Origin of the sequence: Asticcacaulis sp. AC402, from assembly GCF_000495835.1 — a bacterium.
Classification (GTDB): domain Bacteria; phylum Pseudomonadota; class Alphaproteobacteria; order Caulobacterales; family Caulobacteraceae; genus Asticcacaulis.
Genome location: NZ_AWGC01000015.1, coordinates 57,672 through 115,150 on the forward strand (window position 1 = coordinate 57,672; position 57,479 = coordinate 115,150).

The window sequence follows — 57,479 nt, forward strand, 5'->3', positions numbered from 1 at the left end:
CGGCCGAGGTCAACCTGGTTTTCGAACCACCCTGGGATTCCTCGCGAATGAGCGATGAAGCCAAGCTTCAACTGAATATGTTCTGATCATGGAAATCCAACCAACCCTTACCCTGCGTCCCCGCCGTCCACGCCCGGCCGTCGTTACCCTGACCGATGCTGCTGCCGACCAGGTCAAGGCGATCATGGCCCGCGCCGACAACACCTATGCCGGCCTGCGCGTCGGCGTAAAGCAAGGCGGCTGTGCCGGCCAGGAGTATGTCCTGTCCTACGCTGACGCGATTAGCCCGCTCGACGAGGTTGTGACCGACAAGGGCGTCACCGTGCTGATCGACCCGAAGGCCGTCCTGTATCTGGTCGGCACGGTCATCGATTATGAGACCACCAAGCTGGCGTCGAAATTCGTGTTCAAGAATCCGAACGAGACCGACGCCTGTGGCTGCGGCGAAAGCGTCACCATCAAGCCGGTCGCTGAGTAACCCGCGGGACACAATCTGTTGGTATAGGCCGATTGACATCGAAGCTTCACATCTCTGCAATCACCCCGTCATGACGGACGCCTAGCGCTGATGGCGATGACGTGCGCGTAAGGCACGTCTTGTCCCATGGGGTTTGATCATGCATGTTTCCGCCTTCCGTCCGTGGCTGATGGCCGCGGCCAGCCTTGTCGCCGTCGCTGCCGCCACCTCCGTCCAGGCTCAGGACGCTTCGCAAGACGCTGCTTTGACCGCGCAAGAGCAGCCGATCGAGGTGATCATCACCACGCAAAAGCGCAGCCAGGCGCAGTTCAAGGTGCCGGTGGCGGTAACGGCGGTGTCGCAAAGCTTCATGGATGAGGTCGGCATCAACGACTTCGCCCAGCTGTCGCGCTTCGTGCCGGGCTTCGAGGTCCAGGACCAATCGCCGAACAATCCCGGCTTCGTGATCCGCGGCATTACGTCGGATTCCGGTGAATCGGTCGGTGAAACGCGCGTATCGGTCTTTCAGGATGGCGTGTCGATCTCGCGGTCGCGCGGTTCCTATGTCGAGCTGTTCGACCTGAACCGCGTCGAAATCGCCAAGGGGCCGCAATCGACCCTGTTTGGCCGTGGCGCCCTGATCGGAGCCGTCAACATCATACAGGCCAAGGCGAACCCGACGGCGTTCGCCGCCAGCGCCGCGCTTAGCCTGGGAAGCCTTGACTACCGCCAGTTCGACGCCATGATCAACCTGCCGCTCGGCGACACCGCGGCCGTGCGTGTCGCCGGCCGCACCAAGAGCCGCGATGGCTATACCGAGAACCTGCTGGGCGGCGAGGCCTTCAACAGCCTGGACACCGATGCCGCGCGTATCTCGTTCAACTGGCAGCCGACCGAGGCGTTCAACCTCGATCTGATCTACAATTTCCAGCAGGACGGCAATAGTGGCACCGGCTTCAAGTCGGGCACCTTTGTGCCGACCGACCCGACGACGGGCCAGGTCCTGGGCGATACCAGTCCCTTCACCGGCGCAGCTTTGGTTGCCACCGACGGCTTCAAGGGCGGCCGCGAACTGGGATTGGACCGCACAGTCGAAGGCACAACCCTGCTGATGACCTATCGCCTGTCGCCAGCCTTTAGCCTGACCTCGACGACGGCGGTGCGCCGCTTCAATTCCAGCGAAGTGTTTGATGCTGATGGCTTCTCCCTCGGTCTTCTGACCGCAGCTGAGGACGCCAAGGCACGTCAGGCGTCGCAGGAAATCCGCCTGAACTATGACGGCGATCGTTTGTCGTGGTTTGCCGGCGCCAGCTATTTCGACGAACATGGCTCGCAGCATGTGCCGTTGCAGATCGACGAACTGGGCTATCTGGCCTTGCTCAACAATCTGCTCAATCCAGCGCAACCGGCGACCAGCGCCCAGATTCGCGCTGGCCTGGGCGCCACCTCCTATGCTCCGTTCGTCAGCTTCCTGAAAGCCAACCATCGCGAAGCCTATACCAATTTTGGCGACACGACCTCGACGGACGTCTTTGGCGACCTGACCTACCGGTTCACGCCGAAGTTCGAGCTCAGCCTCGGCGTCCGCTATACCCAGGACGACAAGACCAGCGGTTACCGCGCTGAAGTTTCAGACAACTCTGGCCTGGCTGCCCTGCAAGTGGCCAATGCAGCGACCACGGCCTGGGCGACGCAGTTCTTTCTGACAAACGGTTTCCCACCTTCAGCTTTGCAGCAACAGGGGTATTTCCAGGCGCAGTTCGGCGGCGCCCTGGCCCTGCCGCTGGGCCTGACGGTCCAGCCGACGAACGGCCGTATCGACAAGCCATTCGAGGATGATGGCGTCACCTGGCGCCTGGCCGGACGTTATGAATTCAGCCCGCAGGTCTCGACCTATCTGTCCTTCGCCACAGGCCGTCAACCAAAGACCTTCTCCGGAAGCGCCCCGTCTCTGCCCGGCGGCGCGCCGAGGTTTACCGAAGCTGCAGCGGAAACGGTTGACAGCGTTGAACTGGGGGTCAAGTCCCGTCTGATGAATGGTCGCCTGATCTGGGACAGCGCCGTCTACAATTACGACTACCAGAACTTCCGCACCACGGTCCAAACCGGTCCAACCACCTTCGAAGAACGCAGCGCCGGTGAAGCCAATGCTTACGGTGTCGAAACCCAGACCCGCTTCCGCGCGCGTCCCGGCTTCGACCTGTTCGCGAGCTATGCCTACAGCCACGCCCGCTTCGGCAACGGCCTCTATGAAGGCAACAGCTTCCGTCTCAATCCGGACCACAAGCTGTCGCTGGGGGCGCATTTCGTCCGCAACAGTGGCGGCGCGGTGTGGACGGTCACCCCGACCTACAGCTGGCAGTCGGAAATCTTTTTTGACGACGACAACGATCTCAACGATGCGAAACAAGACGAGGTCCAGAAGGCTTATGGCCTGCTAAACCTGCGCTTCGGCTACGCGCCGGACAATGCGCGCTGGAAGCTGGAATTGTTCGTCGACAACGCGACCGACAAGAACTACCTGAAGGATGCTGGCAATACCGGCGACGGGGTCGGCATCCCGACCTTCATCGAAGGCGCTCCGCGGACCTACGGTCTGACCTTCCGCATCCGCAACTGACCTCGGCAGGTCCCGGGCGACGTTGCGCGTCGCCCGGGACTATGTCATGTCATGCTGCGGACATGCAAAGGAGGCGGGTATGCGTTTGAGATTGATCACGCTGGCCGCCATGCTCCTGGCGATGCCTGCCTATGCCGAGATTCAGCGCGACTATAGGCACCCCTGGGAAAAGGAAATCGGCTACGCAGCCGCGGTTCGCCATGGCGACACGTTGTATGTTTCCGGGGTTGTGGGGCAGGGCGCCACCATGGCCGAGCAAATGGCCGATTGTTATCGAAAAATCGGCGAGATCCTGACGGCCCATGGCCTGAATAGTAGGGCTGTCGTTAAGGAAACCATATATACGCGCGATATCGAGGCTGTGAAGGCCGCCATTGCGGTGCGCAAACTGTTTTACACCGGTGATGCCTATCCCGCCGCGACCTGGGTACAAGTTGATCGCTTGTTTAATGCAAGTGATGACATAGAGATCGAGGTCCAGGTGGCGTTTTTGAGCGAAATCCAATAATTTGTGCGGCACGATCGGCTAAACTGCACGACCAGACAAAAAGTCAGAGATCAATCCGATAAAGTGGACACCACTTTTCGGAAAAGCTGCGCGAGAAAACGAAAAACTCAGAGCTGCTTTTTCGATGTTATCAAAACACATAGCGGTCCAGTTCCCTCGTCGTAAGGCGTTGTGCTTGCACCTGCGTATCGGCGTATCGACAGATGAACCAGATGCGTCGCGCCGGTATTGTGTTTTAGATTCAGCGCGCTTTACTTTTCTACCAATACGGACGCCTGGAAGGGGGCTCCAGTCGCCTCGGCGATCAGCTGCTGCGATCGCGTTTCGATCTGGTCGCGCAGCAGGTCCAGGAAGGCGTTCTTGTCCATGCCGGGCTCAATTGGATCGAGGAATTCCAGCACCGCGGTACCAGGCGTTTTCTTATAGTGTTCTTCCTGCCAGAACAGACCCAGGTTCGTGGCCACCGGCACGACCGGCATGTTGAAATTGGTCATCATGTGCCAAACGCCCGAACGATACCTGCGGTAGGTACCTGGTGCATTGAGGTGGCCTTCGGGGTAGATCAGGATGCTGCGGCCGTCTTTCGCGGCGTCGGCCGAGCGCGAGGCCAGGTTCTTGCGCGCTTCGTGGCCGCCGCAGTTATTGACGACAATGGCTCCCAGCTTTTGCAGCAAGGTGCCCATCAGCGGAAATTTCTCAAGATGGTCGCCGGTGACGAAGGCCAGGTCGCCGAACTGCGAATAGATGCAGTAGCCGTCACCCCAGCTGTGGTGCTTGCAGGCAAAGATGACTGGCCCGGCGGGCAGGCGCGCCTTGCCGCGGACCTCCAGCTTGATCCCGGCGAAGATATCCATCGCCTGGACCATGCGGCGGGTATAACGCCTGATGACCCAGCCCACCGGCTTACGGCCAGGGAAGACGGTCAGGAACAGCGCAGTCATGCCATAGACTACTGACAGGAACCAATAGGCGATGGAAAAAAGAAAACTGTTCATGAAATGAGGCCTCGAGGCAGAGGTGAGTTTGAACATTGTTCAAACTCTGAGTCAAGACCTGAAATAATGGTGATCAGGCGGCGTTGGAACCGCGCGTCTCGCCCTCGGCGACGGTGACCTTGTTGCGGCCGTTGTTCTTGGACAGGTAGAGGGCCTTGTCCGCACGATCGAGCAGGTCGAATGAGTCTTCGCCGTGGGTGCGCTGGGCAATGCCAGCCGAGATGGTGACGGTACCCAGGTCTTCGTTGGTCGAGCGGCGCTTGAGGACGCGTGATGCGATTTCGGTCCGGGCCTCGTTAAGCAGGCGTTCCACCGTGTTCGCGGTTTCACCCGGGAACAGCAGACCGAATTCCTCGCCGCCATAACGTGCGGCCAAACGCGGCGGACGGCCAATACGCGCCAGGACCGAGGCGACATAGCGCAGGACCTGATCGCCGGTCTGGTGGCCCCAGGTGTCATTGAAGCGCTTGAAATGGTCGATATCGATAACGGCCAGGGTTAGCGGTCTGGTGACGTCGTCGCTGTCGCAGTGGGCGTCGAGCGCTTCGTCAAAGGCCTTGCGGTTAGCCAGGTTGGTCAAGGCATCGGTCATGGCCTCCATTCGCACCTGATCCAGATGTTTGCGCAGGCGGGTGACTTCGCGAGAGGATTCCGACAGGCGGCCTTCCAGCACGCTGTGCTGGGTGAGGACCTGGGTGGTCGCGGTGGTCAGGCTGTCGATCAGACCCTTCAGGGCGGCCGTATCGACGGCGCTCATCGTCTTTTTGGCGCCTTCGAGCGTTTCGCCGTAGTGCTTTTGGGCCTTCTGGGCTTCGACAATGACTTCGGTGATCGAGGCCAATTCGCGCGTCAGCTTTAGGCCGGCGTCGCGAACTTCGTCGTTCAGTTTGAGGCGGGAGATGAACTTGGCCGCCAGGCTTTCTGAGATTTCTTCGGAAATGGTTTCGCCCGCCGCGATCAGACGGTAGATTTCCTGGGCCAGGGCGCCGTCGGGGTCACCGGCAACATGCAGCCAAAGTTCGTAGTTGAGCGGAGTTGGCCACACGCCGTGGTCTTGCATCAGTCGCAGAGCTTCTGCCGCCAAAGCATAGGCGGCGGGGCTTCTGACGCTGATTTCTATATCGTTGCTCATCAATCCCTCTGGCGTCCCTTACAGGGTCACTTATCTCGTGACAGGGAGACTTTAGAGAAATTGTTCTGACAGGCGGTTAACGGCGGGTACTTTTCGTCATGAATCCGCTTTTATGGTAACCGGACGCAGAAGAAAGGCGGGCATGTGATCGCCAAACGGACTATCGACCTTGGCTTTATCATTTGATTTTTCTGACGTTTTTTCGCGACGAGACGGCTTTTCGGGCCTGATTTCAGCCTTCGCCGGAGCGGTAGCGGGCGCTTCTTTTCTGGGCTCTGCGACCGCTTTTTCCACCGGTTCATAGGACGCGACCGTGTCACGCTTGCCCTTGGGTGCGTAATCGCGGTCGCTGCGTGCCCTTGGGCGACTGCTTTCGCGTTTTGCCGGGCGCGGTGATTCGTCCAAGGCACTGTAATCGATGTCAAGTTCCAGGACCGCCGGATCTTTTTTGATCAGCTTGACGACCTTGTCGTAATTCTTTTCGTCGGCCTGAGACAGCAGGAGATAGGCATCGCCCGAGCGGCCCGCCCGGCCGGTGCGGCCAATACGGTGAACATAGTCGTCAGCGTGGTGCGGAACATCGAAGTTGAAGATCTGCCCGACGTCAGGGATATCGAGACCGCGCGCGGCCACATCCGAGGCCACCAACAGGGTCAGGTCGCCCTTGCGGAACGAGTCGAGCGTCTTCATGCGCAGCGCCTGGTCGAGGTCGCCGTGGATCGGGGCGGCATTGAAACCATGGCTGATCAGTGACTTGGCGACGATATCGACATCGGTCTTGCGATTGCAGAACACGATACCGTTCTTGATGGTCAGGGTCTTGAGCAGGGCGCGCAGGGCTATGCGCTTAGCGCGCACGTCCTTATGCGGGATACGCAGGACGTACTGGCTGATGTTCTCGTTGGTTGAGGCCGGGCGCGACACCTCGATGCGGACCGGGTTGCGCAGGAACTGGCTGGTAAGCCGGGTGATTTCCGGTGGCATGGTCGCCGAGAAGAACAGGGTCTGGCGGTTCGGCGGCGTCAACTTGAAAATACGTTCAATGTCGGGGATGAAACCCATATCGAGCATGCGGTCGGCTTCGTCGACCACCATGATCTGGACTCCGGTCAGCAGGACCTTGGAGCGCTCAAACAGGTCAAGCAGACGACCGGGCGTGCAAATCAGCACGTCAACGCCCTTGTCGAGTTTGGCGACCTGGTCGGCCATCGAGACACCGCCGATCAGCAGGGCCCAGTTGAGCTTGTGATACTTTGCATACTTCTCGAACGCCTCGGCGACCTGGTCGGCCAGTTCGCGCGTTGGAGCCAGGACGATTGAGCGCGGCATGCGGGCTTTGGAGCGGCCGGCGGCCAGGCGCTCGATCATTGGCAGGGTGAAGGCGGCGGTTTTACCGGTGCCGGTCTGGGCAATGCCCAGGACGTCGAGGCCGGTGAGGGCGATAGGAATCGCCTGTTCTTGGATGGCCGTGGGGGTATCATACCCCGTCTCGGCAATCGCCTTGAGCACTTCGGCGCCCAGGCCCAGATCTGAAAACTTCGTCATTGGGGTTCATTGCGCTTTTGCGGTGCGGTAGTCAATGGACGTGTAACGGGGTTTGGGGCCTGCGGCCCCATAAAACCTTCCCTTGATCTTCTTCTGACCTCATCTTTAGGGGCGAGGTCAGAAGAAGGAAAATGAAGACTTGGGGGCGAAGCCCTTTGCTCGTCGCGTAGCTCCGAGCGTTCGTCGCGGAAGTCGACACACTGTGTCGACTTCGTACGCTTTGCGTTCAGCGAAACGAAGCGCCTCACCTGATTACACGTCCAGGTCCTCTGTCGCGAATTCCGCGTTGTCCTGAATAAACCGGTACCGCAGTTCCGGTTTGCGACCCATCAGGGTCTCGACCAGATTTTCGATATCCTCTTCGTCATGCGGCAGTGTCACCCGCGCCAGGGTCCGCGTCTTCGGATCCATGGTGGTTTCCTTCAACTGCGCCGGCATCATCTCACCCAGGCCCTTGAAGCGGCCGATTTCCGGCTTCTTGCCCTTGAAATGCTTGGCCAGAATCTCGGCGCGGTGGGCGTCGTCCTTGGCATAATGCACTTCCTTGCCATGGCCGATGCGGTATAGCGGTGGCATGGCCAGGTACAGGTTGCCGTTGCGGACCATCGCCGGCATGGTGCGGTAAAAGAAGGTAATCAAAAGACTGGCAATGTGGGCGCCGTCGACATCGGCGTCGGTCATGATGATGATGCGCTCGTAGCGCAGATCCTCTTCCTTGAACCTGGCGCCAGGCTGAACGCCCAAGGCGAGCCCCAGATCTGACAGCTCAGAGTTCTGCCGCAACTTGTCCACCGTGGCTGAAGCCACGTTCAGGATCTTGCCGCGCAGGGGCAGAATAGCCTGTGTATTGCGGTCGCGGCCTTGCTTGGCGGAACCACCGGCCGAATCGCCTTCGACAATGAACAATTCGGTGCCAATGGCATCCTGGCGCGAACAGTCGGCCAACTTGCCTGGAAGACGCAACTTGCGCGTTGCCGAAGCACGCTGAACTTCCTTGTCCTTGCGCTTTTTTAGCCGTTCTTCGGCCTTCTCAATGATAAATTGCAGCAGCTTCTCGGCCTGCTTCGGCGACCCGGTCAGCCAGTGGTCAAACGGGTCGGCCAGGGCGCGTTCGACCAGGCGAGCGGCATCGCTCGACGACAGCCGGTCCTTGGTTTGCCCCTGGAATTCCGGATTGCGGATGAAGACCGAAATGACGATGCCGGCATAGGCCGCGACGTCTTCCGCCGTGATCAACGCACCGCGCTTGTCGCCGGTCATCTCGGCATAGGTCTTCAGCGAGCGCGTCAGGGCGGCGCGCAGCCCGGACTCGTGGGTGCCGCCGTCAGGAGTCGGGATGGTATTACAATAGGATTGGACGAAGCTGTCGTGGTCGTCGAATCCGGCCGCCGACCAGACGACGGCCCATTCGACCGCGCCCGCATCATCCTTGCGTTCAACACGCCCCGAAAAAATTTCGGTTATCGACTCAGTTCCCTGGATGCGTTCGGCCAGGTAGTCGGCCAGGCCGTTGGGGAAGAAGAACTTGTCTTCCGGCGGCGTCTGGTCGTGGATCTGAGACGGTGCGCATTTCCAGAAGATCTGCACGCCACGGAACAGATAGGCCTTGGCCTTGGCCATCCGATACAGCCGCGCCGGCTTGAAACGAATGCTGGTGCCAAAGATGTCGACATCCGGCAGGAAACGCAGCTTCGAGCCGTGCTTCTTCGACGGCTGGACCTGCTCGATCGGCGCCAGGACGAGGCCGCGCGAGAAGTTTTGCTGCCACTCATGACCGTCGCGCCACACGGTGACCTCCAGCCGTTCCGACAGGGCATTGACCACCGACGCGCCGACCCCGTGGAGACCGCCCGAGGTGGCGTAGGCCTTGCCCGAGAACTTGCCGCCGGAATGCAGCACAGTCATGATAACTTCGAGCGCGGACTTGCCGGGATATTTCGGGTGCGGATCGACCGGGATACCGCGACCATCATCGCGGACGCTGACATAACCGTCGGCATCCATCTCGACCCAGATCGACTTGGCGTGATTCGCTACCGCCTCGTCCATAGCGTTGTCCAGCACTTCGGCGAACAGGTGGTGCAGCGCCTTTTCGTCCGTGCCGCCAATATACATGCCCGGCCGCATCCGCACCGGCTCAAGCCCTTCCAGCACCTCGATGCTGGAGGCGGCGTAGCTCGAATCGGGGATGTGGGGTTGCGAGAGGGGCACGGGATTGGAGGCTACGAGTTTGGCCGCGGGCTGTGGACGCTTGGCGGCAGGGGGCGATTCGGGGGTAGGGGAGCCTTCAGGCTCCTCACCACCGTTGAACAGGTTGGGCTGGGGCGTGGTCGAAGTCATGGGCTTTACGGTGACGTGATTCGTTTCGAATCAAGTAAGCGAAACGCCCGACTTGGCAAGGCATACACAAAGAAAAAGGCCGCAGGTCGATAACGACTTGCGGCCCAATTGTAAGCCTTGCGGCCGGTTAGCCAGGAGATAATCTCTTAGAAGCCGACCTTCAGCGTCGCATAGATGTTGTCCGGCAGGTCCTCGCTGGGGACGTCGATAGGATCGACATCGGGACGGCCAGCGTCTGAGTAGCGAACGTCAAGCGACAGCGCGTCGGTGATGGCGTAGGTCACGCCGACGTTCCAGGTGGAGTAACCGGCAGCTTCATAGTTGCCGATGGCGCCCGAAACGGTCCACTTGTCGCCGATCGGCTGGGAAGCGTTAACTTCGTAATACGGATCTTCCAGGTCTTCGGCTGGCAGATACATGGCGAAGCCGATCGAGCCGGCGCCCATAGGGTGGCTGACGGCGGCCTTCAGTTCACCAAAGTCGAAATCACTGTTGTCGCTTTGATCTGGGTAAAAGTAGTGGATGTAACCGAAGTCAAACGAGAAATCGCCGGCAGACGGCGTGATGCCGGCATACAGGTCAACCTCGGTGCTGGCGGTATCGGCGCCAAAGTCAACGTTCGAACCCCATGCGCCAACGTAGTACATGCCCTTTTTGTAGTCTACGCCGCCCTGCAAAGCCGCGTTATCGTCAGTCTGGGTGACGCCGCGCCAAACATAGTTATTGGTGGCGGCGATGTTGAAGCTCAGCTCACCGGCGTCCTGCGCCGACGCTGCGCCGGCGAACAGGGCGCTGAGAGCTACAGCAGCGACAAGAAGAGTCTTTTTCATAGTTAAAGTTCCCAGTTCCTTGGTTACGGCCGGTGCGACACAGGCACCGGCATTGAGTCGATTAGGTGTGTCGGTAAAACCTATATTAATGTACCAAAAAATGCGAACGGGTATAGCCCCCATGAGCGTTTCGCCACGCTTTGATGCATATTTACCACGATTATTTCAAAGGCTTACAGCATATTTACAGACTTGGGGGCGAGACCTGGATTTCGCCGGCGCTGCCGGGCCGGCACGCATTTGTCATATTTAATTCACTGAAAACACTGCGCTTTCGCCGGGTTGCTTTCTCGCGAGTGCGAAACAAAGCAGGGCCGCGGCGGCGAACCGCAGCGGCCCTTCAGCGTAAACCCAGGTCAGGTTCAGAATACGGCCTTCAGCGTAACAGCCAGGCGCGGCTTGGCCGGTTCCAGCCATTCCGGGATGTTGGTGTCCGAGAATCGGGCGTCAAGCGCCAGGGTCGGGTTGAAGGCGTAAGTGACGCCGATGCTTCCGACCGAATACTTGAGGCCGGAAAGATCCTGTTCCCCGACAGCGCCCGACACGGTGAGCTTGTCGGTCACCGGATAGGCGGCGTTGATTTCATAGTAGGTGGTGTCGTCGAAGTCGATGTTGTGGAAGTAGGCGGCGCCGATAGAACCCTTGGGAAGGGCATAGGTGACGGCAGCCTTAGCTTCAGTAGAATTAAGCGTTTCATCGCCATACTGATAGGTGACGAGGCCGAGGTCAAACGTGGCAGCGCCGACGACCGGCTTGATGCCGGCGTACAAGTCGACTTCGTAGTCGGCGAAGTCGACGTTCGAGGCCCAGCCGCCCGCGTAGAACATGCCGTTGCTGTAGTCGACGCCACCCTGAATGGCCGGGCTGCCATCGGTCTGGGTGAAGCCGCGGAAGACGTAGTCATTGGTCACGGCGATATTGTAGCTGACGGTGCCTTCGGCCGAAGCGGAACCAGCGAAAGCCATGGTAGCGGCAGCGAGAGCGGTCGCGGCCAGGAGAATCTTCTTCATTGTGTTGTTCCTCAGATGCGTTATGTCCAACCCGACCCAAGGCGTTTCCCGTATAGTTTTGACGTTTTTTATTGCAGTGCAATCAAGTTTGCACATTTATGACAGCCATCCAAGACCTGTGTCAATATAACCCGTTGGTGTGACTAAAAATACACAATTGATATAATCAGTCGGCCATTACTGGCTATGTGCCAACAAAAAAGGGCGCTTCCGAAGAAGCGCCCCGTCTCTTTTGTGCAACAGGTTAAATTTGGGTAAGTAGGTTTAGTGATCCATGACTTCGTCGTGTTGCGACGAGTCAAGACCGGCGTCTTCATCAGCTTCAGACACGCGCAAACCTGTCGTGAACTTGCAGATGATGAGGATGATCAGAGTGCCGATTGCTGACCAGGCGACGGTGACGCCCAGGCCATACAACTGCTTCATGACCTGTTCAATGCCCGGGTTGCCCAGAGAATTTACAGCCGGGTTAGCCAGAACGCCCGTCAGCACAGCGCCCAGGAAACCACCGGCACCATGGATGCCGAAAGCGTCGAGCGAGTCGTCGTAGCCGAGCAGCTTCTTGATCCAGGTTGCCGAAATGTAGCAGACCGGACCGGCGAGCGCGCCGCAAATTATAGCACCGACAGGGTCTACGAAACCGCAGGCCGGGGTAATGACGACCAGGCCGGATACCAGACCGGACAGGATGCCGATCAGTGATGGCTTGCCGCGGAAGACCCACTCAACGATCTTCCAGGAAATGCCACCCATACAGGCTGCCAAAATGGTGTTCAGCAGAGCGACAGAGGCGATGCCGTCACCCGCCCACTCCGAACCGGCGTTGAAGCCGATCCAGCCGACGAACAGGAGCGACGCACCGATCATCACGAACACAACGTTGCCCGGAGCCATGTTTTCCGAGCCGTAACCCTTGCGGCGGCCGAGGAACAGGGCTGCGACCAGACCCGCGACACCGGAGTTGCAGTGAACCACGGCGCCACCGGCAAAGTCGAGAACGCCAGCCTGACCCAGTAAACCACCGCCCCAGACCATGTGGCAGATCGGCGCATAAACCAGAAGCGACCACAGAATCATGAAGAGAATCAGACCCGAGAACTTGACACGTTCGGCAAAGGCGCCGGTGATCAGGGCCGGGGTGATGATGGCGAAGGTCAGTTGATAGGCAATCCAAGTATATTCAGGAATGCCCGCAACGAAGCCATTGCTGTAGGCGGTCGTCATGGTTGTCTTGGCAAGCAACAGATTGTCGAAGCCGCCAAAGAACAGGTTCAATGTGTCGGCGGGTATGCCGAACAAGGGTTCGGCGACCTTGCCGAACGCCATAGAGTAACCGACAGCCCACCATGCAACGGAAACGAAGCAGGTGATGGCGACCGATTGGGTAACCGTAGCGACGATGTTTTTCCTGCGCACCATGCCGCCATAAAACAGCGCCAGGCCCGGCAGGGTCATCATCAGCACCATGGCGGTACAGAAGATGAGGAAGGTAGTAGCGGCTGGATCCAGCACCAGTTCGACCTGGGATGGAAGCAGGGTCGCAGCCGCCGGAGCGGCTTCCGCTGCAGGAGCAGCTTCCGCGACCGCAGAGGCGGTTTCAGAAGCCACGGCTTCGGCCGAGGCCACCGCTGTGTCCTGGGCGAGAACGACACTGGCGGCGGGAGCCACCAGAAGGAGGGCGGCGGCCGCAGCCACAGCTCTCGAGAGTTTGATCCACGTTTTCAAAGTATCCCCCTTGGATAAGCGGATATTGCACATGCTCACAGTGCCGTGACTTCGAAGGATCGGAAAGGGGATTGTGAGGTTAACGAAGCGTAAGGCTGGTTCGCCGGGACATTTGCGTCATTTATGTGTCAAATTGTGGCAAAAGCCAGCCAAAACACCAGAAATAGATATGGTAACTAACGAAACTAAATTAGTATCAATGGTAATAAAGGCAGAACTGCGAAGAGGTCAAAAATAGAGAAAGGCCGCCCGTTGCCGGGCGGCCAGTAGCAGATGGGAAGGGCTGTAGCAAGTTATAAGTAACGTGCCGAGCCGTCCAATAGTGGGTCAGGCTGAGTCGAAAAGTGGTGGTTTCGAGACCTGGAGCGGAGCGTAGACAAGCGCGTCAGCACCGGGAGAGCAGGAAACAGCACTTTGCAGGCCAGCATCACCTATTAACTAGCACTTGTAGTACATGTCGAACTCGACCGGGTGGGGTCGCAGTTCGAGATTCATGACTTCTTCCATTTTCAGGTCGATGTAGGAATCGATGAAATCGTCATCCATGACGCCGCCCTTTTTCAGGAAGGCGCGGTCCTTGTCCAGGCATTGCAAGGCTTCGCGAAGGCTGCCGCAGACTTCCGGGATGTTCTTTTGCTCTTCGGGGGGCAGGTGGTACAGATCCTTGTCCGCCGGCGCGCCCGGATCGATGCGGTTCTCGATACCGTCGAGGCCGGCCATCAGCAGGGCTGTGAAGGTCAGGTAAGGATTCCCCATCGGATCCGGGAAGCGCGCTTCGATACGCTTGCCCTTCGGCGAAGACACCCACGGAATGCGGATCGAGGCGGAGCGGTTGCGGGACGAATAGGCGAGCTTGACCGGAGCTTCATAGCCCGGGACCAGGCGCTTGTAGCTGTTGGTCGTCGAGTTCGAGAAAGCGTTGATCGCCTTGGCGTGCTTGATTATGCCGCCGATGTACCACAGGCACAGGTCGGACAGGCCGGCATACTTGTCACCGGCAAACAAAGGCTTGCCGTTGTTCCAGATCGACTGGTGGACGTGCATGCCCGAACCGTTGTCGCCGAACATCGGCTTGGCCATGAAGGTGGCCGTCTTGCCGTAGGCATGGGCAACGTTATGGACGACGTACTTGTACAGCTGCAGGCGGTCGGCCATGGTCAGCATGTCCGAGAACTTCAGGCCCAGTTCATGTTGCGCGGGCGCCACTTCGTGGTGGTGCTTTTCAGGTTCCATGCCCAGTTCACCCATGACCGCCAGCATTTCTCCGCGCAGATCCTGCGCCGAGTCGACCGGGTTGACGGGGAAGTAACCGCCCTTGATCCCTGGGCGGTGGCCCATATTGCCTTCGGGGTAGACCTTGGCCGAGTTGCCCGGCAGCTCAGAAGCGTCATAGGCGTAACCGGTGTTTTCCGGCGCGATCGACCAGCGGACGTCGTCGAAGATAAAGAATTCGGCTTCGGGACCGAAATAGACTGTGTCGCCCACGCCCGACGCCTTGACATAGGCCAGGGCCTTCTTGGAAATTGAGCGAGGATCGCGGTTGTAGGGTTCGTTGGTGTCGGGGTTTACGACGTCACAGAACAGGAACAGTGTGGTCTGCTGATAGAAGGGGTCGATATAGGCCGTCTTTAAATCAGGACGCAGCTTCATGTCCGACTCGTTGATCGCCTTCCAGCCGGCGATCGACGAACCGTCGAACATAGTACCGTCGTCGAGGAAGTCTTCGTCGACCAGGTCGATGTCGAAGGTTACGTGTTGCATTTTGCCGCGCACGTCGGAGAAGCGCACGTCGACATACTTGACGTCCTTTTCCTTGATGAGCTTGAGAATGTCGGCAGAAGTCATGTTTGACGCCCCGTTAAGCCGTTAAATACAAAGGGAGCTTTCAGACCGCCTGCGGTCCGGACTCCCCGGTTCGGATGCGAACGACGTCGAGAACGTCACTCACGAAGATTTTGCCGTCGCCGATCTTGCCGGTGCGTGCCGCGGTCTGGATGGCCTCCAGGGCGGCGGGGGCAAGGTCGTCGGCCACGACCAGTTCGATCTTGATCTTCGGAAGAAAATCAACAACGTACTCGGCTCCCCGGTAGAGTTCCGAGTGGCCTTTCTGGCGACCATAGCCCTTGGCCTCCAAAACGGTCATCCCTTGAACCCCGATCTCCTGAAGGGCTTCCTTCACTTCATCGAGCTTGAAGGGTTTGATGACGGCTTCTATCTTTTTCATGAGGTATCCATAAAACTTTTAGACCGTTCAACGTTGTAACATGTTTGCATCGCGCAAGAATGCAAGCCGTTTTGGTAACGCCCGGCTCACATGGCTGAAAGAAACGATTACGATACGTGAACGCTGAGATTTGGGACTTAGCCCTGCGATGGGCCAAACACAAAGTGAAATAGCGTTTTAGCTCAGATTCGCCGTGCATAAAGGGAAAATTTACGCGAATCACATGCTGCGGCATGCCCGAATGCGATAGTGGTCACAACTGCAATTATGTCGAAGCGTCAAGCGGCAGACTGAAGCCCGAAAATCGCAGTTATGCTGCGATGCGGTGCCAGTCCGGTTTGTTCCGTGTCCCGACGTGTCCCCCCAGTCTGAAACGACCCAGTCTGACACAACCCGTCTGTTGTCACCGAGCCTGCCGTCACCGAACCTGCCTGGGGGGCGATGAACCCGCGGGCAAGCGCCCGGTCCCTCCAATTCGAAAACTCTTCTGGAAGGGCGCCTTTCGAGCAACTTGACGGTCGGGCACGGATCCGGGGCATAAGCTGCCGCGTATTGCCCTTAAAGGCGCCCGGGAGGTCCTGGCCAATTTCCGTGCCGCCGATCAACAAGACCCCAACGGTGCCACCAGCCCTATCGTCGATCTGTATCGCGCCAGGGGCCGGTCTGCAAAAATGGTCGAAAGCTTCGTTAACTATCGGAAGAAGATCCGGACGACGGCGCCGTGCCGGTCGGCAAGTTCACCTGACAGTGACCGGTTGACATTGCGCCCGGCGCACAGTCACCTTTGGTCTGTTTTCAGGAGCACCGCATGCTATCGCCAATCGTCCGACTGAGTTGCCTTGCCGCGGTGCTGCTGGGCTGCAGTCTTCCCGCCGTCGCGGCTCAACCACCCGCCCAGACCGTCTTTATCAACGGGAAGGTAATGACGCTCGATCCCGGCGGCACCGTCGCCCAGGCCGTGGCGATCCGTGAAGGTCGGATCGTCTTTGTTGGCGACGACATCGGCGCCAAGGCCCTGACTGGCCGCAAGACCGCTGTTGTCGACCTGAAAGGCCGGACCCTTATGCCGGGTCTGGTTGATGGCCACATGCACCCGCAATCGGGGGGCTTGCGCACGCTTGGCTGCAACCTCAATTATGAACGGCTGACTCGCGAAGATTTCCTGGGCCGCGTCCAGGCCTGCCTCGATGCCGAGGCCGATGCCCCGGCCGATCGCTGGCTGGTCGTCATCAACTGGTTCCAGCAGGATATGATCCCTACGGGCTACGCTCCGACCCACGCCGACCTCGATACCCTGATGACTCAGCGCCCGGTCATGGTGCGCTCGTCATTCGGACACTCAGCCCTGGTCAATTCGGCCGGGTTGGCCTTAGCCAAAATTGGCCGCGACACACGGGACCCCAAGGATGGTCGTATCGTCCGCGGTCCCGATGGCGAGGCCACCGGCCTGCTTGAAGACGCCGCCCAGTCGCTCGTCCAGGACCTGGTGCCGCCTCCCGATGAAGAGACAAATCTCAAGGCGGCCCGAATCGCGCTGAAACTGATGGCAGAGCAGGGGATTACCACCTTCCTCGATGCCTATACCGATATCGAGACCCTCACCGCCTATCAGACCCTGTACCGCAACGGCGAACTGACGGCGCGCGGCCACTTTGCCGTGCTGGTCGACGCCGGCGAAAACTACAACTCTGAGGCTGCCGTGGCCGAGGTGGTACGCCAGCGCCAAATTTACGACACCGGCGATCAGGGCGCAAAACCGGCCTTGCGCATCCATACCGCCAAGCTGTTCCTCGACGGCGTCATTACAGCACCGGCCTTCACCGGGGTGATGGTGGCACCATACTTCGAGAATGTTGGAAGTGAATCCGATCCCCACTGGCGTCCAGGCAGCAACCGCGGACCCAAAACCTATTTCAGTTACGAACAGTTGACTGACACCCTGCGCCGTCTGGTTGATGCCGGCATCGATCCGCACATGCATGCCGATGGCGACGGCGCCGTGCGACTGGCGCTGGATGCCGTGGCCGACCTGCGCCGCAGCCGTCCGGGTGTGGACGTCCGCCCGGCTGTCGCTCACGCCGAAATCGTTGATCCCGCAGATTTTCCGAGGTTTGCCGAACTGAATGTTGTACCGGTCCTGTCGTTCCAGTGGGGCAAGCCCGCCGCTGACACCATCGAGGGCGCGCGAGACTATCTCGGTCCCTACCGCCACGCCATTTTGGAGCCGTCGGGCTTGTTGGCCATCTATGGCGCCCGACTGACTTTTGGCAGTGACTGGCCGGTTGATCCATTGAATGAATGGTTCGCGTTGAAAGTCGCCGTGACCCGCACGACGACGCGCGATGATCAGGCCAAGTACCCCGGCCGTTTGGGCATCGACCCTGGTCTGGACCTGGACGCGGCCCTGCGCGCCATGACCTCTGGCTCAGCCTATGCCCTGCAGGTTGAACAGGATGTTGGCTCGATCGAACCCGGCAACTATGCTGACCTGATCGTGCTTGATCGCGACCTGTCTGCGACGCCGCCGGAGGACCTCGGCGACACGCAGGTGATGTTGACCATGCTCGGCGGCAAGGTCGTGTACCTGAGAGAGTAGGCGACTGCAGGCCAAATGGGTTCATCGGGGTGTTTTCGACGCGCCGGCTGGCTAAGCCTGTCACCTTGTTAACCCGGTCAGACTTCGGCGTGCAGGTTCGGAGTCTACCCACGGCGGAAGTTCTTGGCAAAACGTCTGGTGCACAGTCCCGTAAGTGGTGCAGGACGTCTCGAAAAAATCGCCCGACCCAATGAGAACTTACGCCGGGGTGAAATTTGAGCAAAACAGATCCGGTTATAGGTAGAATCCGATCCTGTTCGGCCGTCGCAGATACTCTACAACCTACCCGCAAAAGTTGGGGCCGCGAGGATAGTCCATGTTGAAGGTGCTGATCGTTGAGGACGACCTGATGATTGCCGACATGACAGAAGCCTGTCTTTTGGCGTCCGGCTACCGGGTTTGCGGCATTGCACGGACCGTGGACAAGGCTGTAGCCCTGGCCAGGCTGCACCTTCCTGATCTTGCGGTGATAGATTTGCGACTGGCCGAAGGCGGATTTGGTACGGAAATCGCCTTTCAGTTGCATAAGCTCCGGCGAACGGGCATTTTGTTTGTCAGCGGCAACGCGATGCAATTCGAGTTGACATCCGATGATGGCGACGCCTGTCTGGTGAAACCGTATTTGACGAAGGATTTGCTAAGCAGCCTCAGTATCGTTAGCGATATCGCCACCACCGGTTCAAGTCATAAAACCCACCCGCGTGGTTTCAAGCTCCTAAAGACTGCCTTGCCTGAACGTGGAGCCGCCCATGTCTGAGAACGCTGCCCATGTCTGACAACGCTGCAAGAGTATACAAGCTGCTTCGCCAACAGGCGGCGATCGCCGGTTTCGGCAGCTATGCGCTGCGCGAAGGTGACCTGCACAAGGTGCTGACGGAAGCCGCAAGGGTCTGCGCACTCGGTCTTGACGTTCCGTTCAGCAAGGTGTGCCGTTTCCGCGAAAGCGAAAACGATCTGCTCGTTGAAGCCGGCTACGGCTGGAAGCCCGGCGTGGTCGGCAACGTCGTCTCCAGGGCCGACGAAAGCACACCGCAGGGGCGCGCCTTCATTACCGGACAGCCCTCCATCGCCAACGACCTGCGCGCTGACAATGGGTTCGAATTGCCACCCTTCTATGCCGATCATGGCATCATTTCGACCGTCGACGTTGTCATCCATATCAAGGACAAGCAGCCCTACGGCGTACTCGAGATCGACAACAATGTTCAACAGAACTACGATCAGCACGACATCAACTTCCTGACCGGTTTTGCCAATGTCCTGGCTGAGGCCGTCGCGACCTCGGCGCGCCTGGAACTGTTACAGGCGACCATCGGCGAGATGAAGGCCCTGGTCTCGGAAAAGGACCGGCTTTTGGACCAGAAAAAGGTTCTGGCCGAAGAACTTCAGCACAGGGTCCGCAATAATCTGCAATTGATCTACGGCATGCTGACGAAACAGTTGGACGATACCAGCGATGAAGCCGGTCAACGCGGTCTGAGGGCCATCGCGCGCCGCGTATTCACGCTGGCCAAGGTTTACGAAAACCTGCTCGGCACAGAAATGACTCATGCCACCGACTTCGGAAACTATGTGAAGTCCTTATGCGTCAATCTGGCAGAAATCCAGGATGGCGATATCGAAGGTATTGCGCTGACCTGTGCCAGCGAATCTTTCCTGCTGGAACTGGACGTGGTTACAGCCTTGGGTATCATCGTCGCGGAACTCGTCACTAACAGTTACGACCATGCCTTTGCCGACGGGACCGGCACTATAGCCGTGTCCGTGTTCCGCGACCCTGCTGCGCCCGAGACCGGCCATCTGACTGTACTTGACGATGGAAAGGGATTTGGCGAACGGGCGGGCAGTAAACGGCATGGTGTTGGACTTGTTCGCCGGCTTGTCGAGCAAATCGGTGGGGATATTCATCTGGTTGCAAGTAAGGGCACGCTCTGGTCGATGACTTTTCCAATCCAGGAGCCCGTCAAAGTTCTGCCATAGGTAGCCTAGGAATCGAGAGCAACACGCGTTTTGATGAAATCAAAACTCTGTTCCAAGTTTCTGTTTTGTCGCGCAATTTTTCCGAAAACGGGAACGCCCGTGCAGTGGTGTCCACCTTATCGGATTGCGCTCTAATACCAAGCCTCATAAAGAATGACGCTTGGTATTCGCATTTTTTCAGCTCAAGCGCCGCTTGGCTCCTCGCGTAAGCTCGGGCGGGCAGTCGCCCTTGCCAATCCACGATGAGTCAAGGTCATCGTGGATTGGTATAACACCAAGACTCATGAAGAATGACGCTTGGTATTCGCTTTTTTGCAGCTCAAGGGCCGGACTATGCGCCCCCCATGGCTCCTCGCAAAAGCTCGGGCGCCCCAGAAACGTACGCTGTCGCGCTTGCCAACCCACGATGAGTCAAGGTCATCGTAGATTGGTATAACGTCACATATGCGGGTTCGACGGATCTGCGATGCCGCTGGTGGCAATGCGCACCAGATCCGGCAGGGACCTGGCCTGAAGTTTTTTCATGATGGACGCGCGATGATTTTCGACGGTGCGCTGGCTGATTCCCAAGTCAGCGGCGATGTTCTTGTTAGGGTGCCCTGACATAATCATCGCCATGATGTCGCTTTGCCTCGGTGTCAGCCTTGCAATACGCTCAACCGCCGACCGGTGTTCGGTCTCGAAAGTGGCCCGACGCCGAGACGCCTTGACTGCCGTCTCAACGCAGGCGATCAGCCGGCGACGGGTGACAGGTTTTTCCAGGAAATCCCACGCTCCCGCTTTCATAGCCTCGACCGCCATAGTCACATCGCCATGACCCGTAATCATAATGACGGGAATTGTGTGGCCGCTGCTGCGAAAATCTTGCAATAGCTCCAGACCGTTCATGCCAGGCAGCCGTGAGTCGAGCAGCAGGCAAGCGTTTCCAACTGAGGTATAATCGCTCAGAAAGGCTTCACCCGTTCCGTATTCTACGACAGACAGTCCTTCACCCTCAAGGAAGTCTCGCAAGACGTCACGGATAATGCAGTCATCGTCGACCACGTAAATCAGAGGTTGCGTCCGCGTCGGGCCGCTGTGCAAGGGGGAAGTTTGAAGTGGCAATAGCTGTTGTTTCTGGCCCGTTGCGGACTCGCAATGTGGGTCGATCTAACACTCTGCTGCAATGCGCAAATTTTCAATGCGTATTTTCCGATCCTATCCATTATCTGACTTTGCAAGACATATATTGACTTTCGACAAATGTCGGCTTGCCAAAAATGTGTGCCTCGAAACTTTTGCCGGCGTCGGATTCTGATTTCCGGTTGTGGCAGGGAAAGCGTGTAAAATGCAACTCGTCGACTTCATTCGTGGAAATACCGCCGCGATTGTGGCGGATTGGGAGAGCTTCGCACGGACCCTCGTGCCCGCCGGCGTCCACATGGGGCCGCTGGTGATGCGCGACCATATTGTCCAGATCCTCGACTTCATCGTCACCGATATCGAATCGGCACAGACCCTGGCCGAGCAAACCGAAAAGTCCCATGGCGACAAGCCGAAGGGCCATAACCCGAGCGCCGCCGAGATCCACGCGTCTCTGCGCTATGACGGAGGCTTCAATATGGATCAGATGGTCTCGGAGTATCGCGCGCTGCGGGCCAGCGTGACCAAGCTGTGGCTGGCCTCTTCTCCGGTCGTGACCGGCGCCCATGTCAATGCCCTGATACGTTTCAACGAAGCCATCGATCAGGCGCTGACGGAATCGATTCGCGACTACTCCCAAAAACTCGACCTGGCGCGCAACCTGTTCCTCGGGATACTTAGCCATGACCTGCGCAATCCGCTGGGCGCGATTTCCATGTCGGCGCAGCTGACCATGAAGGTCGGATCTTTGGGAGAGCGGCAAACCATGCTGCAAAACCAAATTGTCGAAAGTTCGGTGCGGGCCAGTGAGATCGTCAGCAATCTGCTCGATCTGACGCTCGCCCGGCTGGGGTCGGGTTTGCCGATTGTCCGCCAGGTCATGGATATGGGATTTACTGGCCACCAGTTGGTCGATGAAATGCGCGTCCTGCATCCCGCCCGCGAGTTCGTTTTGAAGGTGTCCGGCGATGTACGGGGCGCCTGGGACAAGGCGCGCATCGGCCAGGTGTTTTCCAACCTGCTGGGTAATGCAGTTCAGTACGGATTTCGAAGCTCGCCCATCACGGTCCGTGTCGAAGGCACACCCCACGCCGTAGTGCTTTCGGTGCACAATGAAGGCATACCGATTGCGCCGGAAAACCAGCACACCATCTTCAACGCTCTGACCCGAGCCCAATCAAATGACGAAACCAAAAGCCGGCCAATATCAACAAATCTTGGTCTCGGCCTATACATTTCAAAAGAAATTGTTGCGGCCCACGGCGGTACGATAAGCTTTACATCTACCGAAGTCGGGTGAACGCTGTTTAGGGCATGTTTTCCACGTGAAGCCGAAAGCTTGACGGACGTCCGATTTGCGGAAGCCGTGGGTACGCAAAAATTGAAATCTTAAGTAGTTTCCGAGGCTGCCCGGCCGTCGTCACCCGCGCTAAGGTTGTTGATCTGATGTCATCATAGCGACGACGGGTGAAATCTCCCGAAAATCTCCGAATTCGTTGGGGTCTCCGCTGCCCCCTTCAAGTGCACACGCGCCGCTTGAAGGTAAAAAGACCAAGACAGTGGCTGTCTCGACAAAACCACTTCGTCCTGGATTTCAAATCGTCCGGGATTTCGATTTCGAGAGTGCCCATGACCACCGTCGCTGAAAGAACAAAGTTCCCGCAGGTCCTGTTGGTAGAGGACAACCGCGGCGATGCCATTCTGATTCGCAAGGCGTTTGAAAGGGCCGATGTACCGGGCAGGGTCACGGTCGCGGACACCGCGGAAATGGGGTTGAAAATCCTGCGGCAGGGGGGAGATTACGCCCAGGCGCCGCGTCCGGATCTCATCCTGGTGGACCTCAACCTGCCTTACATGTCAGGCAGCGAATTTCTGACTCAGGTCAAGACCGACCCGGATCTTCGGGTAATTCCGGCGATCGTGATGAGCAGTTCCAAGGCGGAAACGGACCTGCTGGATGCCTACAAGGCCTATGCCAATGGTTTCGTAACCAAGCCGTTTACGCGAGACGATTACGACCGTGTCGTGAGCAGCCTTGAGGACTACTGGTTCCAATTTATCGAAACGCCTGACCCCCGACGCTCGGTTTTGGCAAAGACGGGAGACCCGATGGTCGAACCCGCTTCATGAAAATTGATTGATACGATGCCAGAATGCCGCGCGCGCGACTATGGGTGTGCGGCATGCAAATTGGGAAACACCGACTGCACGAGTCCATTGCTTGTCAGGTGCAAGGTCTCCGCCACGACCGACTGAGACACGGCGATCTGGCCCAGCACCCACGGGACCAGCACGGCAAGTTGCGCGGCGGCGATTTGAGCAGCAACCAGATTCAGCGGTACCCGCGCAGGGCCTTTGGCTTGCGCCAACCTGACCAGGCGGGCTTCGATCAGGTCAGCCAACACGCCCAACATCACATCGCGCGCTGGCAGGTAGAACAGCACCCGGCCTAAAGCCTGCCGCGCCTTGAAGTGCTGCAACCACCATCCGAGATGGGCCGGCAAATCGCGCGATCCAATCACCGAAGCCAGGGCCGACATCGGCTCGGTCAAGCTGTCGCGCAACAGGTCGTCCTTGACGCGGAAATGCTCATACAGGGTTGAACGGCCGACATTGGCTCGCGCCGCTACTGCAGCCACCGTCACGGCGGGGTAGTCTCGCTCAAAAATCAGCGCGATAAAGGCCTGGCGGATCGCCTGGCGTGTCCGGTCCTGACGTCGATCCAATCTCTCATCAACAGACATCTTCTTCCCTTTGTCCGGTACTGGACAAAGCCTATGCCGAATTTTGCCGAACAGCGCACGTCTTTTGATAGACTGACAATACCCTTATGAAAGAGCACCCCATGCCCGCCGTCCTCGACCAACGCCTCTTCCTGCCAACAAAGAACTTCTTCCGCTCGATAGATTTCTATACTCGTATGGGCTGGACTTCGGCTTATCAGGATGCCGACCTGGCTTTGATGAAACTCAGCCCCTCGCATTTCTTCCTGCAGAATGCCTTTGTCGAAGCATGGGCGCACAACACCATGGTGCATCTTGTTGTCGATGACGCTGCGGCCTGGTACGACACAGCCTGCAGGGTCAAGACCGAAGGCGGGTTCGCCGAGGTGACGGTGCATCCGCCGCGTCGCGAAGCCTATGGCGCTCTGGCCACCCATGTCCTCGATCCGGCCGGGGTGTTGCTGTTCTTTGCCCAGACCGATCCGCCGGCGACGTAGTTAACCCTGGCTCAGCCGGCTGGAAATCTCGTGCGCCGACAAAGTGATATTCGCCGCAGGCCCGCTGTCGGACAATATCTTCTGAGCGATCACCTCGTTGGCGGGGCCCAGGACGTCGAAGTGACCTGCACCCGGCACCTCGATGAAATCGATGGCCGGATTGCTGTTCTCTTCCTTCATGATGCGCAGCGCTTCAACATTGCCCTGGTCACCTTCGATAACGAACAGCCGACCGGCCGCACACGTCAGCCACAGGACCGGAGCGCGCAGTTCCCGTTCCGCAGCCGGCAGGGTCGTAAAATCGCGGGGAACGAACCCCTGGCCGTAGACGGCCGTGTCATGAACGGGGCCGAACGAAAACACCGCCCGGAAGCGATCGCCGCGCGTTTCCGCAGTCAGCAAGACAAGGGTGCCGCCGGTGCTGTGCCCGCCGAGATAAATGCGGTTCGGGTCGACATAGGGCTGACTGGCAAGATAGTCCGCCGCCGCCAGGACATCGTCGACTTCGCCATACAACCCCTCGATCTGCCCGGGATTTCGGTTGCCTCCGCGCAGGGATGGGAACATGGTGACGATGCCGGCCTTGACGTAGGCCGAGGCCGATTGATCATTGTCAAGCGGCCGGGGTGACCAGACATCTCCGATGGAGTTGGTTTCGCCGCCGGTCATCCAGATAATGGCCGGATGCTTTTGGCCATCGCCGGGATCGGGGGTGATATAGGCGGCCAGGTCTCCAACGGCGGACGGATAGGTGACGGCCTTGAACAGCTTTTTCGGCGGGGCATCCAAGCCGCCGCCATTCGCTGACGCATAATGGATAGTGGTTTTGAACTTCGCCCGTGATTCGGCCAGGGTTCCCGGTGCCTGGGCCTTAGCGTTGCTGCACCCGGCGCAGGCCACGAGCCCGGCGATCGCAAAAAGTCGACGGTTCAACATGAAAAGTCCCCCTGAAAGCTGGGGATGTAACAGGTCGCCAAGCGGAGCGTCAACAGTGGGTTGTCTCCAACCCCCGAGCGGAACAGAGAGTCAGGAGCTTTTCGTTTATCTTGCCTGTGGTCCTGGCGAAGTATGGTGTGGTGATCCTGTTTACCTTGTGCCGGAAAGCGGATTGTCGCTTTCAATGTTTCGCCAATCCCTATCGTATGTCCTCTCCCGTTGAGCCGTTGCTGCGTCACCTAATCTTCGAGTGGCAGGCGCGAAAAGGCAGTTTTCGGCAAACGGTACAACGGGAGCTGACAGGCGGGCGGCGGCTACATGTTTGGCGCGAAGGAAGGCGCAGGCACCTTGATCAGGTCCGTGTGTGGGGTGTCACCGCGCATGAACTCACGAATCACCTCGGTGACCTCCGGCGACACCATGAACAGATTGTGGCCTGCATTCGCGACCGTGACTGTTGTCGCGTTCGACAGGCCGGCGACGGCCGCCTGCTGCTCGCGCGGGTAGGTGCGCCCGTCCAGCGTGCCGGTCAGCACCAGCACAGGAATATCGCTTTGCGCAGTAGCGCGGAAACCGTCGCCGAGGTCGAGGCCCAGCACGCCTGTCAACTGCGGCATGGGATAGTTGAGCACGTCGCCGAGCAGGGCAGATCTGGCCTCGTCTTGGACCTGGGCAAGACGTTGCGCGCCGATACCCGAGGCAACATCCATGGCCAGCGGCATCAGACGAAACGCTTCCGGCGCACCGGGCACGACAAAGCGGCCGAACAACCCGGCGAGAGGCTCAGTGTAGCCGGCATCAACGGCGAGATACAGCATCAGCAGTTGCGCAGCGCTCCCCGGGTCGGAAATCAAAGTGCTCGCCGCCATCTGCATGTTTTCGGTCGTGAGCAGCATGTCTTTCGGCCCGCCCGTTGTCGGGACATGGAGCATAACGGGTTCGGCATCTAATTTGGCATGGACGCGACGCATGAGGGCCTTGATATCGGGGAAGGCCGCCTTTGCGGCAGGTTCCAGATCGACGGCGGCTTGCAAACGGTCGAAATAGGCGTCGGTTTCGGACGGCAGCTTTACTGTCTGATCCAATCCCTCGACGCTGGCCAGAACGATCCGGTCGATACGGGGCGACATCGTCTTGACCGCGGCCAAGGCCAGGTGCGTGCCATAGGAAATACCCCAGAGCGTAATCTTGTCGGCGCCGAGATGGACGCGCAGGGCATCGAGGTCGCGCGCGTTCTCCACCGTCGTATAGCCGGCGGGATCGAAGCCGGATGTGCGCCAGAAGGCACCGCACTGTTCGGCAGCCTGGCGCAGGAGCCGGTTCGATTCGTCCCTGGCGACCACGCGATCCAGTGGGATGACGACGTCAGAAACGCATTTGGGCGCCATTTCCGACAGGCCTGTGCCGCGCTGATCCAAGGCTATGACGTCGCCGAACTCGCGCATCGCCATGAACAATGGAAAACGCTCACCCTTGGCGGTGTCGATACCGGAGCCGCCCGGTCCGCCGGCCAGATAGACGATCGGCGAACCCGGATGCCCACCTGTGGCGGCGAAGCGGACATAGTGGACCTCGATCGTCCGGCTTTTGGGATCGGCGCGGTTTTCCGGCACCGACATGACGCCGTGAAAGGCTTCAACCTTGTCGCCAGCGCGGCTTTCGAAGAGGATGGCGTTTTCTGGCGCGTCTTCGGCGGCGTAGGCCGGTATTGCCAGCCAGAGACAGAGAAGCGGGGCGAGGGATATTCTGGGGATCATGAGGGCACCTGAACGGGCTGACCGAACCCGCATAGTCCGGAGAGCGGGCCGGATTACACGCGCCTTTCGGCCGGCGGCGGTGGATTTCCGGTGACCGGCGGTGACCGGCAGCGCCAAATCGGCTAACGGTTGGAGCATGAAGCCGTTTTTCGCCGTGCTCGCCCTTCTGTTCCTTTGTCTCCAGGCCGCCGGCGCCGCGGCCGGCGAAGTCATGATCCATGACATATCCGTCTGCCCATCCCGCTTCGAGACAACCCAATGCGTCAAAACCTCAATTGCCGAACTCGATCCCCAGGGCCGCGATCTCTGGGTCCATGCCCGGGTCTCCATGACATCCGAACAGGGCCCGCTTGGCCTTTTTGTCCTGGCCAAGGCGTCCAGCGAGGCCTGGGTCAACGGCGTCCGTATCGGAACCAACGGCGTTCCCGGCGCCTCGCGCGCGCTGGAAAAGCCCGGCCGCATGGACGTGGTGTTTGCCATTCCAGACGGCCTGTTGCACGCCGGTGACAACGACATCGTCCTGCGGCTGTCGTCGTTTCATGGCATGCTGCACCTAAGCCAGCCGGTTCACCAACTCTTTATCGCCCCGTATCGCGATCCCCAGGACACCATCCTGCGACTTTACTGGCCATCTCTGGTTACCTTCGGCGTCTTGCTGGCGGGAGCTTTCTTTTTTGCCGCCTCGGCCATTTCCGCTGTGAACCGGCGCGACCCCTTGCTGTTGTCCCTAATGTCGCTGTTTGCAGCAGGCCAGTTGTTTACCGAGGTCTACCGCGGCCTGGCGCCCTATGACTACCCGGTCCAGGACGTGCGCCTGATCGCCATTACCGCCTGTTCCATTGCCTTCGGCCTGACCCTGGCAGCGTTGATCGTATCGCGGTTTGTCGAACGCCATGCCCTGGCGGTCTATGCCGCCATCGCTGCCCTGATTCTGGCGCCAGCAGTTTTCATGCCCGGTTTTGACGGCAAGGCGACGGTTTCGCTCCTGGCCGCCGCGGTCGGTTGCGCGGCGATCGCCGGCCGTGCCGCATTCAACAGGGACATGGCAGGCAAGTTCTCGTTTGCTGCTTTGGTGGTTTTTGCAGGGTCGATCTTGGTGTTTCCCAACCTGTTCCTCGACGTCTTGTTTTTCTACGAAGTCGCTGCGCTGTTACTGGTCTTCTTTGCCGCCCGGGCCGTGACGTTCGAGCGGCAGCGGCGGGACCATGAAAGGGAACAGATTCGCGCCCACGACCTGGAAGTGGCATTGGCCGGCGCGACCCTGCCGCAAACTCCCGCCGTCATCCGGGTCAACGGCGCCGGCACGATTAACATCGTCAACGCTTCGGACATCACCCTGTGCAAGGGGGCCGACGACTATGTCGAACTTCATATGGCGGACGGTCGCAAGATACTTCACAACGGCGCCATGTCTGACCTTGAAATGGAACTGCCCGTCGGCTTTCTGCGCGTCCATCGCTCATATATCGTAAATTCCAGAGTTATAGAAACATTGAAGCGTGAGGTAAGTGGCGTAGGAATCCTAACCCTTTCCAATGGTGCTCAGGTACCCGTGAGCCGGCGCATTATGCCGAAGGTCCGTAGCGCGCTTTTCACGTGACGGCAACGGAGGTGTTTGCTATGTCACCTGGATTGCCCCGATTGGCCTTTCCCTCAGCCTTGCCTTTTAAAGATGTAAAAGATTCCATTGCATGGCCCCTCCGAAAGTACCCATAGCCGCCAAATCACCGGCGAACCTTCGCCAGCAACTGGAGGCCCAGCTTGCCTCCGGCCCGGTGGACGAAACCTCGCCCCAGGCCCTGGCTGACCTGGCCTGGCTTTATGGCCAAACCGGGGACAGGCGCCAGGCGATTGACCACTATGAGCGCGCAGCAGCCCTGGCGCCCTTGCCCCAGCCTGCCGTCATCGATTATGCCATGCTCCTGCTGGACGACGGACAACTGGAAAAGGCCGCCGATCTGGTCGAGCCGCGAATGAACGCCAAGCCGAAAGACTTCACTCTGGTCAATCTTATGGGGGTCGTGCGACGCCGGCAGAAACGCTTCAGCGAGGCCTTGGAGCGATACCAGCAGGCCAAGAAGCTGGACCCAAAGGCCATCGGACCGTGGCTCAACTCGGGCAATGTCTACATGGATGTCCATGAGGGCGCCAAGGCGGAAGAGGCCTTTTTCAAGGTCACCCGCATGGACCCGAAGAACGCCGAATATGTCCGTCTTCTCGGGCGTTCCCAGCAGGTCCAGGGTCAGTTGGTCAAGGCCATTGCCACCTTGCGCCGCTGCCTGATGATGCAGTCCAACAATGTCAAGGCGGTCAAGGACCTGGCCTTTGTCCTCACCCAGGCCGGGCGCCCGGAGGAAGCCCTGACCGTCATCGAACAACGGCTTAAGCTTATGCCGGGTGATGCCGGGCTGTGGCAGGCCAAGGGTGATGCGCTACGCCGGTCCGGCAGGGTCGATGAGGCCGTGCCCTGTCTCCAGGAAGCCCTGCGGTTGAACCCAAAGGAGTCGGAAGCCTGGGTCAGCCTTGCCCGGGCCCTGGCGCCGACCGACCGCGAGCAAGCGAATATGTGCTACCGCCGGGCGCTGGAGTTCGACCCTTCGTCGCTACGTATCCTGGAAGAACTGTGCGGCAGTCTGAACCGCAGCCGCTATGGCGCCGAGGCCGAACACATAGCTGAGTCCTACCGGTTGGGTTGCCGTCTCGCCGAATTGTATGGGTCGACCGACGCGCCGGTTTCCCAGGACGCCAAGTCCGTGTTGACACGATGCCTGGACTTTGACCGGGTTGCGCGCCTGGGCGATAAGCGCGCCATGTGGTCCCATTGGCTGCGCAAGGGCGAGGGCGCGGCCTTCCACCTGGAGTTGGCCGGGGTCAAGACGTTCGAGGACCGGCTGGATCTTGTGGAGTGTCACCGCGCCTGGGGTAAGGGCGCCGAGGCGACGCGTCCGCCGGCCGCCATCTCGCACGCGCCAGCCATCGTGCGGTCCAAGATTCGTGTCGGCATTTTTTCAAACGACTTGCGCGAACATCCGGTGACATATTTCGCCCAGCCCCTGCTCGAACTGTACGACCGCGACCGGTTCGAGCTCTATTGCTATTCGGGGTTTGCCGGGGCGCCCGACCGGGTGCGGAAATACCTTGAGGGGCGTGTCGACGTCTTCCGTTCCGTGCCGCGCATGCCAGAACTGCAACTGGCGCAGACCTTTGCCAACGACCAACTCGACATCCTGTTCGAACTGGGCGCCACCACCATGGACAAGTTTGAAGCCATGGCCTACCGGCCGGCCCCGGTTCAGGTGAGCTGGCTGGGCTATCCCCATTCCTGCGGGCTGTCGACCATCGACTACATCCTGGTTGATCCGTATCTCAAGCCCGAAGATCCACGCCTGCTGCTGGAAAAGCCGTTTGAGCTGCCTGATACCTGGGTTACCCTGGGCAACATCGGCTTCTTCGATGTCGAAATCCTGCCGGAGACTCCGGAGACTCGCCGCGGTTTCATCACCTTCGGCACCATGAACAACCCCTACAAATATACGCCGGAAGCGATCGCGGCGTGGGCGGCGATCATGAACCGCGTGCCCAATTCGCGCTTCCTGTTCGTTCGTCCCGAAGGCAATGTCGAGGCCTTCTGCACCAATGCCGAAAAGGTCTTCGGCGCGCACGGAATCGCCGCCGACCGCCTGCTGTTCACGGCGGTGCGCGGCCGCCACTTGCCGCACTACAATGATATCGATATCGCGCTGGACACCTTCCCACACGTTGGCGGCACCACCACGTGCGAGACGCTGTGGATGGGGGTTCCGGTCATTACCCTGGTTGGGCCGGCCTTCTTCGAGCGGCTGAGCTTTTCCAATCTCAGCAATGCCGGCCTGGGCCATCTGTGTGCCGTGTCTGTGGCAGACTATATCGACAAGGCGGTAGACCTTGCCCAGGATCGGGCCCAGCGCCAGCATCTGCGCATCAACCTGCGAAGCCAGATCGCGCAGCACCCGTTGGGCCAGCCCCAGCGCTTTACCGATGCCTTCTACGGCAAGATCAAGGACGTGCTGGGATGAAGGCCCCAATGAAGGCGATGATCTTGGCGGGCGGGCGTGGCACCCGTATCTCCGAAGAATCGCAGTCGCGGCCCAAGCCTATGGTCGAGATCGGCGGTATGCCGATCCTGTGGCATATCATGAAGATCTATGCCGCCCACGGCGTCACTGACTTCGTCGTCTGCCTGGGCTACAAGGGATATCTGATAAAGGATTTCTTCTGCAACTACGCCCTGCACCGCGCTGACCTGACCGTCGGCCTGCGCAGCGGCGGGGTGACCATCCACGCTGCCGAAACCGAGGACTGGAACGTCACCCTGGTCGAAACCGGCGAAGACACCCAGACCGGCGGGCGCATCCGCCGCGCGGCGAAGTATCTCGGCGACGACGACGCCTTCTGCCTGACCTATGGCGACGGGGTCGGCAGTGTCGACATCGCTGGCTCGCTGGCCTTTCACAAGGCACATGGTCGGTTGGCGACCGTGACCGGAGTTCAGCCGCCGGGTCGCTTCGGCGCGCTCGATATCGATGATGGCCATGTCCGCCGGTTCCTTGAAAAGCCAAAAGGCGATGGTGGCTATATCAATGGCGGTTTCTTCGTGCTGGATCGACGCGTCGTCGACTATATTGACGGCGACGACACAGTGTGGGAGAGCGGACCACTGGAGCACCTGGCGGCCGACGACCAGTTGATGGCGTTTCGCCATGACGGCTTCTGGCAGCCCATGGACACCCTGCGTGAAAAAATCCAGTTAGAACAGATGTGGGACAGCGGCGATGCGCCGTGGAAAATCTGGTGACGTCCGCCTGGGCAGGCCGCCGGGTTCTGGTCACCGGGCATACCGGTTTCAAAGGGGCGTGGATGTGCGCCGTCCTGGAACGGTTGGGGGCGCAGATCACCGGCCTGGCCCTGCCGCCAGAACCGGGAGACAACAACCTGTTCAGTATGCTGGCGCCGTCGATGGGCACGGTCAGCCGCCTGGCCGACATCCGAGACGGCGCGGCCGTAAAGGCGATCGTAACTGACGCCCGGCCGGAAATGGTTATCCACCTGGCGGCCCAGTCCCTGGTGCGCAAATCCTACGACCAGCCATTCGAGACCTTCGACGTTAATGTCCGCGGCACCCTCACGTTGCTCCAGGCCCTGGTCGATTCCGGCCAGAGCGCGCCCGTGCTGGTGATTACCAGTGACAAGGTTTACCGCAATGACAACCAGGGCCGCAGCTTTCTGGAAAGCGATGCCCTGGGCGGGGAAGACCCTTACAGTGCCTCCAAGGCGGCGTGCGAAATCGCCGCTCGCGCCTTTGCCGACACGACGGGGCTTAAGGTGGCGACGGCGCGCGCCGGGAATGTCGTCGGTGGTGGCGACTTCGCCCGGGACCGTTTGCTGACCGATGCCTGGCAGGCCTATGTTACCCGCACGCCGCTGACCCTTCGCCATCCCGATGCCACCCGGCCATGGCAGCACGTCCTCGATGTCGTGTTCGCCTATCTGCGCCATGCCGCCCAGTTGCTGAATGAACTAGCAGGCGCGCCGGCCGCCGTGAATATTGGGCCGGAAGCCGATCCGTTGACCGTCAGTGACGCCCTGGTTGCTTTCTATTCGCAACTGACCTGGAGCCCGCCGCACCAGGTCCAAAGCGACGCGCAACGGCCGGAGAAGACCCGGCTGGACCTCGATCCTGGCCTGGCCTGGCGGGCGCTGGGCTGGCGTAACCGCCTGTCCCAGACCGAGGCCCTGCACTGGGCAGCGCAATGGTACAGCGCCTGGGACAGCGGACAGTCACCCGTCGACATCACTACCGGCCAGATTGAGGCGTATCTGAACCACCATGGCACCTGATTCCGCGTCCCACTGCCGTTTCTGCCGCACACCGTTCAGTCGCGTCTTCCTCGACCTCGGTCTTACGCCGCTGGCCAACAGTTACCTGACCGATGCCCAGTTGGAGCGGCCGGAGCCAACGTATCCGCTGAAGGTTCATGTCTGCGAGGCCTGCCTGTTGGTCCAGGCTCAGCCGGTGGTGCCGGCCGAGGACATCTTCAGCGACTACGCCTATTTCTCGTCGTTCTCGTCGACCTGGCTGGACCACGCGGCGCGCTATTGTGGCGATATGCGCGACCGGCTGAGCCTGACCGCCGACAGTTTCGTTGTCGAAATCGCCAGCAATGACGGCTATCTGCTGAAGAACTTCGTTGCCGCGGGCATTCCCTGTCTCGGGGTCGAGCCCGCCGCCAATGTGGCGGCGCAAGCCGTGCGCCAGGGCGTGCCGACCGACGTGGCCTTCTTCGGCGCTGAAACCGCGACGCGGTTGCGCGACGCCTACCGCCCGGCCAACCTGATGGCGGCCAACAATGTCCTGGCTCATGTGCCCGACCTCAATGACTTTGTCGCCGGGTTCAAGATACTGCTGGCGTCTGGAGGCACGGCGACGGTCGAATTCCCGCACATCCTGGAACTGATCCGCGACGTCCAGTTCGACACCATCTACCATGAGCATTACAGCTATTTTTCGCTGTTCACCCTGGAGAAGGTCTTCGCCCATCACGGCCTGTGCCTGTTCGATGCCCAGCGCCTGCCGACCCACGGCGGATCGCTGCGCATCTTCATTTGCCACAAGGACGACGACCGGGCAGGGGAGGCCGCCGCCAACCTGTCAGAGCTTCGTGCGATAGAGCGCGAAGCCGGTCTCGACGGCATCGAAGGCTATGCTGGCATGGCGGCGCGCGTCGACGCCGTGGTCACCGGGCTTAAAGGCTTTTTGAGTGAGGTTGCGGCTTCCGGCAAACGGGTGGCCGCCTGGGGCGCCGCCGCCAAGGGTAATACACTGCTGAACGTCGCCGGCGTGACCGCGGACCATATCGCCTTCGTGGTCGACCGCAACCCCGCCAAGCAGGGACACTACCTGCCGGGGAGTCACGTTCCGGTGGTCACACCGCAGACCCTGTTTGACGAAAAGCCTGACTATCTGCTGATCCTGCCGTGGAACCTGGCAGATGAAATCCGCGCCGAAGCCGACGCGATCCGCGGATGGGGCGGTCGCTTCGTCACCGCCATTCCTGAACTGCGGATTCGTGACTGATGCGCTTCGAGGCGACACCTATCCCCGGCGCCATGATCGTCGCGCAACAGCCGATCAGTGATGAGCGCGGTTCGTTTGCGCGGACCTATTGCCGCGATACCTTTGCTGTTGCCGGCCTCGATTTCGTACCGGTCCAGGAAAGTCTGTCGAAGAACCGGGCGCGCTTTACCTTGCGCGGCATGCACTTGCAGACGGCGCCCCATGCCGAACAGAAACTGGTGCGCTGTACCCGTGGCGCCGTGTTCGATGTCGCCGTCGATCTGCGTCCGGACAGCCCGTCGCGCGGTCGCTGGTTCGGGCTCGAATTGTCGGCCGACAACGGCCTTTCTCTGTTTATCCCGCGCGGGGTCGCCCACGGCTTTTTGACCCTGCGCGACGATGCCGAGGTGTTTTATCTGATCGACGTGCCCTATGCCGCCGGTTCGGCGACCGGCGTGCGGTGGAACAGCCCGGTGTTCGCGATCGCCTGGCCGTCGGCGCCGGCGGTGATTTCAGATCGCGACTCCCAATGGCCTGACGATGCGTAAAATCGTCGTTACCGGCGCCTCGGGTTTTGTCGGGCGCCATGTCCTGCAGCCACTGTTGGATCAAGGGTTCGAAGTCCATGCTATCGGGCGGACGGTTGGATCGGGGCCAGCGGACATCACCTGGCATCGGCTGGACCTGCTGAGCCAATCGGCTGAGCCCCTGCTGGCGGCGTTGCGCCCCAGCCACCTGCTGCATTGCGCCTGGATCACCGAACATGGGCGTTACTGGGGCGCACCGGAAAACGCTGATTGGGTCCGGGCCAGCCAGGCCCTGATCGAGGCCTTTGGGCGCCATGGCGGGCAGCGCGTGGTCGGCGTCGGCAGTTGCGCCGAATATGACTGGACGCTGGAAGGCGATGCGCCCTGGCCGGAAACGCGGGCTTGCGTCCCGGCGACGGTCTACGGCCGCGCCAAGCTGGGACTGGCCACCTGGCTGGCCGACCGCGCGCCGGACTTAGGCCTCGACTATGCCTGGGCGCGTTTGTTTTTTCTGTTTGGCGAAGACGAGCACCCGCAACGCATCATACCCTACCTGATCCGCTGCGCGCTGACGGGGGAAACCGCGCGCTGCACGTCTGGGCTTCAGGTCCGGGATTTCCTAAACACCCGACTATGCGGTGAATACCTGGCGTCCGTCGTGGCGTCTGACCTTACCGGCCCGGTCAATATCGGCAGCGGCGAGGGCGTCACCCTGCGCGACCTGGCAGGCTTTATCGAAACCGCTGTTGGTCGCAAACTGGAGGTTGACTTCGGCGCCTTGCCGGATCGGCCGGGCGATACGGCCAGCATTGTCGCGAACATCAATCAGATTGGCACTGCCTGCAATTTGCCGCGCTCTGATTTGACAGGAGAATTGGCGAGGGCCGTTCGACGCGGACGTTAGGCCTGTAAACCCAGCAGATTCGGTGGCAGCTAATACCAAGCCTCATAAAGAATGACGCTTGGTATTCGCATTTTTTCAGCTCAAACGCCGCGTGGCTCCTCGCAAAAGCTCGGGCGCCCAAAGAACGTTCTCTGGCGCGCTTGCCAACCCGCGATGAGTCAAGGTCATCGAGGGTTGGTATAACTGAATGCGTAAGTATTCTCCAACCATTCCGTAGCCGGGCACATCATTTCCTTGACCTCTTCGACGCTTTCCGCCAAGAACCCCACCGGACCTTGCGGATGTGGCGGAACTGGTAGACGCACTGGGTTTAGGTTCCAGCGCTGCAAGGCGTGGAGGTTCGAGTCCTCTCATCCGCACCATTTTTTTCGCTCACGGCTAACTCGCTTCGCTCGTGCCGCCGCGGGGCGGCGAAATGTCGCCGGCGCCCAATCGGGCGCTGTTGTCCGCGCGCACACTTCATGCCTGTGACCGAGACGTGGCGAAGACGGCGCGCAGGTCGCCGGGCCAGGCACTGAACCGGCGCTGAAAACACCTGTTGAAACAAGAAGTATCGCTGAACCCGACCTCCAAAGCGATGTCGGCGACTGTCCTCCCGTTGCCGCCGCGTTCGGCCAGCCGGCGGCTGGCTTGAAACAGACGACCTTCGGCGAAATGCCCCGACAGGTTAAGACCGGCGGCATCGACTCCTCCCGGGTGCAGGACTCGACCGACAAGGTCAGCCTCGAAGACTGCAGGGCGTTAATGGCGGCCTATGGCGCGGGATGGAAGTCGTACGAGCGGCGCTTGCTGGTGACCGCTCTATGGCGTCCGCTCGCAAGAAGAGCCCTCCGGCTCGAGCGCTGCCTTCCGCCGAGGCTCAAGTCGGAGAGGCCTGCTTACTGGCGGCCGGTAACAGGCGATGGCGGTTCATCCAGGTGGGGGACTTGCGCTTTCGTGTCGATCTGCCACATAGCAAGGCATGACCGAAGCGCCCGCCTATCCCAAAATCTTCCGTCCCTGGCTGAGCATCGCGCTGCTGGGGGTTTGTCTGGTCCTGATCGTTGGAAAGCTTGTTGTCCTGCTGCTGGATCCGTCGACTCTTCAGGAAGCCATACGTAGCTTGCCGCTGTACCTGCCACTGGCGGCGCTGTTTGGCTGGTACATGACCAATCGGCTGATCCTCTCTGCCGAAAGCTTCGATCATCGCTATCTATGGAAGCATCAGGTCTATCGGCGTGCTGACATCGTCAGTATCGAAGACACGCGCAGTGTCCGCGGGCGAATCTCGCTCGTACTGATGGTTCGCGAGCCCGATGGGCGCAGCCGCCCGATCTATATCTCGCCGCCGGGCAAGGGCGGCCAGGCGTTCGTCGACTGGCTGCGTGGTCTGCCGGGTTCAGAAAACCTTTCGCCGCTGGATGCTGCCGGGAAATGACAAAGACCCAGGGCATGTATGAAGGCCGTGGGAGACGCCGGAATGGGTCAGTCTTATAAACCTGAAAATGCTCCAGCGCGAAAGCTCGCCGGGCTGAGCAGCGATTTCACCATGACGACCAGTTCGCAGATCCCGGCATTGTGGGAGAGGTTCAGTACCCATGCCCAGCCGGAACGACTCGAGCCAGACGTCCATAATGGCGTCGGCGAGGGCGAGGTTACAATCTGAATCGCTGCAGTGGCCTAAAGGTTTTGTAACTGGTGCTTCCTTGCGTGCGTGATAGCGTGCCCTCGAGAGAAGGAACATATCATGCGGTGGACAGGGCTTTTTGCGGCGGCCACTTGGTTGGCTGCCGGCAGCGTCATGGCGCAGGACTTCGAAATCGGCGCTTTCCGTCAGCACCGCGCGGCGGCCGTTGCCGCGGTCAACAGCGGTAACTTCGCCACAGCCCGCATGGAGGTCAGCCAGGCGCGAGCTATGCTGCCGTCGGCACCGTCGGTTCTGCTGCTGGGGGCGCAGATTGAGGCTGCTGCCGGGGATTCTCAAGCCACCAAGGCGTGGCTCGATGACTATCTCAAGCGCGGGCTGTGGTTTGATCCGGCACGCTATCCCGGCCTGGCGGCGGTACTCGATGACGCCGGCAAGGCGCAACTGGCGGCCAATGGCGCCGACTTCGGCACCTTCTCCACGCTTGCCGAGATACCTGATGCCGTCCTGGTCGAAAACGTAGCAATAGCCGGCGACGGCAAACTCTATTTCAGCACTGTCCGCGAAGGCGCTCTGAACCGCTTTGAACCACGCTTTATCGTCCACGACTTGCCGGGCGGGCAGGGCGGCTACGGTTTGGTGGCGGACGGCAAGACGGCGTGGCTGGCCGTCAGTCCCGGCGGGGTTGCCGGTGTCTCGGCTGCCCTGCGTGAAGCGGAACTGCTGCACATCGACCTCAAGGACGGTACGGTGGTGGCCCGCTTCAGCGATTATGGCGCCAAGGGGTTCAACGACCTGGCCCTAGGCCGCACCGACCTTTACTCCAGCGACAGTCAGGGCGGCGCAGTCTACCGGCTGAAGGGCCGGGCAGGGAAGATCGAAACCTTGATTCCTGCCGGTAAGCTGGGCTCGCCGCAGGGGTTGGCCGAAAGCCCGGATGGCAAGACGCTGATCGTCGCCGACTACCCATCGGGCCTGTGGCGGGTGGATCTGGCCACTGGTGCGGCGTCCTTGCTGGCGGTGCCGGACGATGTCGCCCTGCCCGGGACCGATGGCGTGACCCGGGACGGTAACGATCTGATCGTCGTCCAGAATGGCGTCAGTCCTGCAAGGGTGCTGCGCGTTCATCTGACGCCCGACTGGCAGGTCATTGAGTCGGTAGAGGTTTTGTTGCGCGGCGGTGTGCTGGAAGAACCGACCGGGGGCGTGATCTATGGCGGCGATTACGTCTTTGTTGCGCGCAGCCAATGGACGGATTTCGGCGAAGACGGCGCGAAAGTGCCTGCAGGCGTCAAACCGGCAATCATCGGACGGTTGAAGCTGCGTGATTGAAGGGCGACCTAATCTTTGGTTATGCCGGCAAACAGTTTCGTCTTGTGGGTGCGTAAACGGCGGGTCGTCATGGCTCAGACCGACAGAACCCCTGGTGTGGATCATGGTCTTTGTCGCCGCGTCGTTGACGGCCTCGACCCGGTCGCTAACGGCCAGTCAGGATGATCAGACCTGAAAGCTACATTAAAAACCCGTTGCGTCGCGGCGCGGTCCATCGGATAGTCACGTCTGCAATCTGTTCGGGGCTCCCGCATGAAATCGAAATTAGCGCTGTTCATTCTCGCCGCCATGATACTGGGCGTTGCCGCCGGTTGGGGGACTCACACCTATCTTGACCCGGCCTATAAGCCGACGGCGATCATGGTCTTCGGGCTGCTGACTAAGATATTCATCACGTTGATCAAGATGATCATTGCGCCCCTGGTGCTGTTCACCCTGATTGCCGGCATCGGTCATATGGAAGACGCTGCCACTGTCGGCCGGGTCGGCGCCAAGGCCATGGCCTGGTTTATTGCCGCCTCGATCATCTCGCTGCTGCTGGGCATGGTCATGGTGGAATGGCTGCAGCCCGGCGCGGGCATGAGCCTGACAGCCGCCGGCGACGTCGCCAAGGTGCCGTCAACCTCGGGTTTCACGTTCGAAAGCTTTATCCTGCACCTGATTCCGTCATCGATCATCGACGCCATGGCCAAGAATGAGATTCTGCAGATTGTTGTGTTTTCCGTGTTTGTCGGTACGGCCATCGCCATGCTCGACGACAAGTCGCCCCAGATTATGCACCTGGCCGAACAGGGTGCGGCCATCATGCTGAAAGTGACCGAACTGGTCATGTTGTTCGCGCCGTTTGCCATATTTGGTGCCCTGGCCAAGACCGTGGCGGAGCAGGGACTCCCGATCCTGGTCACCTATGCCAAGTTCATGGGCGGCTTCTATGCGTCCCTCGGTGTGCTGTGGGTCATCCTCATCGGGGCGGGGCTGCTGGTCGTTGGCTGGCGTATCTTCAAGATCCTGAATGTTGTGCGCGATCCGACGCTGCTGGCCTTTTCGACGGCATCGTCCGAAGCCGCCTATCCTAAGGTGCTTCAGGCCTTGCCGCAGGTCGGCGTGTCGAAGAAGATTGTCTCCTTCGTCCTTCCGCTGGGCTATTCGTTCAATCTCGACGGCTCGATGATGTACTGCACCTTTGCGACGCTCTTCATTGCCCAGGCCCATGGCGTTCATTTCACCACCGGCCAGATGGTGATGATGCTGTTCCTGCTGCTGGTTACATCCAAGGGCATTGCCGGCGTGCCGCGGGCCTCGCTGGTGGTGATCATGGCGACCCTGACCTATTTCGGCCTGCCGGAAGAATGGATCGCCCTGGTGCTGGGGGTTGACCACTTGCTCGATATGGGCCGGTCTGCGACCAATGTCATCGGCAATACGGTCGCGTCGGCCGCCGTCGCCAAGTGGGAAGGTCAGTTGGAGCTCGAAGTTCAGCCTGAGAAGGCCTAGGGCGAACGGCGCTGGGGACAATCGGGATTTTTTCCGTGCAGAGGCGTTTCCACAGACATAAGCGTTGACCTGACCGGCAATCATGCCATAAGGGCTCATCTTTCGGCGCGCCCGCACCAAGCGGTCGCGCTTTGTCTCTTTCAGCCGCCGGATTCGGGCCCGTTCAGGGAGCGGACACTGACCCGGCATAAGGTGCAAAAATCGATGCAAGTCGTTGAAAAACTGAATGAAGGTCTCAGCCGCGTTCTCGAGGTCACGATCGCCAAAGACCAGCTTAATTCAAAGCTGGACGCCAAGATCGCAGAGATCGCCCCCAAGATGAACATCAAGGGATTCCGCCCCGGCAAGGTGCCGCAGGGCCATGTCCGCAAGATGTACGGCAAGGAGCTGATGAGCGAGATCGTTCAGGAAACGCTCAACGAAACGACTCAAAAAGCCCTCGACCAGGCCTCGATCCGTCCGGCCTCGCAGCCGGAACTGACGCCGATCGGCGATATCGAAGACGTCATCAAGGGCAAATCAGACCTGGCCTATTCGATCGCTGTCGAAATGATGCCGATCTTCACGCCGGTCGAGCCAGCCTCGATCGAACTGACCCGCCCGGTCTACGAACCCTCTGACGCCGATATCGACGAAGCTTTGAAGAACGTCGTGTCACAGTCCAAGCAATACGAGGCCAAGGCCGGCAAGGGCAAGGCTGCGCCGAAGGCCGAAGACGGCGACAAGCTGATCATCGACTTCGTCGGCAAGATCGGCGACGAGGCCTTTGAAGGCGGTTCAGCCGAAGACGCCGAACTGGTTATCGGTTCGGGCCAGTTCATCCCGGGCTTCGAAGAGCAACTGGTCGGCGCCAAGAAGGGCGAGACCAAAACGCTCAATGTCACCTTCCCGGACAACTACGGTGCCAAGAACCTGGCTGGCAAGGAAGCCACCTTCGAGACCACTGTCAAGGATATCCTGGCGGCGAAGGAGGCCGAAGCCGATGACGAGCTTGCCAAGACCCTGGGTCTCGAAAGCCTCGACGCGCTGAAGAATATTCTAAAGACCCAACTGGAGCAGCAGTTCAAGAGCGCTTCGCGCTTCAAGATGAAACGCGCCCTGCTGGATGTTTTGGACGAAAAGCACAACTTCGACTTACCGTCGCGTATGCTTGAGGCTGAATTCCAGGGCATCTGGAACCAGGTCGAGCAGGACAAGGCCAATGGCCAACTGTCCGAAGAGGATGGCGCCAAGTCCGAAGAGGACCTGAAGGCCGAATACCGCAAGATCGCCGAGCGCCGCGTGCGCTTAGGGTTGGTCCTGGCCGAGATCGGTACCCGTCAGAACGTCCAGGTCACCGAACAGGAAGTCAGCCAGGCGGTCATGCAGGAAGCCCGCAACTATCCGGGCCAGGAGCGCCAGGTGTTCGACTTCTACCGCAACAACCCGGCCGCTGCGGCGCAAATCCGCGCGCCGATCTACGAAGAAAAGGTCTGCGATCTGATCTTCACCCTGGCTACGGTCACCGATTCGCCCATCAGCAAGGAAGACCTGCTGAAGGAAGAGGAAGAAGCCTAGGAAGTTTCGACTGTGAAATTGGAAAGAGGCCCGCGGTTGCGGGCCTCTTTTTGTATGTTAGGCTTGGATATTTAGAGAGCGTCTTATGGTAGGATTCCTCAAACGTAAACCACAAGAAGCGGTCCTTGTTCGGCAGAGGCAATGTCCTTTGTGACAGTTTGTGGTTTCCATAACGGCTCTTGGACGTGCAGATTGGGGTGGGATGGGCTATTCAATTCATATCGAGCGTATCGACGCATCTGGCCAGCTGGTCTCAATCGAACTGCATGAGGTGGCCAACGCAGTAAAAAATGTCGAAGGAATGCGTTTAGCGGCGGTGCCGGCTTCGACCACAAATCCCAACACTGGTGAGGTAATTAGCACGTGCAGTATCATTGGAAAAATCGAAATATACTTACTTGCTAGTGATGAATGGGTACGCGTTTTTATCTTATCCTCGAGCGGAAAAATTACCTTCCGTGCTCCATTCGATTTTGACGATGGTAGTTCAGTAGTTAGGTCGTTTGCGCGGATATTGGCGCAAAGACTTCAGGCGGTTATCGTCGGGGACGAAGGTGAGTATTACACGTAAATTTTCGCGTCGGACGACCGCCTTATGCTGCGACGATGGAATCTAGCCGTTCATAGCTGCCTTCCATGCCGTCGGCCATGCCGGTGGCCATGGCGCCGTCGCGGGCTTCCTTCGACGGATAGGCGACGATCAGAGTCATTTCGGTCCGGCCGTCTTTTTCCTCGAGCATAAGCTTGCAGGTGGTCTGGCCGCCGGTCCAGTCTTCATCAAACAGCTCGGTATGGACGATCTTGTTCGGCGCTTCAATCTCGAGATAGGTCCCGCCCATGCCCATGGTGCGCTCCGCCTTCTTCCAGACATAGCGGAACGTTCCGCCGACCCGCAGGTCGATTTCGCAAACTGGCATGGTCCAACCGTCCGGGCCCAGCAGCCAGCGCCTGACCAGTTCGGGCTTGGTGTGAGCGTCAAAGACCAGCTGTGCCGGCGCCTTGAACGGGCGACAAAAGCGAAGTTCCGTGTCGGATGGCGTGGTGATTTCCAGATCGCCGTAAAGCTTGGTTATGGTGTTCATGATTTTTTCCATTCAGGCGAGGGGACGTATGAGCGATCTCTGGTGCTGCGAAGAGTCGGAACCGGTTTCGGGGCCCTTGGTGTAAACCTCCCACAGGTCCGGTTGGCGGCGGTAACGCCATGCAGTTTATGGATGCCCGGGCCCACGACCTGCGTGATGTCGGATAACGGACAGTTGAGGGCGATCTTGGCGACCGTCTGCGGGGGCAGGTCGACAACGTCGGGAGGGCTGATCATTCGCGTTTTCTTAGTTTACAGGATCGGTGGAGGTCGGGCCGGCCTGGAGTTCTTCCAGCAAGCCGTCGAGGCGCTGGTAACTCGCCTCCAGGGCGCGGACATAGTCTTCCATCCACGAGGTCGCCGCTTTCAGCGGCTCGGTCTGGGCGCGGACGGGGCGTTTCTGGCCATCGCGGCTGCGGGTCACCAGACCGGCGTGCTCCAGCACCTTCAGGTGCTTGGAAATGGCAGGCTGGCTCATGGCGAAGGGCGCAGCCAGGTCCATCACCGTCGCCTCACCGGCGGCCAGACGGGCCAGGATGGCGCGTCGGGTAGGGTCGGCCAGGGCAATGAAGGTGGCGTCCAGATCGGCAGGAGGCATTTGCATAACTTTCAGGTTATATAACGCATTAGTTATATATTCTGACGTCTAACGCCTGTCAATACGGTCTTCAAACTCTGCTGCCAAACATTGGCCGCAGGTAATCGCCCCTTGAAAAGCGGTGCGCAAATTGCCAAGTTGGCCTCGACAGAGCGGCGCACACCTAGGGTTAAGATTTAGCCTTTACACCAGCGCTTGAAGGCTCTTTTCAAAAACCCAAAAGGATTCGTGAATGCGCGACCCCATTGACTATATCAACATGAACCTGGTGCCGATGGTGGTGGAGCAGTCCAGCCGCGGCGAACGCGCCTACGACATCTTCTCGCGCCTGCTCAAGGAGCGCATTATCTTCCTGACCGGTCCGTTCGAGGATGGCATGGCGACATTGATCTGCGCCCAGCTGCTTTTCCTCGAATCGGAAAACCCGAAGAAGGAAATCGCCATGTATATCAACTCGCCGGGCGGTCAGGTGACCTCGGCCCTGGCGATCTATGATACCATGCAATACATCAAGTCACCGGTCTCGACGGTCTGTATGGGCATGGCGGCCTCGGCCGGCTCGCTCATTCTGCAGGCCGGTGAAAAGGGCCAGCGGATTTCGCTGCCCAACTCCAAGATCATGGTGCACCAGCCCTCGGGCGGGGCGCGCGGTATGGCCTCGGACATCGAAATCCAGGCCGAAGACATGCGCAAGACCAAGCGCCTGCTCAATGAAATCTACGTCAAGCATACCGGCCAGAATTATGACACGATCGAAAAGACTCTGGACCGTGACCGCTACATGACGGCCGACGAAGCCAAGGATTTCGGCCTTATCGATCATGTGTACGAAAAGCGTTCCGACGCCGAGACCACCGCTGCCTGAGCCACATTGACAGTCGACTGAACAAACGCGGTTCCGGTAACGGAGCCGCGTTCTTCTTTTTGTGCCGCCGCACGGCCGGTGGCAGGGCAGGCGAACAAGGCACGGAAAAGACTGAAAGACACGGTTCTTAGTGGTTTGAACCCGCCGTGCATCGGCCTTTTCGTAAAAGGAATCAATAGATTACACAGGTTACACAGATTATTCTTAATCCCTCTAATCTGTGCAATCTGTGGACCCACTTCAATAAATGTTGCGACTGCGCGGCGGGGTCAGATCATCTTGAATTGGGCTTCCTTCCGTGGATTTCATGTATCCTTTTCTTTGATTCAGTAAGCTCAAGGCTTTTGCTTGAACACCCGATAGTGGCCATGGCGGGCGGCGGCGATCATGGCGTGATCGCCGGCCGTGTCACCATAGGCCTGGTCCAGGTCGACGTCGTCGCCGAACACGGCCCGCAGCCGGCACATCTTTTCTCCGCCGCGGCAATTGATGCCGTCCAACTCCGGTTTCAACCGCCCGTCGGCCGTGAAGCCGAGCTTCGTCCCGATCACCCGGTCTGCCCCGATCATGGCACCGAACGGCCCGACCAGCAGTTCCGGCGAGGCGGTCACAATGACGCGCTTTAGTTTCGTTTCTGCCAGCGAATCCCATTTGGACACCGCATCCGGCCGAAACAGCGACCGTCCCGTCACGCTCACGAAGGCTTGAATCAGAATCTCGAGTTCGGTCTGGTGAATGTCGCCCAACACATTGTACAAAAGCTTTGACTTCAATGCCCCGCGATCGCGCGTGCCGATATAGCTGACGAACGGCCCGGGTTTTGCAAGGATGATCCTGCTCAGTCCCACCGGGCCACGGAGGAACATCAGGAACGCGGTAAAGCTGTCCTTCCAGGTCAGAGTGCCGTCGAAGTCGAAAGCTGCCAGGGCCGGCGCACAGATTCGGGGCAGTGTGGTTGAGGAAGCGGGGGGGCTGGACAGCATATTTTACACTTGGCGGAAGGGATGTGACTTTTATTGCACGCCCGGATCACCATATGTGGGGATCATGGCCCAGATGAGCTCTTAGCGCAGTTGAGCCCCGCTCTAAACTGTGCATAAATGCGGATCAATCGGGGAAAAGCATTTTTGTGGAATGGCGCTCTTAGGCTTTGTTTAGCATTCAAAGGCTAAGGTACCAGGATTATGCGGTGATTTGGCAGCTAAAAATGCCGTCTTTTCCGCGACTTGAAGGTGAAAAAAGCATATGACGAAAGCCGCGACAGGCGACAGCAAAAGCACCCTCTACTGTTCTTTCTGCGGAAAGAGCCAGCACGAGGTGCGTAAACTCATCGCCGGGCCGACCGTTTTCATCTGCGATGAATGCGTCGAGCTGTGCATGGATATCATCCGCGAAGAGCACAAGATCGCCTTCGTCAAGTCCAAGGATGGCGTACCGACGCCCAAGGAAATCCGTGAAGTGCTCGATGATTACGTCATCGGCCAGGGCCAGGCCAAGAAGGTGCTGTCGGTCGCGGTCCACAACCATTACAAGCGTCTGAACCATGCCCAGAAGGGTAATGATGTCGAACTGGCCAAGTCCAACATCCTGCTGATCGGTCCGACCGGTTCGGGTAAGACCCTGCTGGCCCAGACCTTGGCGCGAATCATCGACGTCCCCTTCACCATGGCCGATGCCACGACCCTGACCGAGGCCGGTTATGTCGGTGAAGATGTCGAGAACATCATCCTGAAGCTGTTGCAGGCCGCCGACTACAATGTTGAACGCGCCCAGCGTGGCATCGTTTATATCGACGAAGTCGACAAGATTTCGCGCAAGTCCGACAACCCGTCGATCACCCGCGACGTGTCGGGTGAAGGCGTACAGCAGGCCCTGCTGAAGATCATGGAAGGCACGGTTGCCTCGGTTCCGCCCCAGGGTGGCCGCAAGCATCCGCAGCAGGAATTCCTGCAGGTCGACACCACCAATATCCTGTTCATCTGCGGCGGCGCTTTCGCGGGACTGGAAAAGATCATTTCCGGCCGCGGTAAGGGCACCAGCATCGGGTTCGGCGCTTCTGTCAAGGATCCGGAGGACCGCCGCACCGGTGAAATCCTGCGCAACGTCGAACCCGACGACCTGATGAAGTTCGGCCTGATCCCGGAATTTATCGGTCGCTTGCCGGTCCTGGCGACGTTGGAAGACCTTGATGAGGTTACCCTCGTCAAGATCCTGACCGAACCGAAGAACGCCCTGATCAAACAGTATCAGCGTCTGTTCGAAATGGAAAACGTGTCGCTGAACTTCACGCCGGAAGCCCTGATGGGCGTGGCGAAGAAGGCGATTGTCCGCAAGACCGGCGCCCGCGGCCTGCGTTCCATCCTGGAAGGCATCCTGCTGGACACCATGTACGAACTGCCGACCATGCAAGGCGTCGAGGAGGTGGTGATCAATGGCGAGGTCGTCGAAGAACGCGCTCAGCCGCTGCTGATCTACGCCGAAAAGCGGTCAAGCGGCGCTTCTGCTTAAGGCTTGCGCGGCGACCTGTTTTACAGAGAGGCGGTCCGGAAGCGGGCCGCCTTTTACTTTTCCAGCGCTTCGGCCATGTCGCGCAGGGTTTCGACCGTGTTGAGATTCCGCGCCGTCATATCGGCCTTGAGGCAGCGGTCCAGTTTTTCCATTAGCTTCGACCGGCCGATGCCATCGGGCGCGTAAAAATAGAACGCCTCATCGCTCAGGTGGTAGGCCTCGTTGTAAGCCTTCAGTTCCTGCATCAGGTCGTTTTTTACCCCTGTCGCCGGCGCCTTGAGGAAAAAGATGTGCTGGGCCTTACCCCTGTGCTCGTGATCCTTGAATGGATTGGCTGCCATCAGCTTTTCCAGGTGTTTCAGATCGATCAGGAACAGTTTTGACCGGAAACCGAAGTTTTTCTCGACCAGATCCTCAATCATGCCTTGCAGGTCGGCCTCGCTGCGATCCGAGCGGAACAGGACATTGCCGCTGGCGATATAGGTTTTGACGTCACTCAGACCCTCGGCCTCGAGCCGTTTCACCAGGTCTTTCATCGGCATGCGGTTGCCGCCGATATTGATACCGCGGAAAAGGCCGATCCAGATTTTTCCGGGCTCAGTTGTGTTGGGCCCAGTTGTTTCGACCTTTGACATGAATCAAGCCTTTTGCAGGATTTTGCCCTTACGGTGGCATCTGCGACAAAAAGCATCACAAAATGGGCTGGAGTTCGCAAGCGATTTGCCACATTGTCGAAAAACAGCGTGCGCTACATGGTTTTTTGCTTATGTCGTCTTGTCTGCAAACGAGGCAGGCGGTATCTGCGCTGGAAATACACATCGCGCCTGAGTGCACGATGACGGAGTTTGAGATGGACTACACCGCCGCTTTCGAGGCTGCCGTTGACCGGGTACGGTCCGAGGGACGTTACCGCGTGTTCGCCAATCTGAAGCGCCACGCCGGCGCCTTCCCGCGCGCGACCTGGATTCGCGAGGACGGCTCGGAAGTCGACGTCACCGTATGGTGTTCCAACGACTATCTCGGTCAGGGCCAGAACCCGATCGTGCTCGACGCCATGCACAAGGCGATCGATGAGGTCGGCTCAGGTTCGGGCGGCACCCGCAATATCTCCGGCACCACCTTCTACCACAATGCCCTGGAAGCCGAACTGGCCGACCTGCATCAGAAGGAAGCCGCCCTGGTCTTCACCTCGGGCTATGTCGCCAATGAAGCCGCCCTGTCGACCCTTTACAAGATCCTGCCGGGCCTGATCGTCTTCTCGGACGCGCTCAATCACGCTTCGATGATCGAAGGTATCCGCAATGGCCGCGGCGAGCGCCATATCTACCGCCATAACGACCTGCAACACCTTGAAGAACTGCTGCGTGCGGCGCCGGCCAATGCACCCAAGCTGATCGCTTTCGAGTCGGTTTATTCGATGGACGGCGATATCGCCGACATCCGCGCCACGGTCGCCCTGGCGAAAAAGTACAATGCCCTGACCTATATCGACGAAGTGCATGCTGTCGGCATGTACGGCGAGCGCGGCGCAGGTGTCGCCGAACGTGACGGAATTATGGGCGAGATCGACATTATCGAAGGCACCCTGGGCAAGGCGTTTGGCATGATGGGTGGCTATATCGCGGCCAAGGCTGTCGTGGTTGATGCCATTCGTCTGTGGGCGTCGGGCTTTATCTTTACGACGTCGCTGCCACCGGCGATCATGGCCGGCGCTGCGGCCAGCGTGCGGTACCTTAAGGTGCATAACGAAAAGCGCATCGCTCACCAGGAACGCGCGCGTACGCTGATGGAACGCCTCAAGTCGGTCGGTATCCCTGTCTTCCCGTCGGAATCGCATATTGTGCCGGTGCTGGTTGGTTCGGCCGTCCACTGCAAGATGATCTCGGACATCCTGCTCAATGACTTCGGTATCTATGTCCAGCCCATCAACTATCCGACCGTGCCAAAGGGTACCGAGCGCCTGCGTTTCACGCCGTCGCCCGACCATGACGATCGCATGATGGATCATCTGGTCGTGGCTATGGACAAGCTGTGGACGCACTGTAACGTCGCGCGCATGCCGGCCGTGGCATAACGTTTGGCGGCTGAGCTTGCTGTTCCGACAGCAAGAAGGCTTGTCCACAGATAAGCCAGATAAGTCAGATGGATAGCGCTAAACGTGCACGATCCGGCGATGGCTATGCCTTTTCTTACAGACGAGCTTTGCTCGTCAGTCATCTGAGCCGTTGAGGCGCTGTCGGCCGCCCCAAAAACTCTGTCCATCTGACTTATCTGGCTTATCTGTGGACAACGCTTCTTACCGCCGACTTGGACAGACTCAGCCGTTTGCGATACACTTTCCATCATGTCCGAAATCTATCTCGAGCTCCTGCGCAACGGCAACTTTCTCAAATGTACGGCGGTCGATGCGGCCACCGGCGAGGAGGCCATCGCCATCGGGCCGCTCAATTACCCGGAAGGGGTAAAACGCCTTGCTATACAGAAATTAAGAAACAAACTGTCCGGCCGCAGGCCACCGCCCAAACCCGGCATCATCGTCTGAGGCGAAAAAGCTTCCGCTTTTGAAAACATCGACATAGGATGCCCTGACCGGGGAGGCACCATGTCAGAAGCGTTTCATATCGCCGAATACAACAATCTGAAGGCCGAGATACTGCTCAAGATGAGACAGGTCGACGACTCCTTTCGTTTCATGTTGATCGCGGTGGCGGCGACCATGACCTGGGTGGTGTCAAACTATAAGACCTTCAATGACGGCCTTTACGTCATCCTGTTCTTTGTACCGCTGTTTATTTCGGTCTCTTTCACCCTCTATCTCATCGGGCTGAACAAGTCGGTGCTGTGGCGCACGGCCTATATCCGTGAGTTGGAACGCCGCTACGGCGATGACAGCCACGGCTGGGAAAGCAGCCCGCAACATCAGCGCTTTGCCGCTAAGCGCACCAGCTATGCCACGGCGCGTGGGCTGATCTATGCGCTGAACCTTCTTACCTTGCTGTTTGCAGGTTACATGCTGGTCGAAAATACGACCATTGTCGAACAGGTGAGAGCGCTTGCAAGGATTTAGTTGCTTCCATTGAGAACAACCGCGTTGGGGGTTGTTCAAATGCCTTGGCCTTAAGCCTTGCTCTGGAGGCGCTTAAAGCGTAAACGCTGCCGCATCCCCTCCCGCTCCAAAAGTACAGGATTCGACATCTTGAACGCTCCCGCCGCTGCCTCGGCCTTCCGTCCCGAAGGCTTCTTCCACAACGATCTCGCCACCGCAGACCAAGCCGTGCTGCGCGCCATCACAGGCGAAATGCACCGGCAGCAGGAGCAGATCGAACTTATCGCGTCGGAAAACATTGTTTCGAAAGCGGTGCTGGAAGCGCAGGGCTCTGTCCTGACCAACAAATATGCCGAAGGCTATCCCGGCCGCCGCTACTATGGTGGTTGCGAATATGCCGACGAAGTCGAAAGACTGGCCATCGAACGGGCCAAGCAGCTGTTTAGCTGCAATTTCGCCAATGTCCAGCCGCACTCGGGCGCCCAGGCCAACCAGGCTGTGTTCTTTTCGCTGCTTCAGCCGGGCGACACCTATATGGGCATGGACCTGGCGTGCGGCGGCCACCTGACCCACGGTTCGCCGGCCAATCAGTCGGGCAAGTGGTTTCATGTCGTACCCTACGGCGTGACCGAACTCGAAAATATCATCGACTACGACCAGGTCGCCAGGCTGGCCGAGCAGAACAAGCCCAAGCTGATCATAGCCGGGGCTTCCAACTATCCGCGCCATATCGACTTTAAGCGCTTTCGCGAGATCGCCGATTCGGTTGGCGCCTATCTGTTCGTCGACATGGCCCACTATGCCGGCCTTGTGGCCGGCGGCGTTTATCCCGATCCGCTGCCGCACGCCCACATCGTCACCACCACGACGCACAAGACCCTGCGAGGTCCGCGGGGCGGCTTGATCCTCAGCAATGACGAAGCGCTCGGCAAAAAAATCAACTCGGCAGTTTTCCCAGGTTTGCAGGGCGGGCCGCTTATGCACGTCATCGCCGCCAAGGCGGTCGCCTTCGGTGAAGCGCTGCAACCGTCGTTCAAGGCCTATGCCAAACAGGTTGTCGTCAACGCCCAGGTCCTTGCCGACACCTTGATCGAGCGCGGTCTGGCTATCGTCACCGGCGGCACGGACAGCCACGTCTTATCGGTCGACCTGCGCTCTAAGGGCCAGACCGGCAAGGCAACCGAAGCCGCGCTGGAGGCCGCCTTCATCACCTGCAATAAGAACGGCATTCCGTTCGACCCGCAGCCCTTCACCATCACCTCGGGTGTTCGCTTGGGCACCCCGGCCGGCACGACCCGCGGCTTTTCCGCAGGTGAGTTCCGCGCCATCGGCCACCTGATCGCCGACGTTGTCGACGGTATGAAGTCCAACAGTGGCGAACCCGACCTTGCCGTCCAGGAAAATGTCCGCGCCCAGGTCAAGGAATTGACAGCCCAGTTCCCGATCTACAGCTGATCTAAACACGCAAAAGCGATGGTCACACGCTCGGCCATAGCTTTACCTGCGGGGGATATGTGATACTGATCGTTGCGTGATTTTGCACCGCGAGATGCAAGATTCGCCAAGAAGGATAAGGATGCGCTGCCCGTTCTGCGGAAATGTTGAAACCCAGGTCAAGGATTCGCGCCCGTCGGAAGACGGGGCGGCGATCCGGCGCCGGCGGTCGTGCGCGGAATGTGGTGGCCGCTTTACCACCTTCGAGCGGGTGCAACTGCGCGACCTGATGATCGTCAAACGGTCCGGCCGCCGCACACCCTTCGATCGCGCCAAGCTGGAACGCTCGGTCGCCATCGCCCTGCGCAAGCGACCGGTCGACCAGGATCATGTCGACCGCATGGTTTCGGGCATAGTCCGCCAACTTGAAAGCATGGGTGAGACTGATATTTCGTCAGAAATCGTCGGAGGCCTGGTGATGGAAGCCCTGCGCGCGATCGATGTCGTCGCCTATGTCCGCTACGCCTCGGTGTATCGCGACTTCCGCGAGACTTCGGATTTCGCCAAGTTCCTGGGCGACGAGGGGCTTAACCAGCAGTCCGGCGCGGCCCCCAGGGCAACGCCGGTCCCTAAGGGCGACTCCAGGGGGCCGTCGCGCATCGAACGCGGCCTGGGCGAGCAGGATCTGTCTCCGACAGACGACGCTTGAACCGGTGCGCCCTCAGGTAACTTTAAAGCTGGCGACAACCCTTGATGGCCGTATCGCGACAGCGTCGGGCGAAAGCCGCTGGATCACCGGCGAGGAGGCGCGGCGCTGCGTCCACGAACTGCGCGCCGGCCATGACGCCGTTTTGGTCGGTATTGAAACCGCACTCAAGGACGACCCGGAACTGACCGTCCGCCTGCAAGGCTATGAGGGCTACCAGCCGACCCGTGTGGTGCTCGATTCGAAAGGCCGCTTGCCGCTGAATGCCAAGATGGTTCAGACGGCGCGGGTCATTCCGACCTATGTCGTTACCACCACCGACCTGCCGCGCGAAATGCTGGCCGCTCAGGTCAAGGCGATCAAGGTGCCGTCAAAGCATCAACGCGTCGACCTGGATGCTGCCCTGGAGGCCTTGTCCCGAGTGGGTATCGAACGGCTGTTTGTTGAAGGCGGCGGCGTGGTGGCGACGGCTTTTCTGCGCGCCGGTTATGTCGACCGGCTTGAATGGTTTCGCTCCAGCACCATCTTGGGCGGAGATGGACGACCCGTCTTCGGGCATCTCAACCTGGAAAGGCTGGACCAGATGTTCAAGTTCACCCGTCTGGGCGTCCAGGCGGTCGGAGACGACCTGTGGGAAAGCTATGAGTTGATATAAGGTTTGGAACCACGGACGGACGCGGATCGGCACGGCGAAGAGGCCTGTTTGTATCCGCCTTTATCCGCGTTCATCCATGGTTCATTTTCTGGGGCAAAAACGTGTTTACAGGGATTATCACAAGTCAGGGAACCGTTGCGGCGCTGGAGCGTTCGCCGGGGGGCGTGCGGCTGACCATCAAGGTCGGCTTTGACCTGTCGGATGTAGCGCTGGGCGCTTCGATCAGCCACGCCGGTTGCTGCCTGACGGTTGTCGCCATCAGCGAAGACGGCTACGATCTCGATGTCTCTAATGAGACCGTAAACGTCACCAATCTATCCGGTTGGCAGGTCGGCACGCAGGTCAATCTCGAACGCGCGCTGAAAATCGGCGATGAACTGGGCGGGCATATTGTCTCAGGTCACGTCGACGGCCTCGCCGAACTGATAGGCGTCGTGCAGGACGGCGACAGCTATCGCTTGACCCTCCGTGCCCCGGCGCCGCTGCACCGTTTCATAGCCCCCAAGGGTTCGGTGGCTCTCGACGGCGTCTCGCTGACGGTCAACGAGGTCGAAGGCGACACCTTCGGCGTCAATATAATTCCACATACCTGGAACTATACGACTCTGTCGCAGACCAGGATTGGCGACAAGGTCAACCTTGAAGTCGATCGCCTGGCGCGCTATGCCGCGCGCTGGTTTGAAACCGAACCCATTGCCACATCCGGTAAGTAAGAGCCGCCATCATGAGTCTGCACAGCGTTCCGAACGATCTCGACAGCCCGATCTCCTCGATCGAGGACATTCTGGAGGACGCGCGCAACGGCCGGCCCTATATTCTGGTCGATGCCGAAGACCGCGAGAACGAGGGCGATGTCGTCATCCCGGCCCAGATGGCGACACCCGATATCATCAACTTCATGGCGCGATTTGCCCGCGGCCTGATCTGCCTATCGATCACCGGTGACCGCGCCAAGACCCTGCGCCTGCCGCCGATGGTCCATGACAACGGCGCGCGCAACGGCACCGCTTTTACCGTTTCGATTGAAGCCAAGGAGGGCATATCGACCGGGATTTCGCCACGAGACCGAGCCCTGACCATCGCCGTCGCCATCGATCCAACCAAGGACTCGCGCGATATCGTCTCGCCGGGTCACGTTTTCCCGCTCGTGGCGCGCGATGGTGGTGTGCTGGTCCGCGCCGGCCACACAGAAGCCGCCGTCGATATTTCGCGAATGGCAGGGCTGTCGCCGGCGGGAGTGATCTGCGAGATCATCAATGACGATGGTACCATGGCACGGTTACCGGACCTGATCAAATTCGCCCAGACCCACGGCATGAAGATCGGCACCATCGCCGACCTGATCGCTTATCGGCGGCGCACTGAACGCTTCGTTGAACGTGTGTTAGAACGGCCGTTTAACAGCCAGTGGGGTGGCTTGTTTCGCCTGTTTGTTTATCGCAACCAACTGGACGGCGCGGAGCACCTGGCTCTTGTGACCCACATGCCCCAGGCAGGGAAGCCGACCCTGGTGCGGATGCATCAGCTCGACATCGCCTCGGACGTCCTGGCCGGGTTCGGCGACAGTCTGCGCGCCGGCTATATCGAAAGAGCGATGGAAATCATGGCGGGGCATGACGGTCCTGCGGTGATGGTGCTTCTGCGCGATCCGGATCCTAAGGTATTGTCCCAGCGTTTCGGCGATGAGACCGCGGGGCAGGGCAGCCGGGGCCTGCGCGACTATGGGGTTGGCGCACAGATACTGCTCGATCTCGGGGTGCGTGATATGATTGCGCTGTCGGGCACCCGTCCCAAGCCAGCCGCTCTCGAAGGCTATGGTCTGTCGATCATCGACTGGAAGACGCTGTAGAAACTCCTCTCTCCGGTGACGGGAGAGGTCAGGGGCGGGGGCTTCGGTAGGGGCCGGTGCACCTGAATTGGCAGCAAAGCCCCTCACCCGATCGCCTTCACTTCGTTCGGCTCTCGTCCTCTCCCCGTAAACGGGGAGAGGGAAAATAGGCAAAGCGCGCGAATTTGGCTTTGTGCCATAAGCTTTAGGCGGTATTGAGCGCCTCTTGACCTTTGTTCACTCAGGACGACTCGCTTGTCTCAGGAAAATCCGCTCCGCCTACTGATCGTCGAAAGCCGATTCTACGACGACATCGCCGATGAGCTTTTGGCCGGCGCCAAGGATGCGCTCGATGCCCACGGTGTCGCCTACGATGTCGTTACTGTGCCGGGTGCCTTCGAAATTCCGGCAGCGATCGCTATGGCCGAGGATGCCGCCCATCGTCCGATGGGCAAGTCCTATGACGGCTATGTCGCGCTCGGTTGCGTCATTCGCGGCGACACCACCCATTACGACTATGTGTGCATGGAATCGGCACGTGGTCTCATGGACCTGTCCTGCCAGCAGCGTCTGGCCATCGGCTATGGCATCCTGACCGTTGAGGACGAGGATCAGGCCTGGGTTCGCGCCCGCCGCGCGGAAGGCGATAAGGGCGGCACGGTTGCCAAGGTCTGCCTCAGCATGATCGCACTCCGTAAATCCCTGGTAGAAGGTTCGGTATGAGCGACGCCAAGCCCAACAGCCTTAAAGCCGTGATGGATCAGCTCAATGCCGGGACCGGCGCCAAGCCGCTGACCCAACGCGACAAGCGCGCACGCACGGTGGCGCGCCTGGTTCTGGTCCAGGCCCTGTACCAGATGGAACTGACTGGTACCGGCGTCGAAACCGTCATTCGGGAATTTGTCGATCACCGCTTCGACTCCGACCTGGACGGCGAACCCATGGCGCACGCCGACGAGGAATTCTTTTCCGAAGGCGCCCGTTCCATCGTCCGCGAACAAGCGACCATCGACCCGCTGGTGTCCAGTCGCCTGGCCTCGGGCTGGCGGTTGGAACGACTCGACACCACCGTCCGCGCCATCCTGCGCGCCGGCGCCTGGGAGCTGAAGTTCCGCCCCGACGTAGGTCTCGAAGTGGTCATTAATGAATATGTTGAGATCGCCCGCGCCTTCTTCGGCGAAACCGAGGCCCGGTTCGTCAATGCGGCATTGGACGGTGTGGCCAAAGACGTTCGTAAGCCATAGCTAAAGTCGGGTCTTCACGCCTTTTTGCACGCGTGAATTCGCGCCTTTAGAGTAAAACCGTCGCCTGATTTTTCTTTTTTTCGCAAAACGCTTCTGTTGCACGGCACAATTGACAGTATTTTGCCTGGGGTCGGAGTTCGCTTATGAGTGAGCATCAGCATGACGAGTTCTCCATTATCGACCAACTGTTCAAGCCGCTCGCCGGGCTTTGCCGCGAGGCGAGGGGGCTGGTTGACGACGTCGCTGTCATCGCTGCCGACGGCAACCACGATCTGGTTGTCTCGACCGACGCCATGGTCGCCGGGGTCCATTTTTTTGAGTACGATCCGCTGGATTTGGTGGCGCGCAAGCTGATGCGGGTCAATCTTTCCGATATCATTGCCAAGGGTGCCATTCCATACGGCTATACCCTGGTAACTGCCTGGCCGCGTGGTACTACCTATTCTGAAAAGCAGGACTTTGCCCGCGGACTAAAGATAGAACAGGACCGTTTCGGCCTCGACCTGTTCGGCGGCGATACCGTTTCGACCCATGGTCCGTTGCACGTTTCGATGACGATATTCGGTCGCGTCCCGCGGGGACAGGCCCTGTCACGGCTTGGCGCGCGGTCGGGCGACAAGATACTTGTCAGTGGCTATATCGGCCAGGGTTATCTGGGGCTGAAGGCGCTGCGGGGAGAGTTCCTCGGCGTGTCCCACGCCGACGAGAACGATGTCATCAGCGCCTATCACCTGCCCGAGATCCGCCCGGATCTGGCAGTCTGTGTCCGTGATCATGCCCGCGCCTCGATGGACATTTCCGACGGTCTGCTCGCCGACGCCGACCACATGGCGCGCATCAACAAGCTGATGATCCGCATTGACCTCAATAAGGTGCCGACCTCGATGGCAGCGCGCGCCGCCATGGGTGCAGGACTGTCGCCGGTCGAACTGGTCACTGGCGGCGACGACTACCAGATCCTGTGCGCCGCCGATGACGCAGGTGCCAAGGCGCTTGTCATGGCGGGATTTTACGAGATCGGCACTTGCCTGGGTCTGTCTGAAGATACCCCGGCCGGGGCCGAGTTGTGGGCTGATGGCCGCCGAATCGAGGTCGCTGCCAAGGGTTATAGCCACCCGTTGTAACGAACCGCCTTTGCCGCAATAGATTGAGCCAAGACGCTTTCCACTGTCCGTGCCAATTGCTTTGCGGGCAAGATGATCATTGCGGCAGAGCCTCAGCAGCGACGCTTGCGCCAGTGTCCTGGCATGTCTTCCGGGTGAACTCATACCAAGCGCCACAAATAATGACTCTTGGTATTTGCATTTTTTCAGCTCGAACGCCGCCGCACGGGCGGCCCCGATGACCCCTCGCAAAAACTCGGGCGCCCGAGAAACGCCTTTTGGCCCGCTTGCCAAACCGCGATGTGTCAAGAATTGCGCGGGTTGGCGTCATGCCCTTTGGGCCTTGGTGCGAAGTTTTTTTGCTGAAAACTAACGATTCAAATGGCGAAGACACCGCCTGGCCAAATTGCGCCGTTGAGGGGCCGGTCTTAGCATTGCGCCATAACGAGGCCTGGGTTGGCTTAGAGCGCAATCCGATAAAGTGTGACGCACTTTTCGGACAAATTGCGCGACAAAACAAAAACTTAGAGCGAGATGGCGATTCTACCAAAAGCCATCTCGCTATAGAAAGATTCGGAGTTTGGCAGATGACACGGACTTGGACTATAACCGCCGTTGCCGGGGCATGTCTCGCCGCGGCCCTCTCCGTACCGGCGGTCGCGGCCGAAGGCAATTACCGCTATGAAAGCTGTTACAGCCGCGACCAGTACGCCACCGGCAGCGGTGTGGTTGCCGGCGCTATCGTCGGAGGAGCGTTCGGCGGACCGGCGGGCGCCATCCTCGGCGGTGCGATCGGCGGCGCGGCGGGAGATGACAGCGTCGATTGTCGCTACGAACGCTACGAAGGCGCCGACTATGATGGCGGCAATCGTTACCGACGTGA

54 protein-coding genes and 1 tRNA gene (2 of these 55 cut by a window edge) are annotated in these 57,479 nt (G+C 59.5%); 37 read left to right on the forward strand and 18 right to left on the reverse strand.

Going from position 1 to position 57,479, the window contains the following annotated elements; all coding sequences use genetic code 11:
• The 4 genes from ABAC402_RS29900 to ABAC402_RS29915 all read left to right on the forward strand — a co-directional run.
• On the forward strand, positions 1–86 hold the final stretch of the coding sequence (locus tag ABAC402_RS29900; protein ID WP_023449434.1) for an SUF system Fe-S cluster assembly protein. It extends 307 nt beyond the left edge of the window; only the last 86 of its 393 coding nucleotides appear in the window; its start codon lies off the left edge, out of view; it ends in the stop codon at positions 84–86.
• Between the two features lie 2 nt (positions 87–88).
• Positions 89–478, forward strand: a complete 390-nt coding sequence (locus ABAC402_RS29905) for an iron-sulfur cluster assembly accessory protein (RefSeq protein ID WP_023449435.1) — start codon at positions 89–91, stop codon at positions 476–478.
• A gap of 139 nt (positions 479–617) precedes the next feature.
• Complete coding sequence (locus tag ABAC402_RS29910) at positions 618–3,077, forward strand: TonB-dependent receptor (RefSeq protein WP_023449436.1); 2,460 nt, start codon at positions 618–620, stop codon at positions 3,075–3,077.
• Positions 3,078–3,168: 91 nt separating this feature from the next.
• Positions 3,169–3,585 carry a RidA family protein gene (locus tag ABAC402_RS29915; RefSeq protein WP_162148518.1) on the forward strand — a complete coding sequence of 139 codons (417 nt, stop codon included), beginning with the start codon at positions 3,169–3,171 and terminating at the stop codon, positions 3,583–3,585.
• 251 nt (positions 3,586–3,836) lie between these two features.
• Here the strand turns inward: ABAC402_RS29915 and ABAC402_RS29920 are convergent, their stop codons facing one another.
• The 9 genes from ABAC402_RS29920 to ABAC402_RS29960 all read right to left on the reverse strand — a co-directional run bounded on the left by ABAC402_RS29920 (position 3,837) and on the right by ABAC402_RS29960 (position 15,386).
• Positions 3,837–4,580, reverse strand: coding sequence for a 1-acyl-sn-glycerol-3-phosphate acyltransferase (locus tag ABAC402_RS29920; RefSeq protein WP_023449438.1), 744 nt, complete (start codon positions 4,578–4,580; stop codon positions 3,837–3,839).
• Between the two features lie 73 nt (positions 4,581–4,653).
• On the reverse strand, positions 4,654–5,712 hold the full coding sequence (locus ABAC402_RS29925) for a GGDEF domain-containing protein (protein WP_023449439.1): 1,059 nt from the start codon (positions 5,710–5,712) through the stop codon (positions 4,654–4,656).
• A 96-nt stretch (positions 5,713–5,808) separates the two neighbouring features.
• Positions 5,809–7,257, reverse strand: coding sequence for a DEAD/DEAH box helicase (locus ABAC402_RS29930; RefSeq protein WP_023449440.1), 1,449 nt, complete (start codon positions 7,255–7,257; stop codon positions 5,809–5,811).
• A 252-nt stretch (positions 7,258–7,509) separates the two neighbouring features.
• Positions 7,510–9,597, reverse strand: a complete 2,088-nt coding sequence (gene parE / locus ABAC402_RS29935) for a DNA topoisomerase IV subunit B (protein WP_023449441.1) — start codon at positions 9,595–9,597, stop codon at positions 7,510–7,512.
• 146 nt (positions 9,598–9,743) lie between these two features.
• Positions 9,744–10,427, reverse strand: a complete 684-nt coding sequence (locus ABAC402_RS29940) for a TorF family putative porin (protein ID WP_023449442.1) — start codon at positions 10,425–10,427, stop codon at positions 9,744–9,746.
• Between the two features lie 362 nt (positions 10,428–10,789).
• The gene (locus ABAC402_RS29945) at positions 10,790–11,437 is read right to left on the reverse strand and encodes a TorF family putative porin (RefSeq protein ID WP_023449443.1); all 648 of its coding nucleotides are present in this window, start codon (positions 11,435–11,437) and stop codon (positions 10,790–10,792) included.
• Positions 11,438–11,701: 264 nt separating this feature from the next.
• On the reverse strand, positions 11,702–13,162 hold the full coding sequence (locus ABAC402_RS29950; RefSeq protein ID WP_235079947.1) for an ammonium transporter: 1,461 nt from the start codon (positions 13,160–13,162) through the stop codon (positions 11,702–11,704).
• A 438-nt stretch (positions 13,163–13,600) separates the two neighbouring features.
• Complete coding sequence (gene glnA / locus ABAC402_RS29955; protein WP_023449445.1) at positions 13,601–15,007, reverse strand: type I glutamate--ammonia ligase; 1,407 nt, start codon at positions 15,005–15,007, stop codon at positions 13,601–13,603.
• 40 nt (positions 15,008–15,047) lie between these two features.
• Positions 15,048–15,386 carry a P-II family nitrogen regulator gene (locus ABAC402_RS29960; protein WP_018080099.1) on the reverse strand — a complete coding sequence of 113 codons (339 nt, stop codon included), beginning with the start codon at positions 15,384–15,386 and terminating at the stop codon, positions 15,048–15,050.
• Positions 15,387–16,194: 808 nt separating this feature from the next.
• Here ABAC402_RS29960 and ABAC402_RS29965 point away from each other — a divergent pair.
• The 3 genes from ABAC402_RS29965 to ABAC402_RS29975 all read left to right on the forward strand — a co-directional run bounded on the left by ABAC402_RS29965 (position 16,195) and on the right by ABAC402_RS29975 (position 19,962).
• The gene (locus ABAC402_RS29965; RefSeq protein ID WP_023449446.1) at positions 16,195–17,982 is read left to right on the forward strand and encodes an amidohydrolase; all 1,788 of its coding nucleotides are present in this window, start codon (positions 16,195–16,197) and stop codon (positions 17,980–17,982) included.
• Positions 17,983–18,298: 316 nt separating this feature from the next.
• Positions 18,299–18,739, forward strand: a complete 441-nt coding sequence (locus ABAC402_RS29970; RefSeq protein WP_023449447.1) for a response regulator — start codon at positions 18,299–18,301, stop codon at positions 18,737–18,739.
• An 11-nt stretch (positions 18,740–18,750) separates the two neighbouring features.
• Positions 18,751–19,962: a histidine kinase dimerization/phosphoacceptor domain -containing protein gene (locus ABAC402_RS29975; RefSeq protein ID WP_023449448.1), complete on the forward strand. Its 1,212-nt coding sequence runs from the start codon at positions 18,751–18,753 to the stop codon at positions 19,960–19,962.
• A 438-nt stretch (positions 19,963–20,400) separates the two neighbouring features.
• On the opposite strand, the gene ABAC402_RS29980 is transcribed toward ABAC402_RS29975, so the two are convergent.
• Positions 20,401–21,006 carry a response regulator transcription factor gene (locus ABAC402_RS29980; RefSeq protein ID WP_155847366.1) on the reverse strand — a complete coding sequence of 202 codons (606 nt, stop codon included), beginning with the start codon at positions 21,004–21,006 and terminating at the stop codon, positions 20,401–20,403.
• A 283-nt stretch (positions 21,007–21,289) separates the two neighbouring features.
• Here ABAC402_RS29980 and ABAC402_RS29985 point away from each other — a divergent pair, with 283 nt between their 5' ends.
• Positions 21,290–22,384, forward strand: coding sequence for a sensor histidine kinase KdpD (locus ABAC402_RS29985; RefSeq protein WP_023449450.1), 1,095 nt, complete (start codon positions 21,290–21,292; stop codon positions 22,382–22,384).
• Between the two features lie 329 nt (positions 22,385–22,713).
• Positions 22,714–23,214, forward strand: a complete 501-nt coding sequence (locus tag ABAC402_RS29990; protein ID WP_023449451.1) for a response regulator — start codon at positions 22,714–22,716, stop codon at positions 23,212–23,214.
• A gap of 38 nt (positions 23,215–23,252) precedes the next feature.
• Here the strand turns inward: ABAC402_RS29990 and ABAC402_RS29995 are convergent, their stop codons facing one another.
• Positions 23,253–23,828 (reverse strand): TetR family transcriptional regulator, encoded by a 576-nt coding sequence (locus ABAC402_RS29995; protein ID WP_031235550.1) that lies wholly within the window; start codon positions 23,826–23,828, stop codon positions 23,253–23,255.
• A gap of 101 nt (positions 23,829–23,929) precedes the next feature.
• On the opposite strand from ABAC402_RS29995, the gene ABAC402_RS30000 reads away from it, so the two are divergent.
• Positions 23,930–24,304, forward strand: a complete 375-nt coding sequence (locus ABAC402_RS30000) for a hypothetical protein (protein ID WP_023449453.1) — start codon at positions 23,930–23,932, stop codon at positions 24,302–24,304.
• Here the strand turns inward: ABAC402_RS30000 and ABAC402_RS30005 are convergent, their stop codons facing one another.
• Positions 24,305–25,240 (reverse strand): S9 family peptidase, encoded by a 936-nt coding sequence (locus ABAC402_RS30005; RefSeq protein ID WP_023449454.1) that lies wholly within the window; start codon positions 25,238–25,240, stop codon positions 24,305–24,307.
• A gap of 314 nt (positions 25,241–25,554) precedes the next feature.
• Positions 25,555–26,997, reverse strand: a complete 1,443-nt coding sequence (locus ABAC402_RS30010) for an alpha/beta fold hydrolase (RefSeq protein WP_031235552.1) — start codon at positions 26,995–26,997, stop codon at positions 25,555–25,557.
• A gap of 136 nt (positions 26,998–27,133) precedes the next feature.
• On the opposite strand from ABAC402_RS30010, the gene ABAC402_RS30015 reads away from it, so the two are divergent.
• The 8 genes from ABAC402_RS30015 to ABAC402_RS30050 all read left to right on the forward strand — a co-directional run bounded on the left by ABAC402_RS30015 (position 27,134) and on the right by ABAC402_RS30050 (position 35,883).
• On the forward strand, positions 27,134–28,597 hold the full coding sequence (locus tag ABAC402_RS30015) for a LytTR family DNA-binding domain-containing protein (protein WP_023449456.1): 1,464 nt from the start codon (positions 27,134–27,136) through the stop codon (positions 28,595–28,597).
• A 91-nt stretch (positions 28,598–28,688) separates the two neighbouring features.
• A complete protein-coding gene (locus ABAC402_RS30020; RefSeq protein WP_023449457.1) occupies positions 28,689–31,052 on the forward strand; it encodes a tetratricopeptide repeat protein in 2,364 nt (787 codons plus the stop codon).
• Between the two features lie 8 nt (positions 31,053–31,060).
• Positions 31,061–31,831 (forward strand): glucose-1-phosphate cytidylyltransferase, encoded by a 771-nt coding sequence (gene rfbF / locus ABAC402_RS30025; protein ID WP_031235553.1) that lies wholly within the window; start codon positions 31,061–31,063, stop codon positions 31,829–31,831.
• Positions 31,828–32,874, forward strand: coding sequence for a CDP-glucose 4,6-dehydratase (gene rfbG, locus ABAC402_RS30030; RefSeq protein WP_052025302.1), 1,047 nt, complete (start codon positions 31,828–31,830; stop codon positions 32,872–32,874). The genes rfbF and rfbG overlap by 4 nt, the downstream gene beginning before the upstream one ends.
• Positions 32,864–34,111: a class I SAM-dependent methyltransferase gene (locus ABAC402_RS30035; RefSeq protein WP_023449460.1), complete on the forward strand. Its 1,248-nt coding sequence runs from the start codon at positions 32,864–32,866 to the stop codon at positions 34,109–34,111. Before rfbG ends, ABAC402_RS30035 begins: the two co-directional genes overlap by 11 nt.
• Positions 34,111–34,638 carry a dTDP-4-dehydrorhamnose 3,5-epimerase family protein gene (locus tag ABAC402_RS30040; RefSeq protein ID WP_023449461.1) on the forward strand — a complete coding sequence of 176 codons (528 nt, stop codon included), beginning with the start codon at positions 34,111–34,113 and terminating at the stop codon, positions 34,636–34,638. Before ABAC402_RS30035 ends, ABAC402_RS30040 begins: the two co-directional genes overlap by 1 nt.
• A complete protein-coding gene (locus tag ABAC402_RS30045) occupies positions 34,631–35,521 on the forward strand; it encodes an NAD(P)-dependent oxidoreductase (protein WP_023449462.1) in 891 nt (296 codons plus the stop codon). The genes ABAC402_RS30040 and ABAC402_RS30045 overlap by 8 nt, the downstream gene beginning before the upstream one ends.
• Before the next feature lie 277 nt (positions 35,522–35,798).
• A tRNA-Leu gene (locus ABAC402_RS30050) sits at positions 35,799–35,883 on the forward strand.
• Between the two features lie 97 nt (positions 35,884–35,980).
• Here the strand turns inward: ABAC402_RS30050 and ABAC402_RS41235 are convergent.
• Positions 35,981–36,223, reverse strand: coding sequence for a helix-turn-helix domain-containing protein (locus ABAC402_RS41235; RefSeq protein ID WP_082179907.1), 243 nt, complete (start codon positions 36,221–36,223; stop codon positions 35,981–35,983).
• A 259-nt stretch (positions 36,224–36,482) separates the two neighbouring features.
• Between ABAC402_RS41235 and ABAC402_RS30055 the strand changes: the two genes are divergently transcribed.
• The 5 genes from ABAC402_RS30055 to ABAC402_RS30080 all read left to right on the forward strand — a co-directional run bounded on the left by ABAC402_RS30055 (position 36,483) and on the right by ABAC402_RS30080 (position 42,099).
• A complete protein-coding gene (locus tag ABAC402_RS30055) occupies positions 36,483–36,938 on the forward strand; it encodes a hypothetical protein (RefSeq protein WP_023449463.1) in 456 nt (151 codons plus the stop codon).
• Positions 36,939–37,247: 309 nt separating this feature from the next.
• On the forward strand, positions 37,248–38,477 hold the full coding sequence (locus ABAC402_RS39230) for an SMP-30/gluconolactonase/LRE family protein (protein WP_023449465.1): 1,230 nt from the start codon (positions 37,248–37,250) through the stop codon (positions 38,475–38,477).
• A 252-nt stretch (positions 38,478–38,729) separates the two neighbouring features.
• The gene (locus tag ABAC402_RS30070; RefSeq protein ID WP_023449466.1) at positions 38,730–39,971 is read left to right on the forward strand and encodes a dicarboxylate/amino acid:cation symporter; all 1,242 of its coding nucleotides are present in this window, start codon (positions 38,730–38,732) and stop codon (positions 39,969–39,971) included.
• Positions 39,972–40,175: 204 nt separating this feature from the next.
• Positions 40,176–41,528, forward strand: coding sequence for a trigger factor (tig, locus tag ABAC402_RS30075; protein WP_023449467.1), 1,353 nt, complete (start codon positions 40,176–40,178; stop codon positions 41,526–41,528).
• A gap of 202 nt (positions 41,529–41,730) precedes the next feature.
• Positions 41,731–42,099: a hypothetical protein gene (locus ABAC402_RS30080; RefSeq protein WP_023449468.1), complete on the forward strand. Its 369-nt coding sequence runs from the start codon at positions 41,731–41,733 to the stop codon at positions 42,097–42,099.
• A gap of 22 nt (positions 42,100–42,121) precedes the next feature.
• Here ABAC402_RS30080 and ABAC402_RS30085 read toward each other — a convergent pair whose 3' ends face one another.
• Both ABAC402_RS30085 and ABAC402_RS30090 read right to left on the reverse strand, forming a co-directional pair.
• On the reverse strand, positions 42,122–42,610 hold the full coding sequence (locus tag ABAC402_RS30085) for an SRPBCC family protein (protein WP_031235554.1): 489 nt from the start codon (positions 42,608–42,610) through the stop codon (positions 42,122–42,124).
• Positions 42,611–42,856: 246 nt separating this feature from the next.
• On the reverse strand, positions 42,857–43,207 hold the full coding sequence (locus tag ABAC402_RS30090; protein ID WP_023449470.1) for a helix-turn-helix transcriptional regulator: 351 nt from the start codon (positions 43,205–43,207) through the stop codon (positions 42,857–42,859).
• A 232-nt stretch (positions 43,208–43,439) separates the two neighbouring features.
• Between ABAC402_RS30090 and ABAC402_RS30095 the strand changes: the two genes are divergently transcribed.
• Entirely contained in the window at positions 43,440–44,072 is a 633-nt protein-coding gene (locus ABAC402_RS30095; protein ID WP_023449471.1) for an ATP-dependent Clp protease proteolytic subunit, read from the forward strand.
• Positions 44,073–44,407: 335 nt separating this feature from the next.
• Here ABAC402_RS30095 and ABAC402_RS30100 read toward each other — a convergent pair whose 3' ends face one another.
• Positions 44,408–45,055 carry an HAD-IB family phosphatase gene (locus ABAC402_RS30100; protein ID WP_023449472.1) on the reverse strand — a complete coding sequence of 216 codons (648 nt, stop codon included), beginning with the start codon at positions 45,053–45,055 and terminating at the stop codon, positions 44,408–44,410.
• A 262-nt stretch (positions 45,056–45,317) separates the two neighbouring features.
• On the opposite strand from ABAC402_RS30100, the gene clpX reads away from it, so the two are divergent.
• Positions 45,318–46,580: an ATP-dependent Clp protease ATP-binding subunit ClpX gene (gene clpX, locus ABAC402_RS30105; RefSeq protein WP_023449473.1), complete on the forward strand. Its 1,263-nt coding sequence runs from the start codon at positions 45,318–45,320 to the stop codon at positions 46,578–46,580.
• Between the two features lie 53 nt (positions 46,581–46,633).
• On the opposite strand, the gene ABAC402_RS30110 is transcribed toward clpX, so the two are convergent.
• The gene (locus tag ABAC402_RS30110) at positions 46,634–47,215 is read right to left on the reverse strand and encodes a DUF1697 domain-containing protein (RefSeq protein WP_023449474.1); all 582 of its coding nucleotides are present in this window, start codon (positions 47,213–47,215) and stop codon (positions 46,634–46,636) included.
• Positions 47,216–47,430: 215 nt separating this feature from the next.
• Here ABAC402_RS30110 and hemA point away from each other — a divergent pair, with 215 nt between their 5' ends.
• The 12 genes from hemA to ABAC402_RS39235 form a co-directional block, all read left to right on the forward strand.
• Positions 47,431–48,654, forward strand: a complete 1,224-nt coding sequence (gene hemA / locus ABAC402_RS30115; protein WP_031235557.1) for a 5-aminolevulinate synthase — start codon at positions 47,431–47,433, stop codon at positions 48,652–48,654.
• 270 nt (positions 48,655–48,924) lie between these two features.
• Complete coding sequence (locus ABAC402_RS30120; protein WP_023449476.1) at positions 48,925–49,122, forward strand: hypothetical protein; 198 nt, start codon at positions 48,925–48,927, stop codon at positions 49,120–49,122.
• A 60-nt stretch (positions 49,123–49,182) separates the two neighbouring features.
• Complete coding sequence (locus ABAC402_RS30125; RefSeq protein WP_023449477.1) at positions 49,183–49,647, forward strand: hypothetical protein; 465 nt, start codon at positions 49,183–49,185, stop codon at positions 49,645–49,647.
• A 129-nt stretch (positions 49,648–49,776) separates the two neighbouring features.
• Positions 49,777–51,081 carry a serine hydroxymethyltransferase gene (glyA, locus tag ABAC402_RS30130; RefSeq protein WP_023449478.1) on the forward strand — a complete coding sequence of 435 codons (1,305 nt, stop codon included), beginning with the start codon at positions 49,777–49,779 and terminating at the stop codon, positions 51,079–51,081.
• A gap of 121 nt (positions 51,082–51,202) precedes the next feature.
• Entirely contained in the window at positions 51,203–51,769 is a 567-nt protein-coding gene (nrdR, locus tag ABAC402_RS30135) for a transcriptional regulator NrdR (protein WP_023449479.1), read from the forward strand.
• A 4-nt stretch (positions 51,770–51,773) separates the two neighbouring features.
• Positions 51,774–52,421: a RibD family protein gene (locus ABAC402_RS30140; RefSeq protein WP_023449480.1), complete on the forward strand. Its 648-nt coding sequence runs from the start codon at positions 51,774–51,776 to the stop codon at positions 52,419–52,421.
• Positions 52,422–52,522: 101 nt separating this feature from the next.
• Positions 52,523–53,134, forward strand: coding sequence for a riboflavin synthase (locus tag ABAC402_RS30145; protein WP_031235558.1), 612 nt, complete (start codon positions 52,523–52,525; stop codon positions 53,132–53,134).
• A gap of 11 nt (positions 53,135–53,145) precedes the next feature.
• Positions 53,146–54,270, forward strand: a complete 1,125-nt coding sequence (gene ribB / locus ABAC402_RS30150) for a 3,4-dihydroxy-2-butanone-4-phosphate synthase (protein ID WP_023449482.1) — start codon at positions 53,146–53,148, stop codon at positions 54,268–54,270.
• A 234-nt stretch (positions 54,271–54,504) separates the two neighbouring features.
• Positions 54,505–54,972, forward strand: a complete 468-nt coding sequence (locus ABAC402_RS30155; RefSeq protein WP_023449483.1) for a 6,7-dimethyl-8-ribityllumazine synthase — start codon at positions 54,505–54,507, stop codon at positions 54,970–54,972.
• Positions 54,969–55,493, forward strand: coding sequence for a transcription antitermination factor NusB (gene nusB / locus ABAC402_RS30160; RefSeq protein ID WP_023449484.1), 525 nt, complete (start codon positions 54,969–54,971; stop codon positions 55,491–55,493). The genes ABAC402_RS30155 and nusB overlap by 4 nt, the downstream gene beginning before the upstream one ends.
• 143 nt (positions 55,494–55,636) lie before the next feature.
• The gene (thiL, locus tag ABAC402_RS30165; RefSeq protein ID WP_023449485.1) at positions 55,637–56,617 is read left to right on the forward strand and encodes a thiamine-phosphate kinase; all 981 of its coding nucleotides are present in this window, start codon (positions 55,637–55,639) and stop codon (positions 56,615–56,617) included.
• Positions 56,618–57,183: 566 nt separating this feature from the next.
• Positions 57,184–57,479, forward strand: the 5' portion of a protein-coding gene (locus ABAC402_RS39235; protein ID WP_023449486.1) for a hypothetical protein. Its footprint extends 217 nt past the window's final position; the window shows 296 of its 513 coding nt (coding positions 1–296); the start codon lies at positions 57,184–57,186; its stop codon lies beyond the right edge, outside the window.

Coding starts and splice junctions, on each gene's coding strand:
- ABAC402_RS29905 (WP_023449435.1), top strand. CDS start 89: ATGGAAATCCAACCAACCCTTACCCTGCGTCCCCGCCGTCCACGCCCG.
- ABAC402_RS29910 (WP_023449436.1), top strand. CDS start 618: ATGCATGTTTCCGCCTTCCGTCCGTGGCTGATGGCCGCGGCCAGCCTT.
- ABAC402_RS29920 (WP_023449438.1), bottom strand. CDS start 4,580: ATGAACAGTTTTCTTTTTTCCATCGCCTATTGGTTCCTGTCAGTAGTC.
- ABAC402_RS29925 (WP_023449439.1), bottom strand. CDS start 5,712: ATGAGCAACGATATAGAAATCAGCGTCAGAAGCCCCGCCGCCTATGCT.
- ABAC402_RS29930 (WP_023449440.1), bottom strand. CDS start 7,257: ATGACGAAGTTTTCAGATCTGGGCCTGGGCGCCGAAGTGCTCAAGGCG.
- parE (WP_023449441.1), bottom strand. CDS start 9,597: ATGACTTCGACCACGCCCCAGCCCAACCTGTTCAACGGTGGTGAGGAG.
- ABAC402_RS29940 (WP_023449442.1), bottom strand. CDS start 10,427: ATGAAAAAGACTCTTCTTGTCGCTGCTGTAGCTCTCAGCGCCCTGTTC.
- ABAC402_RS29945 (WP_023449443.1), bottom strand. CDS start 11,437: ATGAAGAAGATTCTCCTGGCCGCGACCGCTCTCGCTGCCGCTACCATG.
- glnA (WP_023449445.1), bottom strand. CDS start 15,007: ATGACTTCTGCCGACATTCTCAAGCTCATCAAGGAAAAGGACGTCAAG.
- ABAC402_RS29960 (WP_018080099.1), bottom strand. CDS start 15,386: ATGAAAAAGATAGAAGCCGTCATCAAACCCTTCAAGCTCGATGAAGTG.
- ABAC402_RS29965 (WP_023449446.1), top strand. CDS start 16,195: ATGCTATCGCCAATCGTCCGACTGAGTTGCCTTGCCGCGGTGCTGCTG.
- ABAC402_RS29970 (WP_023449447.1), top strand. CDS start 18,299: ATGTTGAAGGTGCTGATCGTTGAGGACGACCTGATGATTGCCGACATG.
- ABAC402_RS29975 (WP_023449448.1), top strand. CDS start 18,751: ATGTCTGACAACGCTGCAAGAGTATACAAGCTGCTTCGCCAACAGGCG.
- ABAC402_RS29985 (WP_023449450.1), top strand. CDS start 21,290: ATGCAACTCGTCGACTTCATTCGTGGAAATACCGCCGCGATTGTGGCG.
- ABAC402_RS29990 (WP_023449451.1), top strand. CDS start 22,714: ATGACCACCGTCGCTGAAAGAACAAAGTTCCCGCAGGTCCTGTTGGTA.
- ABAC402_RS29995 (WP_031235550.1), bottom strand. CDS start 23,828: ATGTCTGTTGATGAGAGATTGGATCGACGTCAGGACCGGACACGCCAG.
- ABAC402_RS30000 (WP_023449453.1), top strand. CDS start 23,930: ATGCCCGCCGTCCTCGACCAACGCCTCTTCCTGCCAACAAAGAACTTC.
- ABAC402_RS30005 (WP_023449454.1), bottom strand. CDS start 25,240: ATGTTGAACCGTCGACTTTTTGCGATCGCCGGGCTCGTGGCCTGCGCC.
- ABAC402_RS30010 (WP_031235552.1), bottom strand. CDS start 26,997: ATGATCCCCAGAATATCCCTCGCCCCGCTTCTCTGTCTCTGGCTGGCA.
- ABAC402_RS30015 (WP_023449456.1), top strand. CDS start 27,134: ATGAAGCCGTTTTTCGCCGTGCTCGCCCTTCTGTTCCTTTGTCTCCAG.
- ABAC402_RS30020 (WP_023449457.1), top strand. CDS start 28,689: ATGGCCCCTCCGAAAGTACCCATAGCCGCCAAATCACCGGCGAACCTT.
- rfbF (WP_031235553.1), top strand. CDS start 31,061: ATGAAGGCGATGATCTTGGCGGGCGGGCGTGGCACCCGTATCTCCGAA.
- ABAC402_RS30035 (WP_023449460.1), top strand. CDS start 32,864: ATGGCACCTGATTCCGCGTCCCACTGCCGTTTCTGCCGCACACCGTTC.
- ABAC402_RS30040 (WP_023449461.1), top strand. CDS start 34,111: ATGCGCTTCGAGGCGACACCTATCCCCGGCGCCATGATCGTCGCGCAA.
- ABAC402_RS30045 (WP_023449462.1), top strand. CDS start 34,631: ATGCGTAAAATCGTCGTTACCGGCGCCTCGGGTTTTGTCGGGCGCCAT.
- ABAC402_RS30055 (WP_023449463.1), top strand. CDS start 36,483: ATGACCGAAGCGCCCGCCTATCCCAAAATCTTCCGTCCCTGGCTGAGC.
- ABAC402_RS39230 (WP_023449465.1), top strand. CDS start 37,248: ATGCGGTGGACAGGGCTTTTTGCGGCGGCCACTTGGTTGGCTGCCGGC.
- ABAC402_RS30070 (WP_023449466.1), top strand. CDS start 38,730: ATGAAATCGAAATTAGCGCTGTTCATTCTCGCCGCCATGATACTGGGC.
- tig (WP_023449467.1), top strand. CDS start 40,176: ATGCAAGTCGTTGAAAAACTGAATGAAGGTCTCAGCCGCGTTCTCGAG.
- ABAC402_RS30080 (WP_023449468.1), top strand. CDS start 41,731: ATGGGCTATTCAATTCATATCGAGCGTATCGACGCATCTGGCCAGCTG.
- ABAC402_RS30085 (WP_031235554.1), bottom strand. CDS start 42,610: ATGAACACCATAACCAAGCTTTACGGCGATCTGGAAATCACCACGCCA.
- ABAC402_RS30090 (WP_023449470.1), bottom strand. CDS start 43,207: ATGCCTCCTGCCGATCTGGACGCCACCTTCATTGCCCTGGCCGACCCT.
- ABAC402_RS30095 (WP_023449471.1), top strand. CDS start 43,440: ATGCGCGACCCCATTGACTATATCAACATGAACCTGGTGCCGATGGTG.
- ABAC402_RS30100 (WP_023449472.1), bottom strand. CDS start 45,055: ATGCTGTCCAGCCCCCCCGCTTCCTCAACCACACTGCCCCGAATCTGT.
- clpX (WP_023449473.1), top strand. CDS start 45,318: ATGACGAAAGCCGCGACAGGCGACAGCAAAAGCACCCTCTACTGTTCT.
- ABAC402_RS30110 (WP_023449474.1), bottom strand. CDS start 47,215: ATGTCAAAGGTCGAAACAACTGGGCCCAACACAACTGAGCCCGGAAAA.
- hemA (WP_031235557.1), top strand. CDS start 47,431: ATGGACTACACCGCCGCTTTCGAGGCTGCCGTTGACCGGGTACGGTCC.
- ABAC402_RS30120 (WP_023449476.1), top strand. CDS start 48,925: ATGTCCGAAATCTATCTCGAGCTCCTGCGCAACGGCAACTTTCTCAAA.
- ABAC402_RS30125 (WP_023449477.1), top strand. CDS start 49,183: ATGTCAGAAGCGTTTCATATCGCCGAATACAACAATCTGAAGGCCGAG.
- nrdR (WP_023449479.1), top strand. CDS start 51,203: ATGCGCTGCCCGTTCTGCGGAAATGTTGAAACCCAGGTCAAGGATTCG.
- ribB (WP_023449482.1), top strand. CDS start 53,146: ATGAGTCTGCACAGCGTTCCGAACGATCTCGACAGCCCGATCTCCTCG.
- nusB (WP_023449484.1), top strand. CDS start 54,969: ATGAGCGACGCCAAGCCCAACAGCCTTAAAGCCGTGATGGATCAGCTC.
- thiL (WP_023449485.1), top strand. CDS start 55,637: ATGAGTGAGCATCAGCATGACGAGTTCTCCATTATCGACCAACTGTTC.